This window comes from Streptomyces amritsarensis, assembly GCF_001953875.1.
Lineage (GTDB): Bacteria > Actinomycetota > Actinomycetes > Streptomycetales > Streptomycetaceae > Streptomyces > Streptomyces amritsarensis.
In genome coordinates this window covers 1-47,453 of record NZ_MQUR01000063.1, presented here as the reverse complement: position 1 = coordinate 47,453, position 47,453 = coordinate 1, and the positions used below count along the sequence as shown (strand labels likewise).

The window sequence follows — 47,453 nt, the reverse complement described above, 5'->3', positions numbered from 1 at the left end:
CGGTCGCCGTCAGCCTCCGCGGCGCCCGCCGCGAACTCGACGAGCGGACCGCGCCGCTCGCCGGCCTCGTCGCCGCCTTCATCTTCGCCGTGCAGATGCTGAACTTCCCCGTCGCCGCCGGCACCAGCGGCCACCTGCTCGGCGGCGCCCTCGCGGCGATACTCGTCGGCCCCTACACCGGCGTGCTGTGCGTGTCCGTCGTCCTGCTCATGCAGGGCATCCTCTTCGCCGACGGCGGCCTGACCGCCCTCGGCGTGAACATCACCGTCATGGGCGTCGTCACCGTCGTCACCGCGCACCTGCTCTTCCGCGGGCTGCTGCGCGTCCTGCCGACCACCCGCCGCTCCGTGACCGCGGCCGGCTTCGTGGCCGCCCTGCTCTCGGTGCCCGCCGCGGCCGCGGCCTTCACCGCCGTCTACGCGGTCGGCGGCACCACCGACGTGCCCCTGGGCAAGGTGCTGACCGCCATGGTCGGCGTGCACCTCCTCATCGGCATCGGCGAGGCCCTCATCACCGCCGCGACCGTCGGCGCCGTGATCGCCGTACGCCCCGACCTGGTGCACGGGGCCCGCGCACTGGCCACGCCGCTGAAGCTGCGCGTCGGCGGCGCGCTCGTCGACGCCCCCGCCCCCGCCCCCGCGCCCGCCGCCCCCGCAGCCGGCGGCCCGACGAAGAAGGTGTGGGTGACCGGCCTGGCCACCACCCTGGTCCTGGCCGGGTTCGTCTCCTTCTACGCCTCCGCCGACCCCGACGGCCTGGAGAAGGTCGCCGCCGACAAGGGCATCGACGCCAAGGTCGAGGAGCACGCCGCCGCCGGCTCGCCCCTCGCCGACTACGGCGTCGAGGACGTCGACGACCCCCGCCTGTCCGGCGGCCTCGCCGGGGTCATCGGCGTCGGCGTCACCGTCGTCGCCGGCACCGGCGTCTTCTGGGCCGTCCGCCGCCGCACGGCGGAGCAGCCGGCCGCCGCCACCTCCGCCCCGGCCGCCTGACATGGGTGCCGGCCACGCCCACAGGCTCTACCGCCCTGGCCGCTCGCCGGTCCACGCCCTGCCCCCGCACTGCAAGCTCGCCGCGACCTTCGGCTTCGTCCTGGTCGTCGTGTCCACCCCGCGGGAGGCGGTGTGGGCCTTCGGCCTGTACGCCCTGCTCCTCGCCGGGGTCGCGGCCGTGGCCCGGATCCCGGCCGGCTTCCTGCTGCGCAGGCTGCTGATCGAGATCCCCTTCGTCGCCTTCGCCGTGCTCATGCCGTTCGTGGCCGAGGGCGAGCGGGTCGAGGTCCTCGGCATGTCGCTCAGCGTCTCCGGCCTCTGGGGCGCCTGGAACGTCCTCGCCAAGGGCACCCTCGGCGTGGCCGCGTCCGTCCTGCTCGCCTCGACCACCGAGCTGCGGGCCCTGCTGCTGGGCCTCCAGCGGCTCAAGCTGCCGCCGCTGCTCGTGCAGATCGCCTCCTTCATGATCCGCTACGGCGACGTGATCGGCGACGAGCTGCGCCGGATGTCCATCGCCCGCCGCTCGCGAGGCTTCGAGGCGAGCGGAATCCGGCACTGGGGGGTCCTCGCCAAGACGGCCGGCGCGTTGTTCATCCGCTCCTACGAACGCGGCGAGCGGGTCTACCTGGCGATGGTCAGCCGCGGCTACGCCGGTTCCATGCCGGTCATCGACGAGGCCGTGGCCACGCGGGGCCAGTGGGCGTACGCGGCCGTGCTCCCGGTGACGGCCCTCGCCGTCTGTCTGATGGGATGGACCCTGTGACCAGTACCCCCTCGCCCGCCCCCACGCCTGCGGCCTCGCCCGCCCCGTCGCTCGAAGTCGCCGGGCTCGCGTACGCCTATCCGGACGGCCACCAGGCCCTCTACGGCGTCGACCTGACCGTCGGGCGCGGCGAGCGCGTCGCCCTGCTCGGCCCCAACGGCGCCGGCAAGACCACCCTCGTACTGCACCTCAACGGCATCCTCACCGGCGGCGTCGGCTCGGTGGCCGTGGCCGGGCTCCCGGTGGACAAGCGGAACCTGGCCGAGATCCGGCGCCGGGTGGGGATCGTCTTCCAGGACCCCGACGACCAGTTGTTCATGCCGACCGTGCGGGAGGACGTGGCCTTCGGGCCCGCGGCCGCCGGCATGCGGGGCGCGGAACTCCAGGAGCGCGTCGCAGCCGCTCTGGAGCAGGTCGGCATGGCCGACTTCGCCGACCGGCCGCCGCACCACCTCTCCTTCGGGCAGCGCCGGCGGGTCGCCGTGGCGACCGTACTGGCCATGCGGCCGGAGATCCTGGTCCTGGACGAGCCCTCCTCCAACCTGGACCCGGCCTCCCGCCGCGAACTCGCCGACATCCTGCGCTCCCTCGACGTGACCGTCCTGATGGTGACGCACGACCTGCCGTACGCACTGGAGCTGTGCCCTCGCTCGGTGGTCCTCAGCGAGGGGGTCATCGCGGCCGACGGCCGCACGCAGGACCTGCTGTGCGACGAGCAGCTGATGCGGGCCCACCGGCTGGAGCTCCCCTTCGGCTTCGACCCGCGTTCGGTATCGGTGGCATAAGCACCGGTCCGCGTTTGTTGCACCGCACGTGGACATCCAGGGTGTGGTGGCGGAGGGCTTCGAGCCCGTCCGGGACGCGTTCGTACGCAACTTCGACGTGCTCGGTGACCGGGGCGCGGCCGTCGCCGTCTACCGGGACGGCCGCAAGGTCGTCGACCTGTGGGGCGGCAGCAGGGACGCCGACGGCACCGAGCCGTGGACCGAGGACACCGCGCAGATCGTCCGCTCCGCCACCAAGGGCGTGGCCGCCGCCGTCCCGCTGCTGCTGCACCAGCGCGGGCTGCTCGACCTGGACGCGCCGGTCGGCGCGTACTGGCCGGAGTTCAAGGCCGGCGGCAAGGAGAAGGTCCTCGTACGGGACGTGCTCGCGCACCGTGCGGGCGTCCCGGCCCTGGACCGGGGACTGACGGCCGCCGAGGCCGCGGACGGGGTGTCCGGGCCGCGCGCGGTCGCAGCGCAGCACCCCTTCTGGGAGCCCGGCACCGGGCACGGCTACCACGCCCAGACCTACAGCTGGCTGCTGTCCGAGCTGGTCCTCCGGGTCACCGGACGCACGCTGGGCGCCGTCCTGGCCGAGGACATCGCCGAGCCGCTGGGCCTGGACTTCTGGATCGGCCTGCCCGACGCCGTAGCCGAGGCCGACCGGGTGGGCCGGGTGGCCCCCGTCGACCCGCCGGAGAGCGCCGGCATGCTGAGGACCCGCCCGCGCAGAAACGTTTCCGAGGCCTACGCCGACCCCGGCTCCCTCACCCGCCGCGCCTTCGCCGCCATCCACCCGCTGCCCGACGAGAACGCCCCCGCCTACCGGGCCGCCGAACTCCCCGCCTCCAACGGCATCGGCACGGCCCGCGCCCTCGCCCGCTTCTACGGGGCCACCATCGGCGTGGTCGAGGACGGCGCGCGGATCTTCACCCCCGCCACCACCCGGCTCGCCGCCCGCGAGCACTCCGCGGGCCCGGACCGGGTGCTCGTCGTCAACACCCGCTTCGGCGCCGGCTACATGCTGCACGGCCCGGCCTCGCCCCTGCTCTCGCCCGCCTCCTTCGGCCACCCCGGCCGCGGCGGCTCCCTGGCCTTCGCGGACCCGGACGCCGGCATCGGCTTCGGCTACGTCACCAACGCCCTGGCCAAGTCGGTCACCGCCGACCCCCGGGCCCAGGCCCTGGTGCGGGCCCTGAAGTCAGCGCTCTGACGGCTGCGGGGGCTGCGCCGGCCGTTCTCCTGCGTGCCCGCCTGCATGGTCGCCTGCGCCTGCGCCTGCGTGTTCGCGTACGTCGGCCACGGTGGCCCCGGCGTGCCGGACGAGTTCGCCGGGAGCCATCGGGAACACCGTGTGCGGGGTCCCCGCCGCCGCCCACACCGTGTCGTGGGCCAGCAGCGACCGGTCGGCCAGCACCCTGGTGCGCGTACGGTGCCCGAACGGCGGGACCCCGCCGATGGCGTAACCGGTGGTCTCCCGGACCACCGCCGCGTCGGCCCGCGTCACCCGCGCCGCGCCCAGCTCACGGCCGACCGCGGCGACGTCCACGCGGGAGGCCCCGTCCATGAGGACCAGGACGGGGACGCCGTCCGCCGCGAAGATCAGCGACTTGACGATCTGGCCGAGCTCGCAGCCGATCGCGGCGGCGGCCTCGGCGGCGGTCCGGGTGGCCTCCGGGAAGGCCCGTACCTCGGCGTCGATGCCGAGCGCGGTCAGGGCCTCGGCGAATCGGGGGTGTGCGGTGGTCGTCATGCGGGGACGCTAGCGCGGCGGGAGTGCGCCGCGCGACGAGAACGCGGCCCGCCGGGGTGCGTCACCCGGGCGGGGAGCCGCCGGGCGGGTCCCGGCGGCGTCGGCCCGGGTGTCAGCCCGCGTTCAGGACCTGGGCGACGATCGGGCCGGCGGCCTCGCCGCCGTGGCCGCCGCCCTCGACCATCGCCGCCGCGGCCACGTCGCCGCTGAAGCCGGCGAACCAGCTGTCCGGGCTGGCGTCGGCGCCGCCGACCTCCGCCGAGCCGGTCTTCGCGCCCTTGTCCGAGCCGCGGACCGGGGCCATGGCCTCGCGTGCGGTGCCGCTGGTCGCCGTCAGCTTCATCATGGAGACGAGCTGCTGCTGCACGGAGGGCTTCATCCGGCGCTGGGCCGTGGCGATCGTCCGGCCGTCCAGCTCCGGCGCGACGAGCAGCGGCTGGCGGAACACGCCGGTGCGGGCGGTCGCGGTGATGGAGGCGACGTTCAGCGGGTTCATGGTGATCCGGCCCTGACCGATGTACGCGGCGGCCGCCGAAGCGCCCGTCGCCGGCGGGACCTTGCCGTCGGTGGACCTGATGCCCGTCTTCCAGTCCAGGCCGATGCCGAAGACCTCCGTGGCCTCCTCGGGCAGCGCGGAGTCGTCGTCGACCGGCTTGATCTGCTTGATGAAGGCGGTGTTGCAGGAGCGGGCGAAGGACGTCGAGAAGTTCGTGCCGGCCGGCAGGTCGAAGTTCTTCAGGTTGTGGAAGGCGCGGCCGCCCCAGGACACCTCCTTGGGGCACTCCGCCGGCTTGTCGGCGGCGACCAGGCCGCGGTCCAGCAGCATCGCCCCCGTCACGATCTTCATCGTGGAGCCGGGTGCCCGGTTGCCCTGCATCGCCGCGTTGAAGCCGTCGCTGCGGTGGTTGGCGACGGCCAGGATGTGCCCGTTGCTCGGCCTGACCGCGACCACCGAGGCCTCCGGGAACCTGGCGACCGCCTGCTCGGCCGCCGCCTGCACCTTCGCGTCCAGGTAGGTCCTGAGGGTGCTCGGCTCGCCCTCGACGAGGGTCAGCAGGGTCCGCTTGGGCGCGTCCTGCACGGCCGGCTCGATCCACAGCTCGGCCCCGGCCCTGCCGCCCGCCTTGCTGCCGTAGTTCTGCCGCAGCTCGTCGAGGACCTGGCGCAGCGAGGGGAACTTCTCCGCCGTCAGCTCCTCGCCGTTGCGGTCCACGGCCTTGACGGGCGGGTTCGCGGGGGCGCCGGCGCGCAGCTTCTCGTCCTTGCGGAGCTGCGGGTGGATCACCGAGGGCTGCCAGTCGACCAGCGGCTTCCCGCTGGTCAGTCCGCGTACGACGGTCAGCTGGGAGTCGTAGGCCAGCGGCTTGGTGGTGCCCTCGTAGGTGATCTCCGCCTCGACCTTGAAGGGCACGGTGGCGCCGTTCGCCTCGCCGGGGGTGATCACGGCCTTGGAGACGTACGCCCTGGCCTTGAAATCCCCGACCGCGCTCTGTGCGGCGGCGGCGTTGTTGGTCAGGTCGGCCGCGCCGCGGTCGTCCCCCGACGCCCAGGCCGCCAGGAAGGCCTTGGCGGTCTCGGCCGCCTCCTTCTCGCCGACCGGTCCGCTGCCCTTGCCGGGCCGGACCGTGGTGTCCGAACCCGACTCTTCGCCGGCGTCCCCGACCAGCGCGTACACCCCGTAGCCGGCCCCGCCGACCATCGCCAGGAACACACCGCCGACGATGGCGCCCTTAGCTGCTCCGTTCACTTTTCGTCCTCCCCCGTGACCCCGGCTCCTGAACGCGTTCAAGAGCCCTTGGCTCCGACCTTACTCTGCGGAGTCGACCGGTGTGCAGTGGTTACCGGCCGAAAATCCGCAGGACCGCCTCCGGGCCCTGATGCTGCAACGGTGTTCGTCGTGACGGTCGGGCAGTTTCGGGTGGGATGCCCCGCACGACGGTCAGGCAGGCGTGTCCGCCATCCTCCGGGTCAGCGCAACGGCGGACGAGCTGTTCGGCCGGGGCGAACGCGACGGGTTCAGGGGTCCGGTCGCACGCGCGGTTGCTACGGGCAGGCCGGACATCGCCACCCATGTGAAGATCATATTGCGGTCGTCGTGTTGAGGGGCATCGCGGCCGGGGTGGGGTTCGGGGCGGCCACCTCGCTCATGAACGCACTTTCGTCGCCGTACGTGGCTCTCGGAGTCCCCCTCGTGGGCACCGTCTGGGTCGCACAGCGGATCCGGCTGTCGCGATCGCGACGCCGGACGGCGGCGGGCGACGCAGGACGACGGCGGGGGCCCCTCACGGTGGCCGCTGCCGCTGGTGCGGCGGCGCCTCCGCTCAGCCCTGCAGCTGCTCGGTCAGGCCCAGCTGGCTCATGATGGCGCCGGTGTCCATGTAGACGCGGCCTTCCTGGATCTTGCCGTCCTTGACCTCGTAAATGTCACACGCGTGGATCGTGACGCGACGCCCCGTGGCGGGCACGGTGCCCGCATGCAGGACCAGGTCCCCGGTCTGGGTCCCGCTGCCCGTGTACTCGACGACCACTCTGTCCCCCTGGGACGTGAGGTGGTCGAGGGTGAACGTGCCGTCGGGCATCGCCTCGAACATGGCCTTCGCGAGCTGGGCGAAGCCGTCCGGACCCTGCAGTTTCCTTCCGCTGCCCTCCTCGATGAGGGTGCAGTCCGGAGCGACGGATCCGGCGATGGAGTCGTAGTCACGGTCGTTCCATGCCTGGAAGAGATCGCGGACGAAAGTCTCGTTGTCAGCCATGGGAACCTCCGCTCGGGAGCGTGCCTTCCCTTCCATGCTGGCCCTCCGCCTTCGGCCGTGCGACCCCGAACTTCTGCGCGCCGGTGTCTGCGGCCGGGCGTCCCCCGGCGTCCCGGTGGTCCGGACGGCTTCTACGGTGTGGTCCGGGCCCGGCGCGGAATGATCAGGTAAGCCGCCCCGGCCAGGACGAGTGGCAGGAGGCTCACGATCAGCATGGTGAGCCTCAGGCCGTTGGTGAAGTCCAGGTCGAGGGCCAGTCCGGACTGCCTGAGCAGGTTGGGGTCGTAGCCGGCGGAGCCGGGACTGCGCGCCATCGCGCTTCGTGTCGCGTCCACGGCCTGCTCGGCCTCGGTCGCCGACAGCCCACGCTCGGCGGCATCGTTGAGCCACTGCTGCTGGAAGAAGAGGTTGAAAAGCAGGAGGAAGACGGCGGGGCCGAGCGCGTAGCCGCTCATTCCGAACGCCGGCTGGACGGAGGCCGTGGCGCCGGACCTACCGGGCGGGGCGTGGGAGAGGATGGTCTCGGCCACCGCGGCGGAAGTCACCAGCGATCCGAGGTTGGTGAGCCAGGTGGCCAGTACGAGGATCCACAGTGGCATCGTGGGCGCGGCCGTGGCCGCCAGCAGCAGCCCGCCCGCGACCAGCGCCAGCAGGCCGGTGATGAGGACGGGCTTGGGACTGTACTTCCCGATCAGGCGGCCGGCGAGGATGACGGCGCCCGCGATCGCCAGTGTGCCGGGCAGGTACAGCAGGCCGATCGTGCTCTGGGGCAGCGCCATGACCACACTGCCGAACTGCCCGAGGGCGAAACTGAACCCCGCGATGACGAAGTTCAGCGTCAGGCTGGCCAGCGCAGCCACCGTGAACGGGCCGCTGCGGAAGAGCGACAGTTCCAGGACCGGTTCCGGTGTCCGGCGCTCATGGAGCACGAACAGCACTCCGGCGACGGCACTGACCGCCAGCGGCAGCCATGCCTGGACCTGGGAGATCCCGTTCTGCGCCTCGGCGATGCCGTGCACGAGCATCAGCAGGGTGAGGCCCACCAGGCTGACGCCGATCTTGTCGACCCGGGAGCGCTCCTGGACGGGGGGCTCGGTGACGAACCGGGCGGTCAGCCCGAGCGCGATCAGCGAGAGCAGCGGAGCGAGCAGGAACAGCCACCGCCAGCCGATGGCGTCCACCACCCAGCCCCCGGCCGCGGGGGTCACCCCGCACAGCACCATCTCGATGGCCATGAAGATGCCGATGGCCGCCGGCCGCCTCTCCGCCGGTACCGACACCTTGAGCAGGGCCATCGACACACCCAGAACCGCGGCCAGCGCCAGGCCGTCCAGGAGGCGCATCACCAGCAGGAACACATAGCCGGGGGAGAGCGCTGACAGCAGATTGACGACGATGTCGCTGACCAGCCCGAGCATCAGCATCTTCCTGAGCCCGATGGCGTCCCCGAGACTGCCCACGGCGAGTACGGCGGCGGCCATGACCAGCGTGGCCGCGCCGCCCAGGAGTCCGACGACGTCGGGCGGCACCTGGAGCGCCCGGCTGATCTGCGGCATGTTCAGGCTGAGGACCAGCGGGTCTACGGCCGGGATCGTGAAGGCCAGGGCGAGTCCCGAGATGATCGGGAGCATCGCGATGGTGGAACGCGGGTTCGCAGTCGCCACAGCAATGCCTCCCGTATGCCGGCAAGTGCCGCCGCTCGATGGCCGACCGTAACCCGGCCATCGCTTCCGTCCCTCTGCCTCCCCCGCCGACGCACGCGGCTCGACACCTGTTCGGACCACTCGGATCCCCGGGACCGACCGGACCGGCGGCGCGCGGATGTCGAGCTCGGCTGACGCCGGCGGCGACGGGCTTCGCACGAGGGCCGACGCGGACGTCTCCTCCACCGCGCGGACGGGCCGGTCAGCCGGGGATGAGGGTCGTCACCAGGACGTCGCGGTGTGCCGGGTGCGCGGCATCGACCGGCCGGATGGGCGACACATCGTGCAGGGTGCCGCCGTCGTCGGAGACCAGCAGGCTCGCCGGTTCGTGCAGCGTGACCGACAGGATCTCGCCGCCCTCGGGCGTGTAGACGGTGCTTTCGCCCCCGGTGGCGTTGTCACGACCGATGAACAGCGAGGACACCAGGCTGACGCCGTCCCGGTGCCTGCCCTCCGGTGACGGCTCCCCTCCCCCCTCCGCCGTGGCGATCACCCGGAAGGGATGCACCTTGACGCTCCACCACTCGGCGACGTCCAGTACGCCCGCCACCCGGCCCAGCAGGCCGATGACCCGGCGCAGCACCGGATCGGCCACGAAGTCGTCGGTGAGTGGATCGAAATGGCGGTCCACCGACTCGTAGAGCGGATTGGTGTTGCCCGGCTGGACGAACTCGGTGTGGGGCAGCAGCCGCAGCTCCCCGGTCACGGGCGAGAGCGAGAAGTGCCCGTAGCGCCGGAGCCTGTGGGTGCCGCGCCGGGCCGCGTACGCGTCCACCGTCAGATCCTGCCAGTGGGCCGCGAAATGTGCCCAGGACGATGCGTCCGCACCCAGGCAGGCCAGCACGTCGGCCGGAGGCATGAGGTACGCACCGGTGCCGGTCAGTGCGGCGCGGGCCGCCTCCTCCGCAGCGACGGCCTTCTCGTCCGCCGGACGGAGGAATCCGGGGTCGGTGTTCACGGTCTGCCACCGCCCTTTCTCTGGTGAGGTGGGATGCGGGGTTCAGGACATCATCGGGCGGGCCCGCACCCCGCGCACCTCCGCACGGCAGGCGGTGCGGACGGCACGCTCGGAGGCGGGCCCGGGCTGGTGGCTGCGGGCGGGAGGACCTGCGGCGGTCGCCGACGGTTCGTACTCGCGACCGTCACGACCCAACACCGTTGCAGTACTAAGGTGCGCCCGTGGAGCTCACCTACCGGCGGTTCGACCCCTCGCAGGCCTCCGAGGCCGACGCCCTGGTCGCCTTCCTCACAGCGGACACCTGGCCGTTCCACGGCGCGGCCGTGGTCGACGCCGCACAGGCCCGGCGCTGGGTGGCGGAGGGCCGCTTCGACGGCGACGACACCAGGACGTTCTGGATCACCCACGGCGGCGACGCCCTCGGGCTCATCCGCCTCATGGACCTCGGCGACAGCACGCCCGTCTTCGACCTGCGCCTTCGCACCCGCTACCGGGGCCGGGGCGTCGGCGGCCACGCCCTGGCCTGGCTGACGGCGTACCTCTTCGCCGAGTTCCCGGAGGTCCGGCGGATCGAGGGCACCACACGCCAGGACAACGCGGCGATGCGCCGCACCTTCCGGCGGTGCGGCTACGTCAAGGAGGCCCACTACCGCGACGGATGGCCCGCCGCCGACGGCGGCGCCGTCCACGACGCCGTCGGCTACGCCATCCTGCGGCGGGACTGGCTCACCGGTACGACCACGCCCCCCGCCTGGGACGACGAGCCCTCCTGAGCCCCGCCGAGCGGCCGAAGTGCATGCGCCGGGGCGGTGTTCTAGCGTCGGAAGGGCGAGGGCGACCGATGCGTCGAGCCGGTCGCCCGCCCCGGAGACCCCGCTCCGCGCCGCCGCCCCCGCCCGTGGTCCGGCGCATCCGCGGATCGCGTGACCGACCGAGAGAGCAGGTGCATCCGCATGCGTCCGTCGGCTCGTATCCCCAGCATCCTCGCCGGCCTGGCCCTCGCCGCAGGCGGCGCCGTCGTGGCGGCCCCCTCCGCCCAGGCGGACGTGAAGGCCTGCGAGCAGTACGTCGCCCAGCACGCCCCGAAGGCCGTGGACGGCGCCGCGGAAGCCTGCTACGAGGGCCAGATCGGCAACCTGACGAGCTGCGTCTCCAGCCTCGTCGCGGTCGGCGCGAGCAAGGACGCGGCGAACTCGGCCTGCGAAGCCTCCCGCTGACCGCGGAGGGACCGCCGGCGGCGCCTGCTGCCGCGGCTCCTGCTTCGTGGCCGGCTCCATGGCCTCCACGAAGTGCCGCGGCCTTCACGGAAGTTGTTCCACACGCCGGGAGGGGCAGGCGGGCTCGCCGGCTCTCGGCGCGTGCCTGCGCGTCCAGCGGGCCGGCGACCAGGGCCCGCGACCACCGCCGACCACGACGACGGGCCCGGCACCATTCGGTGCCGGGCCCGTCGTTTGCGCTGCTAGACCCAGGTGTCCAGCCGCATGCGGCCGCGCCAGGAGTTCATGGGGAGGGTCTGGCCCGTGTAGATCGGCCAGAAGTAGATGAAGTCCCGACGGCCCTGCCCGGCAGGGCTCTGACCAGGCTGAACGCTGCTGGCTGGGGCCTTGAGGAGGTCACTGGGCTGTCTCTGGGCCGTGATCATGCTCCTGTGGGGCCCCGAACAGCCCGTCGATGGCCTTCCGTGCTCGGCCTCTGCTTCGCCCTGTCGCAGGCCGCATCCGTCGGCGATGCCTAGGACGGTACGCGGATGCCGGGGGCGAGCGGCCTGCAGCGCCAGGACCGGCCCGGTGGTCCACGGTGTGACGCGCGGCTTGTTGCCGGGGTCCTCCTGCGGCCCGCTTTTACTCGTTCGTAAGCCTGCGAGTGCCACCGTCCCGCCGTTGCGTGAGCATGGCTCTCATGGCCCTACCCCCAGGCGAGCAACCAACCGAGGAGCCTCCTCCTGCTCACTTCGACACGTAAGGGCCGACACGGTGAGACAGGCCATCCGGCGGACGAGGGTAGCACTGTATGTTACGTGTCCATGTCATGGTCCGTACGTTCGTGACCGCGGTGCCTGGCTGTTGTGCCGGCTCCTGCATCTGCCGGTGCTCCGCGCAGAAGCGACCCGTGCGCGATCATCATGAGCCCGGCGGTCGCGCCGCGCCTTCAGGGAGTATCCGTGCCGGTGTTGCTGCCTGTGGCGGTGGAGACGTAGCAGCCCTTGTGGTCTGGAGGGGTGCCGGGGTGGTCGTTCCTGTAGAGCTGGAAGCCGGACCTTCTCGGATCGTTCAAGTAGGCGGCATCAGCGGAGGACACATACACGCAGAAGCGGTACGTCTTGGGCGGCTCTCCCTCGGACCGGTGCACCAGCAGTGTGCCTTCGTACCGGCCGCTAGTGACGATCCAGTCCCGGGCGGAGAACAGCGCGACGGGCCGCTGCGGCTGGTTTCGACTGATCACCACGGGGGTGGGGTCGCCGATGACCACGTAGTCGAGGGCGTTGCTCTTCTCCCCGTACTCCCACTTGCCTAGCTCACGCCAGATGAAGTGTGGGTCCTTGACAGCTCGGTCCTCCTCAGCCGGCCGGAGTTCGAGGCCGAGAGTACGGACGACTTCCACCTCGTCGGTGTCCTGCGAGGTGGTCAGGGCGGGCTGGATGTAGACCAAGCCTGACCCGCTGTAGTTGTCCAGGCGGATCACCGCGGGCAGCGAGACGTCCAGGCGCGGGTCCTTCTGGAGAAGGATGAGGTTGATGATCGAGAGCGCCAACGCCACTACGCTGGTGACGGTGGCGCTCCACACATGCAAGCCCCCGAAGCGCCCGGCGCGCTCGGAGCGGGTCGCATCCACGTTTCCAGGATCTACCCATCCGGCTCCCTGCGCGCGTCAAGGGGGCTCCATCCGACACCAGCGGCTGCGTGTCGGGACCCGCACGTTGGGCTTCACGCCGGTGGGTTCGTGACCGCAACCCGTACCTTCCCCTCGCACCGTCCTTCGTGCGCGTCCCAGAATCGGCACAGCATCTCGACCAGGATGAGGGGCCCACTTTGCCCAGTTGGACCACGCCCCGGAAGTCCTCGCTTCGCATCGCGAGCTGGAAGCAGCTGTGCATATCGAGGATGAGGGTGTGGAGCAACTGCCGTACCCAGTAGTCGTTCATCGTGCACTTGCCGAACGGGCCGTGGACCCGTCCCGGCCAGGGCCCATCACCCGATCGTGGACAACTCGAAGAAGCTCACTGGGCGGTCTCGGGATTGTGACCATGAACCGGAGGCTCGGAAAACAGGCCGTCGACGGCGTTTCGGGTCCGGCCCTCGCTGCTGGGCACAGGTGTGTGTACGTCCGCAGGGTGAAGCCGGGATCGGCATGGCCGAGGTACTGACTCAGGGCTCGGATGTTCTCGCCGGCGTCCAGCAGGACTGACGCGTAGAAGTGCCGCAGGGCGTGCATGCCGTGCTGAGGCGCGGAGGCGTGCCGCTCGCCATCGTCGGCCGGCGGGATGATGCCCGCGACCGCGAGTGCGGGCTTCCACATGTGGTCGTTGAAATGGCTGACCCGGACGAAGCTTCCGCGCAGGCCGGGAAAGAGGAGCGGCTTCGTCACGGGCGGGCTGTCCGGCGTCCGCCAGGGCAGGGTGACCACCAAGGCGGGGTGGAGCTTGGAGTGCTGGCGCAACGGACCCGGGCAGCGGCACGGAGCGCGCCTTGGCGCCCTTCGGCGGGGCAAAGACGTACTTTCCCCGGATGTGCTTGAGCTGGTGCTCCACACGGAGCTATTCCCCCTCGTAGTCGATCTCGTCCTCGGACAGCCCGAACACCTCGCCCTGTCGCAGGCCACATCCGCTGGCGAAGTCGACCGTCGACCGTGGTCCCAGGTGCCGGGGCAGGGCGGCCCGCACCGCCAGCACCTGCGCGATGGTCCACGGGGTGACGCGAGGCGGGGCGGGCTTGGGTACGGGCACAGACCGGGCACGGCACGGATTCTTGGACAGGAGTCCGTCGTCCACGGCAGCGGCAAACGCGGCGCTGACCGTGCCGAAGATGATTCGGCGGTGTGAGGAGGCAGGGACGTTCTCTTCCAGCTCTCCCAGCCATGTCCGGATGTGACCCGGCTGGAACGACGGCATGGGACGGGTGCCGATGTACGGATAGGCGTGCAGCCTCAGCCGTCGTTCCGCAGCATCACGGCTGTTGATCTCCGTCGTGTGCTCGTCCTCGCCGACTCCCCGATTGTGTTGGAGAAAGCGGGTGAGTTTGTAGTGCTCACCGACCTCCACGTCGATGAAGTGTGCGCGGACCTTCGAGCGGAAACGGAGCAGTTCGAAACCGGCACGCCGGAGCACAGCGCGAGCGTGGCCCGGCTTGTGTCCGCGCAGCGCGCGATCCGGAATACGCCGGAGGGCTACTGGATCGCCGCGGCGGTCCGGAAGCTGCATCTCACGCTCTGACGGGGACCGTGGATGGGGATAAGGTCCGCTCGGCTGCGGTGCTCTCCGACGGCGCGTCGCGGCTCGTGACTGAATATCAAATGGCGACGTGGGAAGCCGTTTTCGAGCAGTTGCGCACTATGGGCCCCCGCTCTTTGATCAGTAGAGTCCGGAACGTAGAAGCGTCTGACCCTCACAGGCGGCGCTGGCCGCGATACAAGTCTGGTGACGATGCCGCTGTGACCTTCTGTCAACGTGACGATTCGGCGTCGCCCGTTTTGACTTCGTTGTCGTGCTCGGGGCAGACGGCGACGGAGTGTGCGACCAGCCCGGTAAGCGACTGCCTGAGGGGGCGAAGGCGACGGTTGGCCTCGGAGAGTCGTCCGACCTGGGCCGTCTGTGAGCCGTCGAGGAGCGGCCCAGGACGGTCGGCGACCACCGGCAACAACAACGACGACGGGCCCGGCACCATCCGGTGCCGGGCCCGTCGTTTCGCCTGCTAGACCCAGGTGTCCAGCCACATGCGGCCGCGCCAGGAGTCCATCGGGAGGGTCTGGCCCGTGTAGATGGGCCAGAAGTAGATGAAGTTCCACACGATCAGCAGGACCAGGACGCCCGCGCCGATCGCGCCCAGGGCCCTGCGGCGTTCCGAGGAGCCGGCCGGGCCCAGGAGGGCGCCGATCATCATCGCCACCGCCAGGCACAGGTACGGGACGAAGACCACCGCGTAGAAGTAGAAGATCGTCCGCTCCTGGTAGTTGAACCAGGGCAGCAGGCCCGCGCCCAGCGCGCACGCGATCGCGCCCGCCCGCCAGTCGCGGCGGAAGAACCACCGCCACAGCACGTACAGCAGCGCGAAGCAGCCCGCCCACCACAGCAGCGGCGTGCCCAGGGCCAGGACCTCGCGGGCGCACTTGCCGGCCGCCGTCGCCGGGCAGCCGTCGGTGCCGGGCTCGGGGGACTCGTAGAAGTACGAGACGGGCCGGCCCAGCACCAGCCAGCTCCACGGATTGGACTCGTAGGTGTGCCCCGAGGTCAGGCCGACGTGGAAGTTGTAGACCTCGGTCTCGTAGTGCCACAGGCTGCGCACCCATTCCGGCAGGAACGACAGCGAGCTGTTCTGGTCGTTCTTGGCCGCCCAGTCGCGCAGGTAGCCGCCCTTGCCGTTGTCGGGGCTGAAGATCCAGCCCGACCAGGAGGCCACGTACGTCACGATCGCCACCGGCACCGTCGAGACGAAGGCGGGCAGCGCGTCACGGCGCAGCATCGCCGCGTACGGGGCGCCCGCGCCCGCGGTGCGGCGGGCGGCCGCGTCCCACAGCACGGTGAGGATGCCGAAGAAGGCCAGCACGACGAAGCCGTTCCACTTCGTGCCGGCGGCGAGCCCCAGGCAGACCCCGGCCAGGATCCGGTACGGGCGCCGGCCCAGCCGCAGCGTCTCGGCGATCCTCGCGTCGGGCCGGGTGCGGCCCTCCTCGTCCACCGGTAGTGCGTCCGCGAGGCGGGCTCTGGCCCGGTCGCGGTCGATGAGCAGCGCCCCGAACGCGGCGAGCACGAAGAACATCAGCACCAGGTCGAGCAGCGCCGTGCGGCTCATCACCAGGTGCAGGCCGTCCACCGCCAGCAGCGCGCCCGCCAGGCAGCCGAGGAACGTCGAGCGGAAGAGGCGCCGCCCGATCCGGCACAGCATCAGCACCGACAGGGTGCCGAGCACGGCGGTCATGAACCGCCAGCCGAAGGGGGTGAGGCCGAACATCCACTCGCCGAGTCCGATCACCCACTTGCCGACGGGCGGGTGCACGACGTACCCCGGGTCCGCCGGCAGGGCGACCCCGTCCGGGTTGGCGAGGATCGACTTGTCGATGTCCTTGGGCCAGTTCGCCTCGTAGCCCTGCTTGATCGTGGCCCAGGCGTCCTTGGCGTAGTACGTCTCGTCGAATATCACCGCCTTCGGGCTGCCCAGGTGCACGAACCGCAGCACGCCCGCGACCAGCGCCACCAGCAGCGGTCCGGCCCACGCCATGACGCGCTGCCAGGTCCCCCACACCCCGGGTGGGAGCCCGAAGGTCATCCACAGCTGCCGGGACGGCTTCGTGTACGGGGGCACCAGGCGGGTGCGGACGTCCGCGCGCGGCGACGCGCCGGCTGCCGGCGCGTAGCCGAAGCCGCGCAGGCGGCGCAGCCAGGTGGGCGGCTCTTCTGCGCCGCCCGCCGTTGCCGGGGGCAGGGCCCCCGCGGGGCTGGGCGGCGGCGTCGCGGTACTGGTCACCGGCACATCGTAGGGAAGAGATCTGGGTGTGCCCCAGTGGCGTGGGTGACGAGCCGCGGGACTGAGAGGATGGGCGGGTGACAACTGACCAGCCCCGCGCGACCGAGCCCACCTCCACGGAGGGCGTCCTCGTCCTCGCCGGCACCCCCATCGGCGACCTCGCCGACGCCCCGCCGCGCCTGGCCGCGGAGCTGGAGCGGGCCGATGTCGTCGCCGCCGAGGACACCCGGCGGCTGCGCCGGCTGACCCAGGGGCTCGGCGTGCACACCACCGGGCGCGTCCTGTCGTACTTCGAGGGCAACGAGTCGGCCCGCACCCCGGAACTGGTCGAGGCCCTGGCCGGCGGGGCGCGCGTGCTGCTGGTGACCGACGCCGGCATGCCGTCCGTCTCCGACCCCGGCTACCGGCTGGTCGCGGCGGCCGTGGAGAAGGACATCAAGGTCACCGCGGTCCCCGGGCCGTCCGCCGTGCTCACCGCGCTCGCGCTGTCCGGACTGCCCGTGGACCGGTTCTGCTTCGAGGGCTTCCTGCCGCGCAAGGCGGGCGAGCGCCTGGGCCGGCTGCGCGAGGTCGAGGGCGAGCGGCGCACGCTCGTCTACTTCGAGGCCCCGCACCGGCTCGACGACACCCTGGCGGCGATGGCCGAGGTCTTCGGCGCCGAGCGGCGGGCCGCGGTCTGCCGCGAGCTCACGAAGACCTACGAGGAGGTCAAGCGCGGCGGCCTCGGCGAGCTCGCCGCCTGGGCCGCCGAAGGCGTGCGCGGGGAGATCACCGTCGTGGTGGAGGGCGCGCCCGCGGCCGGACCCGGCGACGTGGACGACAAGGAGCTCGTACGCCGCGTCCGGGTGCGCGAGGAGGCCGGGGAGCGCCGCAAGGAGGCCATCGCGGCCGTCGCCGCCGAGGCCGGCGTACCCAAGCGGGACGTCTTCGACGCGGTCGTGGCGGCAAAGAACGCGGCACAGAAGGCGCCATGAACCGGTAAAGAGCTAACCTGAAAGGCAAAGCTCAGACCGTGCGCCGGGCGCTTTGGGCATGAGTGGCCCAAAGGTCGTCCAACACTGGACAGGACCTGATGCGCTCCCGCCCGAAGAGGCGTCCACTGGCAGAGGCACCAGTGGAACAAGAGGAGCTGGCATGAGTGACATCGCAGACACCCCGGTACCGGTCCAGGCCTCGGCACCCGCACGTTTCTCCGGCGCCGACGTGCCGACCGTGCAGGAGGCGTACTCCTTCGCCTGCATGCGCTGCGGGTACGGCTGGGAGCAGGAGTACCGGATCGAGCACCACGTCGACGGCCGCGGCGAGCCGTTCATCATGTACACGGTCGACGGCGAACGGGTGCCCTCGCCGCTGTCCAACCCGACCTGCCTGAACTGCGGCGGGCACGTCGTGCGGATCATGCGGGCGGGACAGGTCTCCTCGGTGCTCGGGATGATCGACCACCTCTACCACCACCGCATCGCCCCCGGGATCGCCGGACCGGTGCCGGCGGGGGCGAACGTCGCGCGCACCCCGAAGCCCCGCAGGGCCGTCGAACGCCACGACGCCCCCGGCCCCGTCGCCATCAGCGAGGCCGAGAAGCGCGGGGGCCTGCTCTCCCGGCTGAAGGGGTTCCTGCGCCGGTCATAGGATCGGCCCATGAGCCCTTCCACCTCCAAGGACGCACCGCCGCCGCTGCCCGAACCCCTCCGGGTGGCGGTGGCGGACTCGCACACCCACCTGGACATGCAGTCGGGAACCGTCGAGGAGGGCCTCGCCAAGGCCGCCTCGGTCGGCGTGACCACCGTCGTCCAGGTCGGCTGCGACGTGAAGGGCTCCCGGTGGGCCGCCGAGACCGCGGCCCAGTACGACAACGTGCACGCCGCCGTCGCCCTGCACCCCAACGAGGCCCCGCGGATCGTCCTCGGTGACCCAGGGTTCACCTCCCAGCCCCCTGGGGCTGGGGGAGGAGGGGCCCGCCGGGGCGCCCGGCCCGGCGGCGGCGAGGCCGCCCTCGACGAGGCCCTCGCCGAGATCGAGGCGCTCGCCGCCCTCGGCCACGTCAAGGCGGTCGGCGAGACCGGGCTCGACCACTTCCGCACCGGCCCGGAGGGCATGGCCGCGCAGGAGCGTTCCTTCCGCGCCCACATCGAGATCGCCAAGCGGCAGGGCAAGGCCCTCGTCATCCACGACCGCGACGCCCACGCCGACGTGCTGCGCGTGCTGCGCGAGGAGGGCGCCCCCGAGCGGACCGTCTTCCACTGCTACTCCGGGGACGCCGACATGGCCCGCGAGTGCGCCGCCGCCGGCTACTACATGTCCTTCGCCGGAACGGTCACCTTCAAGAACGCCGCGCCGCTGCGCGAGGCGCTGGCCGTGGCCCCCCTGGAGCTGGTCCTCGTCGAGACGGACGCGCCCTACCTGACCCCCGCGCCGTACCGCGGCCGGCCCAACGCGCCGTACCTCATTCCGCTGACGGTGCGCGCCATGGCCGCGGTCCGCGGGATCGACGAGGACGCGATGGCCACAGCGCTGGCGGCCAACACCGCGCGGGCCTTCGACTACTGACCGGCTCCACCTGGTCGACACGTAGGGTAGTCGTACGACTTTGTTCCGTGACGACTCCTCCGCTAGGGTGCCGTGCCCCAACCAGCGGGTGCGGACCACCAGGGAGCGAGCGTCGTGACCGATACGCAGGGCAGCCACCGCCGAGGCGCTCCCGTCCCGGAGGCGTACGGGGGCGAAGCCCCCGCCTGGCCGACCTGGCACGCCTGGCCCGCCGACGACGGCCCGGCCGACGACGGGGCCGCCAGAACGGGCCTCCCCGGCCCGGGGTCCACCGACCCCGGCCCGCCGGATCTGGGCCGGTTCGACCCCGGCTCGCCGGACCCCGGCCGGTTCGACCCGGGCCCGTTCGACCCCGGTCGGTCCGACCCCGCCATGCTCGACCCCGCCATGCTCGACCCCGCCATGCTCGACCCCGCCTTGCTCGACCCCGGTCGGTTCGACGGCGACCCGTTCGGCCCCGGTCGGCTCGGTCTGGGCGCGGCCGATCCCGGTCTGCTCGACGTCGGCCCCGTCGATCCGGGGCTCCCGTCGGATCCGGGACTCTCGGCGTGGGACACCGAGCCCGCCGTCCCCCTCCCCGCCCCCCGCGCCGAGGACCGGCGGGCCGGACGCCGCCGGCGGACCGCGCACGCCACCGCCCGCCCCGATGCCGGGGACGCCGGGGGCGGCCGGCGGCTTGAGCCGGTCCCCGCCCCGGGGACGGGGCGCCGCCGCGCCCCCGCGCCCACCCCCACCGTCGTCGACGCCGGCGCGCTCGCCCCCGGCCGGCGGCCCCGCGGCCGTACCGCCGTCGAGGAGCCCCCTCCCGGCACCGGCCGGCGCCGCGGCCCCGCCGAACCGGCCCCCGCAGCCCCCGCCGCCCCCGCCGGGCCGGGGCACGGCCGCCGCCGCGCCGTGAACCCGGTGCTCCTCGCCCCCGCCGCCCCCGGCGGCAACTGGCGGCGGATCGTGCCGCAGGCCCTGGTCGTCGCCTTCCTCGCCGGCGGCACGACCGCGTTCGTCGCTGCCGACAAATCGGTACGCCTCACCGTGGACGGGGTTCCCCGGGAACTGCACACCTTCGCCGGCGACGTCGAGGATCTGCTCGCCGCCGAAGGACTCGACGTCGGCCCCCACGACCTCGTCGCCCCCGCCCCCGGCGAACCCCTCGACGACGGCGAGGAGATCGTCGTCCGCTACGGCCGCCCGCTGCGCCTGACCCTCGACGGACAGCAGCGGCAGGTGTGGACCACCGCCCGCACCGTCGACGGCGCCCTGCGCCAGTTCGGCATCCGGTCCGAGGGCGCCTACCTCTCCGCGCCGCGCACCGCGCCCGTACCGCGCGCCGGGCTGACCCTCAGCGTCCGCACCGAGCGCAGCGTCACCTTCATGGCCGACGGCCGCGAGCGCACCATCCGCACCAACGCCGCCACCGTCCAGGAGGCCCTCGCCCAGGCCGGCATCACCCTCCAGGGCCAGGACACCACCTCCGTGCCGCCCACCGCCTTCCCGCGCGACGGGCAGACCGTCACCGTGCTCCGCATCACCGGCAGCCGCGAGGTCCGCGAGGAGCGCATCCCCTTCGAGACCGAGACGGTCAAGGACGCCGACCTCTTCGCCGGAACCGAGGTCGTCGAACGCGCCGGCCGGCCCGGGGCGCGCAGGGTCACCTACAGCCTGCGCACCGTCAACGGGGTCCGGCAGAAGCCCCGCGCCATCGCCGACGAGGTCGTGCGCGAACCCGTCACCCAGCTCGTCCGGGTCGGCACCAGGCCCTTGCCGAGCTCCGTCTCCGGCGCGGACCACCTCAACTGGGCGGCCCTCGCCCAGTGCGAGTCCGGCGGCCGGCCCTCCGCCACCGACGCCTCGGGGACATACGGCGGCCTGTACCAGTTCGACGTCCGCACCTGGCAGGGCCTCGGCGGGAGCGGCCGCCCCCAGGACGCCCCGGCCGCGGAACAGACCTACCGGGCGAAGAAGCTCTACATCCAGCGGGGGGCGAGCCCGTGGCCCCACTGCGGCCGCAGGCTCACGTCGTAGCCCGCAGGCTCACGTCGTAGTCCGCGGGTCACGTCGTGGGCCGCGGGGCTCACGTCGCAGTCGGGACCACTCGGCCGATCTGAGACGCTTTACCGGTGAGCACCGCAGAGCAGCAGCCCGATAACCCCGCGCCCAGCACCCCCGACGCCCTCCTCGGCCCCGCCGACGTCAGGGAACTGGCCGCCGCCCTCGGCGTACGCCCGACGAAGCAGAAGGGGCAGAACTTCGTCATCGACGCCAACACGGTCCGCCGGATCGTGCGCACCGCCGAGGTCCGCCCCGACGACGTGGTCGTCGAGGTCGGCCCCGGTCTGGGCTCGCTGACGCTCGCGCTGCTGGAGGCCGCGGACCGGGTCGTCGCCGTCGAGATCGACGACATCCTGGCAGCCGCCCTGCCCGCCACCATCGAGGCCCGCATGCCCGCGAAGAAGGACCGCTTCGCGCTGGTCCACTCCGACGCCATGCTCGTCACCGAGCTGCCCGGCCCGGCGCCGACCGCGCTGGTCGCGAACCTCCCCTACAACGTGGCCGTGCCCGTCCTGCTGACCATGCTCGACCGCTTCCCGAGCATCGAGCGGACCCTCGTGATGGTCCAGGCCGAGGTCGCCGACCGGCTCGCCGCCGAGCCCGGCAACAAGGTCTACGGGGTGCCCTCCGTCAAGGCGAACTGGTACGCGCACGTCAAGCGCGCCGGAGCGATCGGCCGCAAGGTCTTCTGGCCCGCGCCGAACGTCGACTCCGGCCTGGTCTCCCTCGTGCGCCGCACCGAGCCGATCAGGACCAGTGCCACGAAGGAAGAGGTCTTCGCGGTCGTCGACGCGGCGTTCGCGCAGCGCCGCAAGACCCTGCGCGCCGCGCTGGCCGGCTGGGCCGGCTCGGCGGCCGGCGCCGAGGCCGCGCTGGTCGCCGCGGGCGTCTCCCCGCAGGCCCGCGGAGAGTCCCTGACGGTGGAGGAGTTCGCCGCGATCGCCGAGCACAAGCCCGCCCCGGAGAGGCCCGCACTGTGAGCACGCGCCCCGACAGCACCCGTCCCGAGAGTCCCGAGGGCACCCGTCCCGAGAGTCCCGAGGGCACCCGCACGACGCCCGTCACCGTACGGGTCCCCGCGAAGGTCAACGTCCAGCTGGCGGTGGGCGCGGCCCGTCCCGACGGCTTCCACGACCTGGCCAACGTCTTCCTCGCCGTCTCCCTCTTCGACGAGGTGACGGCGACCCCGGCCGACGCGCTCACGGTGACCTGCGAGGGCCCGGACGCCGACAAGGTCCCGCTGGACCGCACCAACCTCGCGGCGCGGGCCGCCGAGATCCTCGCCGCCCGGGCCGGCCTGGACCCCCTGGTCCACCTGCACATCGCCAAGCACATCCCGGTCGCGGGCGGCATGGCCGGAGGCAGCGCCGACGGCGCGGCGGCCCTGCTCGCCTGCGACACCCTGTGGGGCCTGAACACCCCGCGCGAGGAACTCCTCGACATCTGCGCGGAGCTCGGCAGCGACGTCCCCTTCAGCCTCGTCGGCGGCGCCGCGCTCGGCACCGGCCGTGGCGAGGTCCTCACCCCGGTGACCGCCGGCTCCTTCCACTGGGTGTTCGCGGTGGCCGACGGCGGCCTGTCCACCCCGGCCGTCTTCCGCGAGTTCGACCGCCTCACCGCCGACGCGGCGGTCCCGGAGCCGCAGGCGTCCCCGGCCCTCCTCGCCGCCCTCGCCTCCGGCGACCCGGAGGCGCTGGCCGCCACCCTGGCCAACGACCTCCAGCCGGCGGCCCTCTCGCTGCGGCCCTCGCTGCGGGCGACGCTCGACGCGGGCGCCGCCGCCGGCGCCCTGGCCGCCCTGGTCTCCGGCTCGGGCCCCACCACGGCCTTCCTCGTCGCGGACGAGGAAGCAGCCGCCAAGGTCGCCGCCGCCCTCGACGCCTCCGGCACCTGCCGCGCCACGCGCACGGCCTCCTCCCCCGCTCCGGGAGCCACGGTCCTGCCGTCCTGACCCGCTCCGCCCGGGGCGGATCCCCGGATACCCGATCCCGGCCTACTCAGGCCGGAACTGAGTATCCGCACCCTGTCCGCGGGAGCGCGGCGGCGGACATCGTGGGGCCATGACAGTCAGCGCACGCGCCATGGCCGCCGCCACCCCCGCCGGCCGCGACCGGTACGTCGACCTGCTGCGCGTCGCCTCGCTCGGCACCGTCATCGCCGGGCACTGGCTGATGGCCGCGGTCGGCAGCGACGGCATAGGGAACCTGCTCGCCCTCGTGCCCGCCCTCCAGGTGCTCACCTGGGGGCTGCAGATCATGCCCGTCTTCTTCTTCGTCGGCGGCTTCTCGCACGCCCTCTCCTACCGCTCCCTGGCCCGCCGCACCGAAGGCCCCGCCTACGCCGCCTTCCTGCGGGCCCGGCTGCGCCGGCTGCTGCGACCCACCCTCGTCTTCGTCCTGGTGTGGGCGGTCCTCGCACTCGCCGTGCAGCTCGCCGGCCGCGGTGGCGGGCCGCTGGCCGGCGCCGCCCTGCGGCTGGTCACCCAGCCGCTGTGGTTCATCGGCATCTACCTGGCCATGGTCGCCCTCACCCCGCCGCTGCTGAAGCTGCACGAACGCCACGGCTGGGCGGCCTTCGCCGCGCTCGCCGGCGCCGCCGCGCTGGTCGACGTCCTGCGCTTCGCGCTCGGCGTCCCCTACGTGGAGTTCCTGAACTTCGCCCTCGTCTGGCTCGCCGTCCACCAGCTCGGCTTCCTGCGCGCCGACGGGCGCATCCGCCGCCCCGCCGTCCTCGCCGCCGCCGGCCTGGCCGGGGCCGCCCTGCTGGTCGCCTGCGGCCCGTACCCGCTGTCCATGGTCGGGATGCCCGGCGAGAAGGTCTCCAACATGGCCCCGCCCACCCTGGCCCTGCTCTGCCACGGCCTGTGGCTCGTCGGCGCCGTGCAGCTCGCCGCCCGGCCCGTCGGCGCCTGGCTGGAACGCCCCCGCGTGTGGCGCACCGTCGTCGCCGCCAACGGCGTCGCCATGACCGCCTTCCTCTGGCACCTCACCGCGATGCTCGCCGTGTACGCCGCCCAGCTCGCCCTCGGCATGGACCTGCCCACGCCCGCCACCGCCGCCTGGTGGGCGCAGGTCCCCGTACGGATCCTGGCCGCGGCCGCGCTGACCGGCGTGTTCGTCGCCCTCCTGCGCCGCTTCGAGGCCCCCGCCCCGGCCCGTCCGGCCACCCCCGCGGGAGGTGCCGCCGGCCCCGTCGCCGCCCTCGGGACCACCCTGTGCCTCCTCGGCGTCCTGGGCCTGTCCATGACCGGGCTCGGCGGCCTCCTCGACGGCCACAGCGCCACCCTCATCGCCGTCCCCGTCACCGCACCGGCCGCGATCGCCATGGCACTGGGAGGCGCCTGGCTGGTGGAACGGTCCGCCCCGGCCCGGAGGGTTAGGCTGAGGGGCTGATCCACACCCTTTCCCTGGAGCGCGTCTGATGGCCGTCAATCTGGTCAATGTCGAGGCAGTCAGCAAGGTGTACGGCACACGTACCCTGCTGGACGGTATCTCCCTCGGCGTGTCCGAGGGGGACCGGATCGGCGTCGTCGGCCGCAACGGCGACGGCAAGACCACCCTCATCCGGATGCTCGCCAAGCTGGAGGAGCCCGACAGCGGCCGCGTCACCCAGTCCGGCGGCCTGCGCATGGGCGTCCTCACCCAGCACGACTCCCTCGACCCCGCGGCGACCGTCCGCCACGAGATCATCGGCGACATGGCCGACCACGAGTGGGCCGGCAACGCCAAGATCCGCGACGTCCTCACCGGGCTCTTCGGCGGCCTGGACCTGCCCGGCTTCAACCAGGGCCTCGACACCGTCATCGGCCCGCTCTCCGGCGGCGAGCGCCGCCGCATCGCGCTCGCCAAGCTCCTCATCGCCGACCAGGACCTGCTGATCCTCGACGAGCCCACCAACCACCTCGACGTCGAGGGCATCTCCTGGCTGGCCGGCCACCTCCAGACGCGCCGCTCCGCACTCGTCTGCGTCACCCACGACCGCTGGTTCCTCGACCAGGTCTGCACCCGCATGTGGGACGTCCAGCGCGGCGACGTCTTCGAGTACGAGGGCGGCTACAGCGACTACGTCTTCGCCCGCGCCGAACGCGAACGCATCGCCGCCACCGAGGAGACCAAGCGGCAGAACCTGATGCGCAAGGAGCTCGCCTGGCTGCGCCGCGGCGCCCCCGCCCGCACCTCCAAGCCGCGCTACCGCATCGAGGCCGCCAACGAGCTCATCGCCGACGTGCCGCCGCCGCGCGACAAGTCCGAGCTGATGCGCTTCGCCAACGCCCGCCTCGGCAAGACCGTCTTCGACCTCGAGGACGTCACCGTCCAGGCCGGCCCCAAGACCCTCCTCAAGCACCTCACCTGGCACCTGGGCCCCGGCGACCGCGTCGGCCTCGTCGGCGTCAACGGCGCCGGCAAGACCTCCCTGCTGCGCGCCCTCGCCGAAGCCGCCCGCAGCCAGGGCGAGGCCCAGCCCGCCGCGGGCAAGGTCATCGTCGGCAAGACCGTCAAGCTGGCCTACCTCTCCCAGGAGGTCGGCGAACTCGACCCGTCCCTGCGGGTCCTGGAGGCCGTCCAGCGCGTCCGCGACCGCGTCGACCTCGGCAAGGGCCGCGAGATGACGGCGGGCCAGCTGTGCGAGCAGTTCGGCTTCACCAAGGAGAAGCAGTGGACGCCCGTCGGCGACCTCTCCGGCGGAGAGCGCCGCCGACTGCAGATCCTGCGCCTGCTGATGGACGAGCCCAACGTCCTCTTCCTCGACGAGCCCACCAACGACCTCGACATCGAGACCCTGACCCAGCTGGAGGACCTCCTCGACGGCTGGCCCGGCTCGATGATCGTGATCTCCCACGACCGGTTCTTCATCGAGCGCACCACCGACACCGTGATGGCGCTGCTGGGCGACGCCAGCCTGCGCATGCTGCCGCGCGGCCTGGACGAGTACCTGGAGCGCCGCCAGAAGATGATCGAGGCGGCCGCCCCGGCGCCCGCGCCGGCCGCCGCCGCGGCCAAGTCCACCTCGTCGGGCGACTCCCGTGCCGCGAAGAAGGAGCTCCAGAAGATCGAGCGGCAGCTCAACAAGCTCGCCGACCGCGAGGGCAACCTGCACGCCCAGATCGCCGAGCACTCCACCGACTACGACAAGGTGGCCAAGCTCGACGCGGAGCTGCGCGAACTTCTCGCCGACCGCGACGAATTGGAGATGCGCTGGCTGGAGCTCGCCGAGGAGGCATAGATTCCGCCGGTCCTCGGGGCCAACTGACCTGATAACGGCGGCGTCACGGGCCGGTCCTCCCTTGGGAACAGGGGGCGGACCGGTCCGTTGTATGCGCGGCGTCAGTGATAGAAAGGTCATTCTCCCCGACCCCCCGAAGCCGAAAGTGCGCTGATGACCGAGCCGCCCCAGCCGCCGAACCAGCCGCCGACACCTTCCGGTTACGGACACCTCCCCGGCCCCCCGCAGCAGGCCTACGGGTATCCGCAGCAGGGCGAGAACCCGTACGCGGGCGCGCCCGCGCACCCCCTGCAGCCCGGCTACCCGCCGCAGCCGCCCACCGTGCCCGCGTACCCGGCCCCCGGCCTGCAGCCCCCCGCGCCCGGAACCCCCGGCATGCCGCCGAAGAAGAAGACGACCCTGCTCATCGCGGCCTGCGTCGTCTCCGCCCTCGTCCTCGGCGGCGCCGGCTACCTCGCCTTCGGCACCGGCGACCAGGACCCCAAGCAGCCCGTCGCCCAGGAGTCCGGCGACGCGAAGCCCTCCGGCTCCCCCTCGGTGGACGACGGCGACGGCAGCGGCCCCGGCGGCAACCAGCAGACCGACCTCAACGCCGGCCGCAAGCAGGGCGAGGACAAGGTCCTCTGGCTCAAGACCACCAAGATCGACGGCCCCGGCGCCGGTGTGGCCACCCAAGGCCAGTGGGTCGTGGGCGACACCGTGGCCAAGATCGTCGGCAAGACGATCAAGGGCTATGCGGTCGCCGACGGCAAAGAGAAGTGGACGATCACCTTCCCTGCCGATGTCTGCGGCACGACCAAGCGGACGACCGACGACGGCAAGACCGTCGTCCTGTACGAGGACGGCCCGTCGGAGACCGCCAACTGCAACCAGCTCCGCATGGTCGACCTCAAGACGGGCAAGGAGGGCTGGTCCAAGGAGGTGGCCAAGGAGAGCGCCTTCGACATGTTCATCGACCCCAGCCTGGCCATGACCGGGGACACCGTCACCGTCAACCGGCTCACCCGCGCCACCGCCTTCCGCATCAGCACCGGCGAGAAGCTCTTCGGCAGCCCCTCCGAGGGCTGCGTGCCCGGCGCCTACGCCGCCGGCAACGGCAAGCTGATCGGCGTCGCCACCTGCAACGACACCGACATGACCGTCGAGGTCCAGGACGCCGACCCGGTCACCGGCAAGAAGACGTGGACCTACCGGCTCCCCAAGGGCTGGAAGGTCGCCCGCGTCTACGGGCTCGACCCGATCGTCCTGCACCTCACGAACGCCGGCACCAAGGAGAACTCCATCGTGGTCCTCGGACCCGACGGCAAGCAGCGCACCACGCTCTCCGGCGAGGGCACGTTCTCCACCGAGTGCAGCGTCAGCCACGACGACTCCCTCCAGGGCTGCGCCACCGCGGTCGTCGACGCGGGCACCCTCTACCTCCCCACCAAGGCGGACCTCGGCAAGGCCAACGAGATCGTCGCCTTCGACCTGGCCACCGGCAAGGCCAAGTGGCGCGTGCCGGCGGGCGAGGGCCGCACCCTGGAGCCGCTCAAGGCCGCGAACGGGCAGCTGATCGCCTACCGCAAGGCCGAACCCGACCAGGGCGGCGAGGTCGTCTCGATCCCCGCCGGCGGCAGCACCCCCACCGCGCTCCTGCGCCACCCGTCGGGCCCCTCCGCACCGATCGAGAGCTCCTTCTACTCCCCGGACGTCGACTACTCCGACGGGCGCTTCTTCATCTCCACCACCCGCCTGCTCGCCCAGGACAAGGACGAGAAGCTCCTGATGGTCTTCGGCAAGTGACCACCCGCCCAACCACCCGCCCAACCACCCGCCCAAAGAGCCGCCCCACGAGCCGCCCCACGAGCCGCCCGACGCGCCGTCCGACGAGCAGTCCACCGAGAGGCAACAGCAACCGATGAGTACCCCGCCGCCCCCCAGCCAGCCGCCGTCCGGCGGCTTCGGAGCGCCGCAGGATCCCCCGCCGGGCGGGTTCGGAGCGCCCACGCCGCCCGCCGGACCGCCCGCCGGGCCGCCCGCCGCCGCCCCGCAGCCGCCGGCCGGGCAGCCCGCGTACGGCTACCCCCAGCCCGACCCCGGCTACGGCTACCCGCAGCCGCCCACCGTGCCCGCGCAGTACGGCGCCCCCCTGCCCTCCGCCCAGCCCCCGGCCGGCGGCGGTGGCGGCGGCGACAAGCGCACCCAGCTGACGATCGTCGGCGCGGCCCTCCTGGCCATCGTCCTCATCGTCGGCGGCGGCCTCTGGTACGCCTCCGGCGACGGCGACGGCGGGACCACCGCGCAGAGCGACCCCAGCGCCTCCCCGGGCGGCGACAAGAACCAGGCCTCCACGCCCGGCAGCGAGAAGGTGCCCGGCAACCCCAAGTCGAAGATCCTCTACAACCAGCCGCTTCCCACGGTCACCGACCTGGTGTCCGTCAACGGCTCCTGGCTGACCGACACCACCTACGTCAAGTCCGACGTGTCGAAGGTCGTCGGCTACAACCTCGTCGACGGCGGCAAGAAGTGGGAGGTGCCCCTCACCGGCGAGGTCTGCGGCGCCACGCACCACGTCAGCGAGAACAAGACCGCGATCCTCTTCCGGCCTGCCCAGCCCACGGTCGAGAACAAGTACCCGCCGTGCACCGAGGTCGGCGTCATCGACCTGGAGGCCGGCAAGCTCGCCTGGTCCGGGAACATCAAGAGCGCCAACGGCGGCGACAAGCCCGTCCAGTTCTCCGAGATCACCCTCAGCGGCAAGACCGTCGCCGCGGCCGGCGTCTCCAGCGGCGGCGCCGCCTGGAACCTCGCCGACGGCAAGAACCTGTGGCAGCCCAAGGTCGACGGCGAGAGCTGCCGCGACACCGGCTACGCCGGCGGCGAGGCCCTCGGCGTCATCCGCAAGTGCGGCCAGCACCCCAACTACACCCTGAACGCGCAGATCCTCGACCCCGCCACCGGCGCGCCCACCGCCTCCTACAAGCTCTCCCAGGGCATCGAGTACGCGCACATCGTCTCCACCAAGCCGTTCGTCGTGGCCGCCGACGTCGGCGACAACGCCAAGGGCGGCAAGGGAGTCAGCGACCTGTTCGTCGTCGACCCCAAGGGCGAGCTGAAGGCGCGCATCCCGCTCGCCGCCGGCACCTTCGCCGCCAAGTGCGGCTCCACCGACGTCGAGAAGTGCTCCAACATGGTCGTCGGCAACGGCAAGATCTACGTGCCCTCCGCCGAACACCAGGGCCAGTCGCCCACCGGCCGCACCAACGAGCTGCTCTCCTTCGACCTGGAGACCGGCAAGCAGACCACCGACCGCGCCGACGCGGGCGAGCGGTACACCATGTACCCGCTGCGCATGGACGGGTCCAACATCATCGCCTACAAGGTCCCCCCGTACGACAAGGGCGGCCAGATCGTCAGCATCGACGGCAGGACGATGAAGGAGACCCTCCTCATGGAGAACCCGGCCGACAAGGACATCCGGCGCGCCGAGACCTCCTTCTCGCCCGAGTTCTCCTCCGAGCTGCGCTACCGGGGCGGAAAGCTCTTCATGTCCAAGCAGAACGTCAGCAAGCCGTACTCCACCGACCCGGAATACCTGTTCGTCTCCTTCACCGCGAGCTGACCCGCACAGCACCGCCCGAAGCCCCCGAACGGTCCGCACCGATCGGGGGCTTCTGCGCGGTATCCCCCTCGCGCCGTCGAACAAGCGTGTAGCTTGCCGGGGCAGAAGGGTGGGGGGTGGGTTCCTCAATGGGCGTACGCGTCGTGGTGGTCGACGACCACCGGCTGCTGGCCGAGGCACTGGCCTCTGCCCTGAAACTGCGCGGCCACCGGGTACTGGCGGCCGCCGCCCCGGCGGCCGGCGCCGCCGAACTCGTCATCAGCCGCGCCCCGGAGGTCTGCCTCCTCGGCACCGCCACCCCCGCCGAGCCCGGGGCCTTCGAGCCCGTCGCCCGCATCAGGCGGGAGCGCCCGCAGATCGCCGTGGTCGTCCTCGGCCCGGTACCCAGCCCGCGCGGCATCGCCGCCGCCTTCGCCGCCGGCGCCTGCGGGTACGTACGCCAGGACGAGCGCATCGAGGGCGTGGAGCGGGCACTGGCCAAGGCGAGGGCGGGAGAGGCGGCGATCGCACCGCAACTGCTCCAGGGGGCCTTCGCGGAGCTCCTGAACCCCGCCGTCCAGCCCGACGACGAAGCCGGCCGGCTGCTGCGGCTCCTGACCCCCCGCGAGGTGGAGGTGCTGGTGCGGGTCGCCGAGGGCGAGGACACCCGGCTGATCGCCGCCGGCATGGCCATCGCGCCGAGCACCGCCCGTACGCACGTGCAGCGGGTCCTGATGAAGCTCGGCGTCGGATCCCGGCTGGAGGCGGCCGCGCTCGCCGCCCGTACCGGCCTGCTCGACCGGGCCCTGCCCGGGCAGTCGTCCGCGGCCGCACAGGGCTGACCGGGCGGCGGCCCGAGCCGCCGATTTCCCCCGCGGGCGCCGCATCGGGTAAGCCAGTGCCCAAGCACGCGCACACCCACACGCGCGTGGTCCCCCGCGAGAGGCAGTGGTCGAGTGAGCAAGTACCTGGTAACCGGTGGCGCCGGATACGTCGGCAGCGTGGTGGCGGCCCACCTCCTGGAGGCCGGCCACGAGGTCACCGTCCTCGACGACCTCAGCACCGGCTTCCGCGTCGGCGTCCCCGCGGGCGCCACGTTCGTCGAGGGCCGCATCCAGGACGCCGCCCGCCACATCGACTCCTCCTACGACGCGGTGCTGCACTTCGCGGCCTCCTCGCAGGTCGGCGAATCCGTCGTGAACCCGGGCAAGTACTGGGAGAACAACGTCGGCGGAACCCTCGCCCTGCTGGCCGCGATGCGCGAGGCCGGCGTGCGCAGGCTGGTCTTCTCCTCCACCGCCGCCACCTACGGCGAGCCCACCGAAGGCCTGCTCACCGAGGCCTCGGTGACCGCGCCGACCAACCCGTACGGCGCCTCCAAGCTCGCCGTCGACCACATGATCGCGGGCGAGTGCGTGGCACACGGCCTGGCGGCGGTCTCCCTGCGCTACTTCAACGTGGCGGGCGCCTACGGCGAGTTCGGCGAACGGCACAGCCCCGAGACGCACCTGATCCCGCTGGTCCTCCAGGTCGCGCTCGGCGAACGCGAGTCGATCTCGGTGTTCGGCGAGGACTACCCCACCCCCGACGGCACCTGCGTACGCGACTACATCCACGTCGCCGACCTCGCGGAGGCCCACCTGGCCGCCCTGCGCTCCGCCACCCCCGGCGAGCACCTGATCTGCAACCTGGGCAACGGCAACGGGTTCTCGGTCCGCGAGGTCATCGAGACGGTCCGCAAGGTCACCGGCCGCGAGATCCCCCAGGTCGTCGCCCCGCGCCGGGCAGGCGACCCGGCCATGCTCGTCGCCTCCGCCCGCACGGCCCACGAGCGCCTCGGCTGGACCCCGAACCGCTCGGACCTGACCGGCATCATCCAGGACGCCTGGGACTTCGCCCGCACCCACGCCTCCTGACTCCCCCGGCTCGGCTCGACTCCCGGGCGCCCGTGGCCGGCTCGTGGGGCGCCCCTTCGGCTCACTCGCCCGTGCGGCGGTGCCCTCGGGCGTCGGGCCGGCCGGCGCCCGGTGGGGGTGTGCGCCCGGTGGGGGCGTGTGGCTTCGGGCCGTGCGCTGCGGCTGGGCGCCGCGCGCGGGCGCCCGGCGTGCACACGCCGGGTGAAATGCCCCCCGTGCAACTGCCGATGGCACGCGCCCGCGCGTAAGACGTCCCACAGCCCCCCGATTGAGGTGATTTCAAGCCACGGCTGAGGCCCTTCGGAACGCAGACTCCTGAAATCCGCGGGGAAAACTTCTGCTATTCGGCCAACCGCGAGCCGCCCCCGGCCCTACGCTGATGCGTGACACCGGTGGGGGCCGGTGTTGATTCAGGGGTCGAGACAAGTCGGGTACGGCGTCCGGTCCGGGGTAGTGCAGATATGTCTCGGCGGCGGCCGGGGGGCTGCGGATCACCCGGTCCTGGCGCCGTACCCGCCGTCGTCCGTTCCCCTACCCTTGGGGGTTTTGTGGTTCGTATCCGGGTTCTCGTCGTCGACGATCACCGCATCTTCGCCGAATCGCTCGCAGCCGCGCTCGCGGCCGAGCCGGACGTGGACGTGTCCGCGGCCGGCAGCGGCCCCGCCGCGCTGCGCTGCCTCGAACGCGCGGTGGCCGAGGGCCGCCGCTTCGACGTCCTGCTGGTCGACGCCGACCTCGGCACGGTCGCCGGGGCCGTGCCCGCCCAGCGGGAGCCGGGAGCCGGGCCGCCGCAGCCCGGCCCGGACGGGATCGCGCTCGTGGCCGGGGTGCGGGCCGCGCACCCCGGGGTCCGCACCGTCGTCCTCGCCGAGCGCGACGACCCGCGCCGGGCCGCTCTCGCCCTGCAGGCGGGAGCCTCGGGCTGGGTGGCCAAGGACTGCTCGCTCTCGCGGCTGCTGGCCGTCGTCCGCGGGGTCCTGCGGGAGGAGACCCACCTCCCGCCCGCCCTGCTCACCGGGGTGCTCCGGGAGCTGACCGCGGCGCGCAAGCACCGCACCGACAGCGAACGGCTCGTGGAGTCCCTCACCCCGCGCGAACACGAGGTGCTGCGCTGCATGGTGGCGGGGCTGGGCCGCAAGGACGTGGCGGCCCGGCTGTTCCTGTCCCCGCACACGGTCCGCACCCACATGCAGAACGTGCTGGGCAAGCTCGGCGTGCACTCCACGCTGGCGGCGGTCGCGCTGGCCCGACGGGCCGGCGTACGCCCCGCCGACCTAGCCGGGGATGTTGTCGAACGGAGCGGTCAACTGGCGTAGCAGCCCGGCGAGATCACCGCGCTGACTCTGCGAGAGCTGGGCCAGGATCGCCCGTTCCTGGGCCAGCAGCCCGGCAAGGGCCTCGTCGGCGCGGTCCCGGCCCTCGGGGGTGAGCCGCACCAGGACGCCCCGGCGGTCGCTGGGGTCGGGGAGCCGCTCGACGAGGCCCTTCTTGGCGAGCCGGTCGATGCGGTTGGTCATGGTGCCGGAGGTGACCAGGGTCTGGGTCAACAGCTGGCCGGGGGAGAGCTGGTAGGGGGCGCCGGCGCGGCGCAGCGACGTCAGGACGTCGAACTCCCAGGGCTCCAGGCCGTGCTCGGAGAAGGCCAGCCTGCGGGCGCGGTCGAGATGGCGCGCGAGCCTGCTGACGCGGCTCAGCACCTCGAGCGGTTCCACGTCGAGGTCAGGGCGCTCCCGCCGCCATGCCGCCACCAGTCGGTCGACCTCGTCCTCCATGCCGATCAGTGTAAGGGGTCTGTCGATGTGAAGTCTCTTCATCCCGAGTATCTTGACCACAAGTATCTTGACGTCGAGATATAATTGAAGCGAGCATGGGGCATGGAGGGGGCCGGAACAGCTTCCGCTTCCGACCGCCCCGCCAGCAGGGAGGCTCGAACATGTATTCCGATACCGCGCGCGCAGGGACCCCCACGTCCACCGCGCCCTCCGCTCCCACCTGGGACCCCCAGCAGTACCTCCGGCACGCGGGCCACCGCACACGGCCCTTCCTCGACCTGCTCACCCGCATACCCGAACTTCCCACCAGCCCCGCCCGCATCGCCGACCTCGGCTGCGGCCCCGGAAACGTCACCGCACTCCTCGCCACCCGCTGGACCGGCGCCGCCATCACCGGCTTCGACCTCTCGCCGGAGATGCTCCAGCGCGCCACCGAGCAGTACGCCGGCCCCACCGCCGGCGGCGGCAGCCTCGACTTCCGCCACGGCGACATCGCCGGCTGGCTGCCCGAGGAGCCCTACGACCTGATCGTCTCCAACGCCGCCCTGCAGTGGGTCCCCGGCCACCCCGGCTCCTTCGGCGCCTGGATCAACGGCCTGCGCCCCGGCGGCACCTTCGCCTTCCAGATCCCCGGCAACTTCACCGCCCCCAGCCACGCCCTGCTCGCGGAACTCTGCGACACCCCGCGCTGGCGCTCCCGGCTCGCCGGCCACGGCGCCCGCTACACCCACCTTCTCGAACCCGCCGAATACCTCGCCCGGTTCACCGCGCTCGGCTGCACCGCAGACGTCTGGGAGACCACCTACCACCAGCTCCTGCAAGGCTCCGACCCCGTACTCGAGTGGGTCAAGGGCACCGCCCTGCGGCCCGTCCTCACCGCCCTCGGCGAGGACCGCGAAGCCGCCGACGCCTTCCTCGCCGAATACCGCGACCGGCTGCGCGCGGCCTACCCGAGCGGGCCGCGCGGAACCGTCTTCCCGTTCCGAAGGATCTTCGCCGTCGCCCGCAAGGAGGCCTGACCGTGCTCACCGCAGTCGACCACGTCCAACTCGCCGCGCCGCCGGACTCCGAAGACCGGCTCCGCGCCTACTACGCCGGCGTCCTGGGCATGACCGAGATCCCCAAACCGCCCGTCCTCGCCGCCCGCGGAGGCTGCTGGTTCGCCGCCGGCCCCGTACAACTGCACCTCGGCGTCGAGGACGACTTCCGCCCCGCCCGCAAGGCGCACCCCGGACTACGGGTCACCGGCATCGCGGCGTACGCGCAGAGACTGCAGGAGCGGGGGGCCGAGGTCGTCTGGGACGAGAACCTCCCCGGCCACCACCGCTTCTACTCCGAGGACCCCGTGGGCAACCGGCTGGAATTCCTGGAACCCCACGACACGGACTCGGACGCCGCAGCCGCACCCGGCCACTAGCCCCCCGCACGACACGACGGCGCCCCGCCACCGGACCACCGGTGACGGGGCGCCGTCGTACCGCCCGCGAACGGGCCCTAGCTCTTGCGGCGGCCCACCAGCTGCGGCTTCGACTCCAGGCCGTCCAGCCCGTGCCACGCCAGGTTCACCAGGTGCGCCGCCACCTCGGCCTTCTTGGGCTTGCGCACGTCCAGCCACCACTGCCCCGTCAGCGCCACCATCCCGACCAGCGCCTGCGCGTACAGCGGAGCCAGCTTCGGATCAAAACCCCGCGCCTTGAACTCCAGACCCAGGATGTCCTCCACCTGCGTGGCGATGTCACTGATCAGCGACGCGAACGTACCCGTCGACTGCGCCACCGGGGAATCCCGCACCAGGATCCGGAAACCGTCCGTGTACGACTCGATGTAGTCCAGCAGGGCGAACGCGGCCTGCTCCAGCAGCTCCCGGGGGTGCCCGGCCGTCAGCGCACCCGTCACCCCGTCCAGCAACTGGCGCATCTCCCGGTCCACCACGACCGCGTACAGCCCCTCCTTGCCGCCGAAGTGCTCGTACACCACCGGCTTGGACACCCCGGCCTTCGCCGCGATCTCCTCCACCGACGTGCCCTCGAAGCCCTTCTCCGCGAACAGGGTGCGGCCGATGTCCAGCAACTGCTGGCGCCGCTCCGCGCCCGTCATCCGGACCCGGCGGCCACGCCTGGGCTTGTCGCTGCTGGAACCACCGTCGATCGCCACGCCCCCCATCATGCCGCGTTCGGCCCGTTTTCCCTGCGCCGGGCCTCGATCCGGGACGCGGACGGCCACCGCACGTCCGTGGCCCACCCCAGCTGCTCGAACCAGCGGATCAGCCGCGCACTCGAATCCACCTGCCCCCGCAGCACCCCGTGCCGCGCCGACGTCGGATCCGCATGGTGCAGGTTGTGCCACGACTCACCGCACGACAGCACCGCCAGCCACCACACGTTGCCCGACCGGTCCCGGGACTTGAACGGCCGCTTGCCCACCGCGTGACAGATCGAATTGATCGACCACGTCACATGGTGCAGCAGCGCCACCCGCACCAGAGAACCCCAGAAGAACGCCGTGAACGCACCCCACCACGACATCGTCACCAGACCGCCCACCAGCGGCGGAACCGCCAGCGAGAAGATCGTCCACCAGATGAAGTCCCGCGAGACGCGCCGGATCGCCGGATCCTTGATCAGATCCGGGGCGTACTTCTGCTGATCGGTCTGCTCCTCGTCGAACAGCCAGCCGATGTGAGCCCACCACAGGCCCTTCATCAGCGCCGGCACCGTCTCGCCGAACCGCCACGGCGAATGCGGGTCACCCTCGTGGTCGGAGAACTTGTGGTGCTTGCGGTGGTCCGCCACCCACCGCACCAGCGGACCCTCCACCGCCATCGAACCCATCACGGCGAGCACGATCCGCAGCGGCCGCTTCGCCTTGAAGGAACCGTGCGTGAAGTAGCGGTGGAAACCGATGGTGATCCCGTGGCAGGCCAGGAAGTACATGAACACCATCAGGCCCAGGTCCAGCCAGCTCACCCCCCAGCCCCAGGCCAGCGGCACCGCCGCCAGCAGCGCCACGAAGGGAACGGTGATGAACAGCAGCAGGGCGACCTGCTCGATCGAGCGCTTGTTCTCGCCGCCCCGCGTCGCGGACGGCACAGGAGTCTCGGAGGGCGCCGAGGCACCCTCGATCAGATCCGGACTGGTGGTCATGGGTGTCCCCTGGGGGGTGAGGGAAGTCGGAGGGCGCCGGTCACCAGACCCTACGGGTCCGTAACCTACGGCATCGTAAGTATGGCAAAGCCCGGGCCCGGGACAAGAGGAGCACGACCACGACAACCAGCAGCCCGCCCGCCCACCACCCGCCGCAGGACCCCCGACGACTCGGCCTGTGAGACGTTTGCCCAGGCACGGGCCTCGGACACCTATCCTGTTCCCCGTCGGACAGCGCGGTCCGCACGGGCAGCCCGAGCCACACCTCAGGCGCGGCGATCCCCCGGACGGAGTCCGACGGGTCCACGCCGCGCACGGCCGGGAGCCCACCGCCCAGTAGCGCTCGAACACTGCAAGGAGCCGCACCTGTGAGCAGTGCTGACAAGGCCCCCCTGGCCCCCCAGCAGGCCCCCGTCACCCCGGCCGCCACCGCCAACGCGGAACTGCGCGCGGACATCCGCCGCCTCGGCGACCTCCTCGGGGAGACCCTCGTACGCCAGGAAGGCCAGGACCTGCTCGACCTCGTCGAACGCGTCCGCGCCCTCACCCGTACCGACGGCGAAGCCGCCGCCGCCCTCCTCGGCGACACCGACCTGGAGACCGCCGCCAAGCTCGTGCGGGCCTTCTCCACCTACTTCCACCTCGCCAACATCACCGAGCAGGTCCACCGCGGCAAGGAACTGCGCGCCCACCGCGCCAGCGAGGGCGGGCTCCTCGCCCGCACCGCCGACATGCTCAAGGACGCCGACCCCGAGCACCTGCGCGAGACGGTCAAGAACCTCAACGTCCGCCCCGTCTTCACCGCACACCCCACCGAGGCGGCCCGCCGCAGCGTCCTCAACAAGCTGCGCCGCATCGCGGCCCTCCTCGAAGAGCCCGTCACCGGCGCCGGCGACCGCCGCCGCCACGACCTCCGCCTCGCCGAGAACATCGACCTCGTCTGGCAGACCGACGAACTGCGCGTCGTACGCCCCGAACCCGCCGACGAGGCCCGCAACGCCATCTACTACCTCGACGAACTCCACGCCGGCGCCGTCGGCGACGTCCTGGAGGACCTCGCCGCCGAACTGCGCCGCGTCGGCATCGAACTGCCCGCCGGCACCCGCCCCCTCACCTTCGGCACCTGGATCGGCGGCGACCGCGACGGCAACCCCAACGTCACCCCCGACGTCACCCGCGACGTGCTGATCCTCCAGCACGAACACGGCATCACCGACGCCCTCGAACTCGTCGACTTCCTGCGCAGCCTCCTGTCCAACTCCATCCGCTACACCGGAGCCACCGAGGAACTCCTCGCCTCCCTCCAGGCAGACCTCGAACGCCTCCCCGAGATCAGCCCCCGCTACAAGCGGCTCAACGCCGAAGAGCCCTACCGGCTCAAGGCCACCTGCATCCGCCAGAAGCTCCTCAACACCCGCGAGCGCCTCGCCAAGGGCATCCCCCACGAGGAAGGCCGCGACTACCTCGGCACCGCCGAGCTCCTCACCGACCTCACCCTCATCCAGACCTCCCTGCGCGAGCACCGCGGCGGCCTCTTCGCAGAAGGCCACATGGACCGCACCATCCGCACCCTCGCCGCCTTCGGCCTCCAGCTCGCCACCATGGACGTACGCGAACACGCCGACGCCCACCACCACGCGCTCGGCCAGCTCTTCGACCGCCTCGGCGAGGAATCCTGGCGCTACGCCGACATGCCCCGCGACTACCGGCAGAAGCTCCTCGCGAAGGAACTCCGCTCCCGCCGCCCGCTGGCCCCCACCCCGGCCCCCCTCGACGCCGCCGGCGCCAAGACCCTCGGCGTCTTCGCCGCCGTCAAGGACGCCTTCGAGAAGTTCGGCCCCGAAGTCATCGAGTCCTACATCATCTCGATGTGCCAGGGCGCCGACGACGTCTTCGCCGCCGCCGTCCTCGCCCGCGAAGCCGGCCTCATCGACCTCCACGCCGGCTGGGCCAAGATCGGCATCGTCCCGCTCCTGGAGACCACCGACGAGCTCCGCGCCGCCGACGTCATCCTCGACGACATGCTCGCCGACCCCTCCTACCGGCGCCTGGTCTCCCTCCGCGGCGACGTCCAGGAGGTCATGCTCGGATACTCCGACTCCTCCAAGTTCGGCGGCATCACCACCAGCCAGTGGGAGATCCACCGCGCCCAGCGCCGCCTGCGCGACGTCGCCCACCGCTACGGCGTCCGCCTGCGCCTCTTCCACGGCCGCGGCGGCACCGTCGGCCGCGGCGGCGGCCCCTCCCACGACGCGATCCTCGCCCAGCCCTGGGGCACCCTCGAAGGCGAGATCAAGGTCACCGAACAGGGCGAGGTCATCTCCGACAAGTACCTCGTGCCCGCCCTCGCCCGCGAGAACCTCGAACTGACCGTCGCCGCCACCTTGCAGGCATCCGCCCTGCACACCGCGCCCCGCCAGTCCGACGAAGCCCTCGCCCGCTGGGACGCGGCCATGGACACCGTCTCCGACGCCGCCCACGCCGCCTACCGCGAACTCGTCGAAGACCCCGACCTGCCCGCCTACTTCTTCGCCGCCACCCCCGTCGACCAGCTCGCCGACCTCCACCTCGGCTCCCGGCCCTCCCGCCGCCCCGACTCCGGAGCCGGCCTCGACGGCCTGCGCGCCATCCCCTGGGTCTTCGGCTGGACCCAGTCCCGCCAGATCGTCCCCGGCTGGTACGGCGTCGGCTCCGGCCTCAAGGCCCTGCGCGAAGCAGGCCACGAGGACGCCCTCACCGAGATGGGCGAGCGCTGGCACTTCTTCCGCAACTTCCTGTCCAACGTCGAGATGACCCTGGCCAAGACCGACCTGCGGATCGCCCGCCACTACGTCGACACCCTCGTGCCCGACCACCTCAAGCACGTCTTCACCCGCATCGAGGCCGAGCACGAACTCACCGTCCGCGAGGTCCTGCGCATCACCGGAGGCGAGAAGCTCCTCGACTCCCACCCCGTGCTCCAGCAGACCTTCGCCGTACGCGACGCCTACCTCGACCCCATCTCCTACCTCCAGGTCTCCCTCCTGGCCCGCCAGCGCGCCGCCGCCGCCCGCGGTGAAGAAGCCGACCCGCTCCTCTCCCGGGCCCTGCTCCTCACCGTCAACGGCGTCGCCGCAGGCCTGCGCAACACCGGCTGACCCGGCCGCCGTACACAGAAAAGGGGGTCCCCCGCGCCGACCGGCGCGGGGGACCCCCGTCTTTCTGGCTCCGCCACAGGGCTCAGCCCTGGGCGCCGGACCGGCGACGGCGGACCAGCAGGAACGCACCGGCCGCGATCAACGCCGCTGCCATCGCGGCGAGCAGCCCGACCGGAGCGTCCGAACCGGTCTTCGCCAGGTCACCACCGGTCGTACCGCCGGAGGCCGAGGCCGACACGGACGGAGCGGGGGAGGACACCGACGAGGACGGCGACGTGCTCGTCGAAGACGACGGGCCCGTGCTCGTGCTCGCCGACGCCGACGGCGAGGACGACGTGCTGGAACTCGGCGACGTCGAGGCCGAGGTCGAGGTCGACGGCGCCGGCGTGGTCGAGGACTGCGAAGGCGTCGGCTCGGTCGTCGCCGTCGACGGGCAGGTGTGCGAGAGGTTGAACCACTCCAGCTTCTTGCCGCCGCCCGTGGTGCCCTCGACCAGGGCGACCGCCGAGACCAGCTTCGCACCGGGCTCCGAAGCCGCGTACGCGTGGTTCTCGTTCGGCGGACCGAAGACGGTGATCACCTGCTCGCCGCCCGGCTCGAACTTCACCGTCAGCTTCACGAAGGAGACCTCGTTCGGGCTGCCCGGCGCGATGAAGTGCCAGCCGTCCTTCGTGGCGGGTATGGACGCGCACGTCTCACCGGGCTTGCCCTTGTACTGCGCCGCGTAGATCGGCAGTTCCTTCGCCTGGTGCAGCGGCACCTCGTAGGATTCGGTGGCGAACGCCGGGCCGGCGGACGCGGAGAGGAGCAGCGCAGTGGCAACAGCCGCCCAGCGCTTACGGGAACGGAGCATTGAGGCACCTCTGGGGAGAGCGGGAAACACGGGGCCTTGGGGGGCGGCGGCGCCAGCATGCTGACGCAACACCGCTCCGGTCAAGGGCCAGACGTCCATATTTGCCGCGAAATGACCCGCTCCGGGCTGCTTGTCCCTGGTGAAGATGCCGCAACACTACCCGTTGTACGCCGACCGGGCCCGCTCCAGACCCTCCGCGACCAGGCACTCCACCGCATCCGCCGCCCGGTCCACGAACCACTCCAGCTCCTTGCGCTCCGTGGAGGAGAAGTCCTTCAGCACGAAGTCCGCAACCTGCATCCGGCCCGGAGGCCGCCCGATGCCGCACCGCACCCGGTGGTAGTCCGCACCCATCGACTTCGTCATCGACTTCAGGCCGTTGTGCCCGTTGTCCCCGCCGCCCAGCTTCAGACGCAGCGTCGGATAGTCGATGTCCAACTCGTCGTGCACCGCCACGACCCGCTCCAACGGCACCTTGTAGAAGTCCCGCAGAGCCGTCACCGGCCCACCCGACAGATTCATGAACGACATCGGCTTGGCCAGCACCACCCGGCGGTTCGCCGGCCCCGGCGGACCCATCCGGCCCTCGACGACCTGAGCCCGCGCCTTGTGCGCCTTGAACCTCCCGCCGATCCGCTCCGCCAGCAGATCGACCACCATGAACCCGATGTTGTGGCGGTTCCCGGCGTACTCCGCACCTGGATTGCCCAGGCCCACGATCAGCCAGGGTGCCGCATCGTCCGACATCAAAAGCTCCTTACCGCCTAGAACGAAGACGACCGCCGTCCCGCTCCAGTGGAGCCGGACGGCGGTCGGTCAGCAACTGCTGAGAGGAAGGGGCGAGGCTCAGGCCTCGGTGCCCTCGGCCTCGGCGGCCGGCTCCTCGGCCTGCGGGGCGACGACCTGCAGGACGGCGGTCTCACCGTCGACGGCCAGGGCGGTGCCCGCCGGCAGCTTCAGGTCGGAGGCGTGCACGGTCGCACCGGCCTCCAGGCCCTCGATCGAGACGGTGATCTCGGTCGGGATGTGGGTGGCCTCGGTCTCGACGGAAATGCTCGTCAGGAGGGTCTCCAGCAGGTTGCCACCGGCGGCCAGGTCGCCCTCGGTCACGACCGGAACCTCGACGACGACCTTCTCGCCCTTCTGGACGATCAGGAAGTCGACGTGCGAGATGGTGCGCTTCAGCGGGTGGCGCTGCACGGCCTTCGGGATGACCAGCTCGGTGCCGCCGCCCGCGATGTCCAGGGAGAGCAGGACGTTCGGGGTCTTCAGCGCCATCATCAGGCCGTGGGCCTCGACGTTGACGTGCTTCGGGGCGGTGCCGTGGCCGTAGATGACACCGGGGGTCAGGGCGTCACGACGGGCCTGGCGGGCAGAGCCCTTGCCGAAGGTGTCGCGCAGGGTGGCGGAAAGCTTGACCTCGGACATGCTCACTCCTCGTGGGGTGATGGAAAAGGACACAGTCACCCGGCCTGAACGGCCTGCTACGAAGAGCGCGTCGATAACGGAGCATCCGCACACACAAGTGCGGCCTCCCTCGCCGAGCAACTTGATGAGTCTACCCGGCGGGAAGGCCGCACTTCAAAAGGATCTACGCAGCGACTACTGCTGCTCCTCGAACAGGCTCGTGACCGAACCGTCCTCGAACACCTCGCGCACCGCACGCGCGATCATCGGCGCGATCGACAGCACCGTGATCTTGTCCAGCTCCAGGTCCGACGGGTCCGGCAGCGTGTTCGTGAACACGAACTCGCTCACCTTCGAGTTCTTCAGGCGGTCGGCCGCAGGACCCGACAGGATGCCGTGCGTCGCCGTCACGATCACGTCCTCCGCACCGTGCGCGAAGAGCGCCTCGGCCGCGGCGCAGATCGTGCCACCCGTGTCGATCATGTCGTCGACCAGGACGCAGACGCGGCCCTTGACCTCACCCACGACCTCGTGGACCGTCACCTGGTTGGCGACGTCCTTGTCACGGCGCTTGTGCACGATCGCCAGCGGCGCGTCCAGCCGGTCGCACCAGCGGTCCGCCACCCGCACGCGGCCGGCGTCCGGGGAGACGATCGTCAGCTTCGTGCGGTCCACCTTCGCGCCCACATAGTCCGCGAGGACGTTCAGCGCCGAAAGGTGGTCCACCGGACCGTCGAAGAAGCCCTGGATCTGGTCCGTGTGCAGGTCGACCGTCAGGATGCGGTCGGCACCCGAGGTCTTCAGCAGGTCCGCCACCAGGCGCGCCGAGATCGGCTCGCGGCCCTTGTGCTTCTTGTCCTGGCGGGCGTACCCGTAGGACGGGATGATCACGGTGATGGAACGTGCCGACGCGCGCTTCAGCGCGTCGATCATGATCAGCTGCTCCATGATCCACTTGTTGATCGGAGCCGTGTGGCTCTGGATCAGGAAGCAGTCCGCGCCACGCGCCGACTCCTGGAAGCGGACGTAGATCTCACCGTTCGCGAAGTCGAAAGCCTTGGTCGGCACGAGGCCGACTCCCAGCTGGTGCGCGACCTCCTCGGCCAGCTCGGGGTGGGCGCGGCCGGAGAAGAGCATCAGCTTCTTCTCGCCGGTCGTCTTGATCCCGGTCACAGCACTGTCTCCTCAGACGTGTTGAAGCTGCTCGCCCCCATGTGCGTCCGTCCCGCACACGGTGAGCCAGCCGAATTGCGTGCACCTATCACGGTACGCCGTTCGAGACGTACCTGTTTCCGGTCAGTTCACCTCAAGGGCGCTCGGAGTCCTCCGAGGCCGCCGACTGCGCAGCCGTGGCGGCGGCACTTCCCGGACGCTTGCGAGCCACCCAGCCCTCGATATTCCGCTGCTGGCCACGGGCCACGGCCAGCGCACCGGGCGGTACGTCCTTCGTGATCACGGACCCGGCGGCCGTGTAGGCCCCGTCCCCGATCGTGACGGGTGCCACAAACATGTTGTCCGACCCCGTCTTGCAATGCGAGCCGACGGTCGTGTGGTGCTTGTGCTCACCGTCGTAGTTCACGAAGACGCTCGCCGCGCCGATGTTCGTGTACTCGCCGATCGTCGCGTCGCCGACGTACGACAGGTGCGGCACCTTGGTGCCCTCGCCGATCGTCGCGTTCTTCATCTCGACGTACGTGCCGGCCTTGGCCTTCGCCCCGAGCGTCGTGCCCGGACGCAGGTACGCGAACGGGCCCACGCTCGCCTGCGGGCCCACGACCGCGCTCTCGGCCACCGTGTTGTCCACACGCGCGCCCGCACCCACCCGGGTGTCCCGCAGCCGGGTGTTGGGGCCCACCTCGGCGCCCTCGCCGATGTGCGTCGCGCCCAGGAGCTGGGTGCCGGGGTGCACGATCGCGTCCTGGCCGAACGTCACGGTCACGTCCACGAAGGTGCCGGCCGGGTCGACGACCGTGACGCCCGCGAGCATGGCCTGCTCCAGCAGGCGCGCGTTCAGCAGGGCGCGGGCCTCGGCGAGCTGCACGCGGTTGTTGATCCCGAGGATCTGGCGGTGGTCGCTGCCGACGGCCGCGCCGACCCGGTGGCCGGCCTCGCGCAGGATGCCGAGGACGTCGGTGAGGTACTCCTCGCCCTGGCTGTTGTCGGTGCGGACCTTGCCGAGGGCGTCGGCGAGCAGGGCGCCGTCGAAGGCGAAGACGCCCGAGTTGATCTCGCGGATGGCGCGCTGGGAGTCGGTGGCGTCCTTGTGCTCGACGATCGCGGTCACGGCCCCGCCGGCGTCGCGCACGATACGGCCGTAGCCGGTGGAGTCGGGCACCTCGGCGGTGAGCACGGTGACGGCGTTGCCGTCGGCGGCGTGCGTCTGCGCGAGCCGGCCCAGGGTCTCCCCGGTCAGCAGCGGGGTGTCGCCGCAGACGACGATCACGGTCCCGTCGACGGGCCCGCCGAGCTCTTCGAGGGCCATGCGGACGGCGTGGCCGGTGCCGTTCTGCTCGTACTGGATCGCGGTGCGGACGTCGGCGTCGATGCCGGCCAGGTGCGCGGTGACCTGCTCCCGGGCGTGCCCGACCACCACGACGAGGTGTTCGGGGTCCAGCTCGCGGGAGGCGGCGACGACGTGACCGACGAGCGAGCGCCCGCAGATCTCGTGCAGAACCTTGGGTGTGGCCGACTTCATGCGGGTGCCTTCACCCGCTGCGAGTACGACGACGGCTGCCGGGCGGTTGGCGCTCACGGGTGTGCCCTTCGGCTTCGGGGGTGGACCCGTGAAGGATACCGGGGCGTTAAAGCCGTGAAACGAGGCCGGGTCCCGACCTCTGCGGTCAGGACCCGAGCGGCCAGAAGCTCCCGGGGGAGGACTCGAACCCCCATGATCAGAACCAAAATCTGACGTATTGCCCTTATACGACCCGGGATCGCGCACTATGTCCGATTTCTCGGAGTGATGTGCGGCGCAGCCCCTACTATGCCGCACCACCAGCCCTCGATGCGACGATAGAGATCGGCTCCTTGGAGTACGCGTACGGCCAGGCAACCGTGGTACCCCTCACCGGTGTTCCTCCGGGTGGTCGTCGGGTTGTGCTTCTTGAGCACCGTTTTCTGGAAGCGGCTTCGATCGACGCCGACGAGGTCCGCCCAGAACCGCTCCGCGGCCGGGACGTCGGCGCTCTCGTGGATCGCCACGCTGTAGCGGATCCGCTCGGGCTCGGTCCCGAGGAGCTTCAGCCAGGCCAGGAACGTGGTGATCATGCCGGGGTCGCTGTTGGTGAACTGGATCTTCTCGCGGCGGGCGTAGGGCTTGTCCTTGCCGCCTTCCGCCCAGTAGAGGCCGACCCCGACCAGGAAGAGCTCCCGTTCCGTCATCTCTCCGATGGCGGCCCGCGCCGCCTGCTTGGTCTCCTGGCGGGCCGCGTCCCGGACGGTCAGCTCGTGTGCCCACCGGGCACGGCCGGCGATCTTCGCCTGGTCGGACGGGGTGCGGCGGTCCGGCTTGGGGAGGTCGCGGACCCACAGGGAGATCGAGCTCTTCGAGCAGCCGAGCTCCAGCTGGATCCGGTCGTAGGTGAGGCCTTGGAGGCGGAGCTCGCGGGCGCGGTCGCGGAGGGCGTCCTTGGCGTTGGGGCGCTTCGTCCATTCGGGTGGCGGCTCGCCCTCCAGCAGCCGGTTCAGGATGTCGTTGTTGTGGACGGCCAGGCGGTCGCGGATCTGGCGGCGGCTGAGGCCCTCCCTGCGGAGGGCGACCGCTTGCTCGCGCAGGGATTCGAAGGTCGCGGCGCCCGTGCGGAGGCCGCCCGTGCCGTCGCCGGGACGGCGTGGGATCTCGGTCATGCTGCCAATGTCGTCCGGAATGCGGGATTCAGGTCTCATGATGCGGGTGATTCACTCGTATGTGCGAGCGCTGTCGGACCCCGGGAATTTCTGTCGGTGGTCTGTAGGGGCGCCTGCGTACGCTGGACGGCATGACCGGTACGGGGGAAGTGGAAGGCCGCGCGGGGCCGCCTTTGTGGTGGGCGCGGCGGCGGGATGCCGTGGTGGACCTGGCGCTGGCCGCGGTGTCCGCGGCGGAGTGCGCGTGGGAGGGGATCCGCTTCGCGCACGAGGCGGGGATCCCCGTGACCGCCGGGGTGCTGTTCGGGGCCGTGGTGGGGGCCACGCTCGTGCTGCGGCGGCGCTGGCCGATCGCCGTCGTGCTGGTGGGGATCGCCGTGGCGCCGGCCGAGATGGGGTTCCTGCTGTCGGTGGCGGGCATGTACTCGCTCGCCTCGTCCGAGGTGCCCCGGCGGATCATCGCCGCGCTCGCCTCGATGTCGCTGGTCGCGACGTTCGTCGTGATGTACCTGAAGACCCGCGGGGACGTGGAGGCCGATCCGGCGCTCGTGGTCGCGCTCTCCGGGTTCGTCGCGGTGGCGCTGACCGTGCCGCCCATGCTGCTCGGGCTCTACATCGGCGCCCGCCGCCGGTTGATGGAGAGCCTGCAGGAACGGGCCGACTCCCTGGAGCGGGAGCTGTCGCTGCTGGCCGACCGGGCGGAGGAGCGGGCCGAGTGGGCCCGCACCGAGGAGCGGACCCGGATCGCGCGTGAGATGCACGACGTGGTCGCGCACCGGGTGTCGCTGATGGTCGTGCATGCGGCGGCGCTGGAGGCGGTGGTCACCAAGGACCCGGCGCGGGCGGCGAAGAACGCCGCGCTGGTGGGGGACATGGGGCGGCAGGCCCTGACGGAGTTGCGGGAGATGCTCGGCGTGCTGCGGGCGGCGCCGCCGAAGCCGGCCGCGGCGGCGGCCGCGGTTGCGGCGGTGGTGCCCGTGGGGCCGGTCGCGCTCGTGGGCGGCGCGGACGAGGGCCCGTCGCTGGAGGAGCTGGAGGCGCTGGTCGGCCAGTCCCGGGCGGCCGGGATGGCCGTCGAGATGGTCGTGCAGGGCGAGGGGGCGGCCTACGCGGCGGAGGTGGAGCAGACGGCGTACCGCGTGGTGCAGGAAGCGCTCACCAACTGCCACAAGCACGCCCCGGGGGCGCGGGTCGTCGTCCGGCTGGCGCACCGGGAGGGTGAGGTGGCCATGCAGGTGGAGAACGGGCCGTGCGAGGGGCAGGCCGACGGGGTCGGACTGCCGAGCGGCGGGAACGGGCTGGTGGGCATGCGGGAGCGGGTGCTCGGGCTGGGCGGGGTCTTCGTGTCCGGTCCGACGGACGCGGGCGGCTTCAGGGTCTCGGCGGTGCTGCCGGTCACGTAGCCGCGTGGCTCCCGCCGGGGTGGCCGGTTGCCGGTGGCTTCGCCGGGGCGGGGTTCTTGGCGCGGGGCGGTGTTCGGGGCGGTGTTTCGGCGGGGCCGGGGTTGGAAGGTGTGGTGCGGTGCCCCGCCGGAGTGTCTCCTCGGCTCGGCGCGTGCGGCCTTGTCGCGGCGAGGCGGCCTGGGTTGCGCGCTCGTCCTGCGGGGACACTCCGCCG

At 72.1% G+C, this 47,453-nt stretch carries 42 protein-coding genes, 1 tRNA gene and 1 pseudogene; 24 read left to right on the top strand and 20 right to left on the bottom strand.

Going from position 1 to position 47,453, the window contains the following annotated elements:
- The 4 genes from AVW11_RS24130 to AVW11_RS24115 form a co-directional block, all read left to right on the top strand.
- Positions 1 to 992: energy-coupling factor ABC transporter permease (locus AVW11_RS24130; protein ID WP_076045860.1), on the top strand; the 992-nt coding region annotated here is incomplete at its 5' end.
- 1 nt (position 993) lies between these two features.
- Positions 994 to 1,755 carry a cobalt ECF transporter T component CbiQ gene (gene cbiQ, locus AVW11_RS24125; protein WP_030855598.1) on the top strand — a complete coding sequence of 254 codons (762 nt, stop codon included), beginning with the start codon at positions 994 to 996 and terminating at the stop codon, positions 1,753 to 1,755.
- Entirely contained in the window at positions 1,743 to 2,540 is a 798-nt protein-coding gene (locus AVW11_RS24120; RefSeq protein ID WP_030855597.1) for an energy-coupling factor ABC transporter ATP-binding protein, read from the top strand. The genes cbiQ and AVW11_RS24120 overlap by 13 nt, the downstream gene beginning before the upstream one ends.
- Positions 2,541 to 2,568: 28 nt before the next feature.
- A complete protein-coding gene (locus tag AVW11_RS24115) occupies positions 2,569 to 3,732 on the top strand; it encodes a serine hydrolase domain-containing protein (RefSeq protein WP_060179926.1) in 1,164 nt (387 codons plus the stop codon).
- Here AVW11_RS24115 and AVW11_RS24110 read toward each other — a convergent pair.
- From AVW11_RS24110 to AVW11_RS24090, 5 genes are all read right to left on the bottom strand, one after another.
- A complete protein-coding gene (locus AVW11_RS24110) occupies positions 3,721 to 4,272 on the bottom strand; it encodes a YbaK/EbsC family protein (protein ID WP_079250756.1) in 552 nt (183 codons plus the stop codon). The two genes, AVW11_RS24115 and AVW11_RS24110, sit on opposite strands and share 12 nt — an antisense overlap.
- Before the next feature lie 112 nt (positions 4,273 to 4,384).
- Positions 4,385 to 6,019: a penicillin-binding transpeptidase domain-containing protein gene (locus tag AVW11_RS24105; RefSeq protein WP_107423326.1), complete on the bottom strand. Its 1,635-nt coding sequence runs from the start codon at positions 6,017 to 6,019 to the stop codon at positions 4,385 to 4,387.
- 574 nt (positions 6,020 to 6,593) lie between these two features.
- Positions 6,594 to 7,025 carry an ester cyclase gene (locus AVW11_RS24100; RefSeq protein ID WP_076045858.1) on the bottom strand — a complete coding sequence of 144 codons (432 nt, stop codon included), beginning with the start codon at positions 7,023 to 7,025 and terminating at the stop codon, positions 6,594 to 6,596.
- A gap of 131 nt (positions 7,026 to 7,156) precedes the next feature.
- Entirely contained in the window at positions 7,157 to 8,689 is a 1,533-nt protein-coding gene (locus AVW11_RS24095) for an MFS transporter (protein ID WP_199838236.1), read from the bottom strand.
- Positions 8,690 to 8,930: 241 nt separating this feature from the next.
- Complete coding sequence (locus AVW11_RS24090; protein ID WP_060179924.1) at positions 8,931 to 9,686, bottom strand: 2OG-Fe dioxygenase family protein; 756 nt, start codon at positions 9,684 to 9,686, stop codon at positions 8,931 to 8,933.
- Between the two features lie 221 nt (positions 9,687 to 9,907).
- On the opposite strand from AVW11_RS24090, the gene AVW11_RS24085 reads away from it, so the two are divergent.
- Positions 9,908 to 10,459: a GNAT family N-acetyltransferase gene (locus tag AVW11_RS24085; RefSeq protein WP_076045856.1), complete on the top strand. Its 552-nt coding sequence runs from the start codon at positions 9,908 to 9,910 to the stop codon at positions 10,457 to 10,459.
- Between the two features lie 180 nt (positions 10,460 to 10,639).
- Positions 10,640 to 10,903, top strand: coding sequence for a hypothetical protein (locus tag AVW11_RS24080; protein ID WP_030855587.1), 264 nt, complete (start codon positions 10,640 to 10,642; stop codon positions 10,901 to 10,903).
- Positions 10,904 to 11,145: 242 nt separating this feature from the next.
- On the opposite strand, the gene AVW11_RS24075 is transcribed toward AVW11_RS24080, so the two are convergent.
- From AVW11_RS24075 to AVW11_RS38575, 4 genes are all read right to left on the bottom strand, one after another.
- A complete protein-coding gene (locus AVW11_RS24075) occupies positions 11,146 to 11,328 on the bottom strand; it encodes a hypothetical protein (RefSeq protein ID WP_076045854.1) in 183 nt (60 codons plus the stop codon).
- A gap of 506 nt (positions 11,329 to 11,834) precedes the next feature.
- On the bottom strand, positions 11,835 to 12,518 hold the full coding sequence (locus tag AVW11_RS24070) for a hypothetical protein (RefSeq protein WP_076045852.1): 684 nt from the start codon (positions 12,516 to 12,518) through the stop codon (positions 11,835 to 11,837).
- Between the two features lie 306 nt (positions 12,519 to 12,824).
- Complete coding sequence (locus AVW11_RS38580; protein WP_240528249.1) at positions 12,825 to 13,271, bottom strand: tyrosine-type recombinase/integrase; 447 nt, start codon at positions 13,269 to 13,271, stop codon at positions 12,825 to 12,827.
- Between the two features lie 169 nt (positions 13,272 to 13,440).
- Positions 13,441 to 13,944, bottom strand: coding sequence for a hypothetical protein (locus AVW11_RS38575; protein WP_240528248.1), 504 nt, complete (start codon positions 13,942 to 13,944; stop codon positions 13,441 to 13,443).
- On the opposite strand from AVW11_RS38575, the gene AVW11_RS38570 reads away from it, so the two are divergent.
- Positions 13,927 to 14,115, top strand: a complete 189-nt coding sequence (locus tag AVW11_RS38570) for a hypothetical protein (protein ID WP_240528247.1) — start codon at positions 13,927 to 13,929, stop codon at positions 14,113 to 14,115. The two genes, AVW11_RS38575 and AVW11_RS38570, sit on opposite strands and share 18 nt — an antisense overlap.
- A gap of 478 nt (positions 14,116 to 14,593) precedes the next feature.
- Here the strand turns inward: AVW11_RS38570 and AVW11_RS24060 are convergent, their stop codons facing one another.
- Positions 14,594 to 16,363 (bottom strand): dolichyl-phosphate-mannose--protein mannosyltransferase, encoded by a 1,770-nt coding sequence (locus tag AVW11_RS24060; RefSeq protein WP_030855583.1) that lies wholly within the window; start codon positions 16,361 to 16,363, stop codon positions 14,594 to 14,596.
- Positions 16,364 to 16,440: 77 nt separating this feature from the next.
- On the opposite strand from AVW11_RS24060, the gene rsmI reads away from it, so the two are divergent.
- From rsmI to AVW11_RS23995, 13 genes and pseudogenes are all read left to right on the top strand, one after another.
- Positions 16,441 to 17,337, top strand: a complete 897-nt coding sequence (gene rsmI / locus AVW11_RS24055) for a 16S rRNA (cytidine(1402)-2'-O)-methyltransferase (protein ID WP_060179922.1) — start codon at positions 16,441 to 16,443, stop codon at positions 17,335 to 17,337.
- Positions 17,338 to 17,497: 160 nt separating this feature from the next.
- Entirely contained in the window at positions 17,498 to 17,992 is a 495-nt protein-coding gene (locus AVW11_RS24050; RefSeq protein ID WP_060179921.1) for a hypothetical protein, read from the top strand.
- A gap of 9 nt (positions 17,993 to 18,001) precedes the next feature.
- Positions 18,002 to 18,910: a TatD family hydrolase gene (locus AVW11_RS24045; RefSeq protein ID WP_060179920.1), complete on the top strand. Its 909-nt coding sequence runs from the start codon at positions 18,002 to 18,004 to the stop codon at positions 18,908 to 18,910.
- 939 nt (positions 18,911 to 19,849) lie between these two features.
- Positions 19,850 to 20,929 (top strand): annotated as a pseudogene (locus tag AVW11_RS39335) (ubiquitin-like domain-containing protein); the annotation flags it as partial.
- Between the two features lie 95 nt (positions 20,930 to 21,024).
- Entirely contained in the window at positions 21,025 to 21,936 is a 912-nt protein-coding gene (gene rsmA / locus AVW11_RS24035) for a 16S rRNA (adenine(1518)-N(6)/adenine(1519)-N(6))-dimethyltransferase RsmA (RefSeq protein WP_030855825.1), read from the top strand.
- On the top strand, positions 21,933 to 22,907 hold the full coding sequence (locus AVW11_RS24030; protein WP_076045850.1) for a 4-(cytidine 5'-diphospho)-2-C-methyl-D-erythritol kinase: 975 nt from the start codon (positions 21,933 to 21,935) through the stop codon (positions 22,905 to 22,907). Before rsmA ends, AVW11_RS24030 begins: the two co-directional genes overlap by 4 nt.
- Before the next feature lie 109 nt (positions 22,908 to 23,016).
- Positions 23,017 to 24,348, top strand: a complete 1,332-nt coding sequence (locus tag AVW11_RS24025; RefSeq protein WP_076045848.1) for an acyltransferase family protein — start codon at positions 23,017 to 23,019, stop codon at positions 24,346 to 24,348.
- 28 nt (positions 24,349 to 24,376) lie between these two features.
- Entirely contained in the window at positions 24,377 to 26,179 is a 1,803-nt protein-coding gene (locus tag AVW11_RS24020; RefSeq protein WP_030855835.1) for an ABC-F family ATP-binding cassette domain-containing protein, read from the top strand.
- A gap of 153 nt (positions 26,180 to 26,332) precedes the next feature.
- Positions 26,333 to 27,964, top strand: coding sequence for an outer membrane protein assembly factor BamB family protein (locus tag AVW11_RS24015; protein WP_060179918.1), 1,632 nt, complete (start codon positions 26,333 to 26,335; stop codon positions 27,962 to 27,964).
- A gap of 115 nt (positions 27,965 to 28,079) precedes the next feature.
- Positions 28,080 to 29,783 carry an outer membrane protein assembly factor BamB family protein gene (locus AVW11_RS24010; protein WP_076045846.1) on the top strand — a complete coding sequence of 568 codons (1,704 nt, stop codon included), beginning with the start codon at positions 28,080 to 28,082 and terminating at the stop codon, positions 29,781 to 29,783.
- A 128-nt stretch (positions 29,784 to 29,911) separates the two neighbouring features.
- On the top strand, positions 29,912 to 30,604 hold the full coding sequence (locus AVW11_RS24005; RefSeq protein ID WP_076045844.1) for a response regulator transcription factor: 693 nt from the start codon (positions 29,912 to 29,914) through the stop codon (positions 30,602 to 30,604).
- A gap of 114 nt (positions 30,605 to 30,718) precedes the next feature.
- Positions 30,719 to 31,678: a UDP-glucose 4-epimerase GalE gene (gene galE / locus AVW11_RS24000; protein WP_030855847.1), complete on the top strand. Its 960-nt coding sequence runs from the start codon at positions 30,719 to 30,721 to the stop codon at positions 31,676 to 31,678.
- Between the two features lie 548 nt (positions 31,679 to 32,226).
- Positions 32,227 to 32,994 (top strand): LuxR C-terminal-related transcriptional regulator, encoded by a 768-nt coding sequence (locus AVW11_RS23995; protein WP_030855849.1) that lies wholly within the window; start codon positions 32,227 to 32,229, stop codon positions 32,992 to 32,994.
- Here the strand turns inward: AVW11_RS23995 and AVW11_RS23990 are convergent.
- Positions 32,953 to 33,450 (bottom strand): MarR family winged helix-turn-helix transcriptional regulator, encoded by a 498-nt coding sequence (locus AVW11_RS23990; protein ID WP_030855851.1) that lies wholly within the window; start codon positions 33,448 to 33,450, stop codon positions 32,953 to 32,955. The genes AVW11_RS23995 and AVW11_RS23990 overlap by 42 nt on opposite strands.
- A 161-nt stretch (positions 33,451 to 33,611) precedes the next feature.
- On the opposite strand from AVW11_RS23990, the gene AVW11_RS23985 reads away from it, so the two are divergent.
- Together AVW11_RS23985 and AVW11_RS23980 are read left to right on the top strand one after the other, a co-directional pair.
- Entirely contained in the window at positions 33,612 to 34,469 is an 858-nt protein-coding gene (locus AVW11_RS23985) for a trans-aconitate 2-methyltransferase (protein ID WP_076045842.1), read from the top strand.
- 2 nt (positions 34,470 to 34,471) lie between these two features.
- The gene (locus tag AVW11_RS23980) at positions 34,472 to 34,867 is read left to right on the top strand and encodes a VOC family protein (protein WP_076045840.1); all 396 of its coding nucleotides are present in this window, start codon (positions 34,472 to 34,474) and stop codon (positions 34,865 to 34,867) included.
- Positions 34,868 to 34,944: 77 nt separating this feature from the next.
- Here AVW11_RS23980 and AVW11_RS23975 read toward each other — a convergent pair whose 3' ends face one another.
- Positions 34,945 to 35,613, bottom strand: a complete 669-nt coding sequence (locus tag AVW11_RS23975) for a TetR/AcrR family transcriptional regulator (protein WP_063898577.1) — start codon at positions 35,611 to 35,613, stop codon at positions 34,945 to 34,947.
- Positions 35,613 to 36,593 (bottom strand): acyl-CoA desaturase, encoded by a 981-nt coding sequence (locus AVW11_RS23970; protein ID WP_030855860.1) that lies wholly within the window; start codon positions 36,591 to 36,593, stop codon positions 35,613 to 35,615. The genes AVW11_RS23975 and AVW11_RS23970 overlap by 1 nt, the downstream gene beginning before the upstream one ends.
- 368 nt (positions 36,594 to 36,961) lie before the next feature.
- On the opposite strand from AVW11_RS23970, the gene ppc reads away from it, so the two are divergent.
- Positions 36,962 to 39,730 (top strand): phosphoenolpyruvate carboxylase, encoded by a 2,769-nt coding sequence (gene ppc, locus AVW11_RS23965; RefSeq protein ID WP_051700838.1) that lies wholly within the window; start codon positions 36,962 to 36,964, stop codon positions 39,728 to 39,730.
- An 82-nt stretch (positions 39,731 to 39,812) separates the two neighbouring features.
- On the opposite strand, the gene AVW11_RS38055 is transcribed toward ppc, so the two are convergent.
- From AVW11_RS38055 to AVW11_RS23930, 7 genes are all read right to left on the bottom strand, one after another.
- Positions 39,813 to 40,583, bottom strand: a complete 771-nt coding sequence (locus AVW11_RS38055) for an LPXTG cell wall anchor domain-containing protein (protein ID WP_076045838.1) — start codon at positions 40,581 to 40,583, stop codon at positions 39,813 to 39,815.
- Between the two features lie 156 nt (positions 40,584 to 40,739).
- Positions 40,740 to 41,330 (bottom strand): aminoacyl-tRNA hydrolase, encoded by a 591-nt coding sequence (gene pth / locus AVW11_RS23955; RefSeq protein ID WP_030855867.1) that lies wholly within the window; start codon positions 41,328 to 41,330, stop codon positions 40,740 to 40,742.
- Between the two features lie 99 nt (positions 41,331 to 41,429).
- On the bottom strand, positions 41,430 to 42,011 hold the full coding sequence (locus AVW11_RS23950) for a 50S ribosomal protein L25/general stress protein Ctc (RefSeq protein WP_030855869.1): 582 nt from the start codon (positions 42,009 to 42,011) through the stop codon (positions 41,430 to 41,432).
- A gap of 174 nt (positions 42,012 to 42,185) precedes the next feature.
- Complete coding sequence (locus AVW11_RS23945; protein WP_030027111.1) at positions 42,186 to 43,163, bottom strand: ribose-phosphate diphosphokinase; 978 nt, start codon at positions 43,161 to 43,163, stop codon at positions 42,186 to 42,188.
- Between the two features lie 133 nt (positions 43,164 to 43,296).
- Entirely contained in the window at positions 43,297 to 44,742 is a 1,446-nt protein-coding gene (gene glmU / locus AVW11_RS23940; protein ID WP_030855871.1) for a bifunctional UDP-N-acetylglucosamine diphosphorylase/glucosamine-1-phosphate N-acetyltransferase GlmU, read from the bottom strand.
- Between the two features lie 110 nt (positions 44,743 to 44,852).
- Positions 44,853 to 44,923: transfer RNA gene (locus tag AVW11_RS23935), tRNA-Gln, on the bottom strand.
- A gap of 7 nt (positions 44,924 to 44,930) precedes the next feature.
- Complete coding sequence (locus AVW11_RS23930) at positions 44,931 to 45,836, bottom strand: hypothetical protein (RefSeq protein ID WP_076045836.1); 906 nt, start codon at positions 45,834 to 45,836, stop codon at positions 44,931 to 44,933.
- 131 nt (positions 45,837 to 45,967) lie between these two features.
- Here AVW11_RS23930 and AVW11_RS23925 point away from each other — a divergent pair, with 131 nt between their 5' ends.
- On the top strand, positions 45,968 to 47,239 hold the full coding sequence (locus tag AVW11_RS23925) for a sensor histidine kinase (protein ID WP_076045834.1): 1,272 nt from the start codon (positions 45,968 to 45,970) through the stop codon (positions 47,237 to 47,239).
- The last annotated feature ends 214 nt before the right edge of the window (positions 47,240 to 47,453 follow it).

Excerpts from the sequence above, each read along its gene's own strand:
- AVW11_RS24110 (WP_079250756.1), bottom strand. The coding sequence starts at position 4,272 with ATGACGACCACCGCACACCCCCGATTCGCCGAGGCCCTGACCGCGCTC.
- AVW11_RS23975 (WP_063898577.1), bottom strand. The coding sequence starts at position 35,613 with ATGGGGGGCGTGGCGATCGACGGTGGTTCCAGCAGCGACAAGCCCAGG.
- cbiQ (WP_030855598.1), top strand. The coding sequence starts at position 994 with ATGGGTGCCGGCCACGCCCACAGGCTCTACCGCCCTGGCCGCTCGCCG.
- AVW11_RS24015 (WP_060179918.1), top strand. The coding sequence starts at position 26,333 with ATGACCGAGCCGCCCCAGCCGCCGAACCAGCCGCCGACACCTTCCGGT.
- AVW11_RS24050 (WP_060179921.1), top strand. The coding sequence starts at position 17,498 with ATGAGTGACATCGCAGACACCCCGGTACCGGTCCAGGCCTCGGCACCC.
- AVW11_RS24020 (WP_030855835.1), top strand. The coding sequence starts at position 24,377 with ATGGCCGTCAATCTGGTCAATGTCGAGGCAGTCAGCAAGGTGTACGGC.
- AVW11_RS24005 (WP_076045844.1), top strand. The coding sequence starts at position 29,912 with ATGGGCGTACGCGTCGTGGTGGTCGACGACCACCGGCTGCTGGCCGAG.
- AVW11_RS23985 (WP_076045842.1), top strand. The coding sequence starts at position 33,612 with ATGTATTCCGATACCGCGCGCGCAGGGACCCCCACGTCCACCGCGCCC.
- AVW11_RS24120 (WP_030855597.1), top strand. The coding sequence starts at position 1,743 with ATGGACCCTGTGACCAGTACCCCCTCGCCCGCCCCCACGCCTGCGGCC.
- AVW11_RS23970 (WP_030855860.1), bottom strand. The coding sequence starts at position 36,593 with ATGACCACCAGTCCGGATCTGATCGAGGGTGCCTCGGCGCCCTCCGAG.
- AVW11_RS23925 (WP_076045834.1), top strand. The coding sequence starts at position 45,968 with ATGACCGGTACGGGGGAAGTGGAAGGCCGCGCGGGGCCGCCTTTGTGG.
- AVW11_RS23990 (WP_030855851.1), bottom strand. The coding sequence starts at position 33,450 with ATGGAGGACGAGGTCGACCGACTGGTGGCGGCATGGCGGCGGGAGCGC.
- AVW11_RS24075 (WP_076045854.1), bottom strand. The coding sequence starts at position 11,328 with ATGATCACGGCCCAGAGACAGCCCAGTGACCTCCTCAAGGCCCCAGCC.
- AVW11_RS23950 (WP_030855869.1), bottom strand. The coding sequence starts at position 42,011 with ATGTCCGAGGTCAAGCTTTCCGCCACCCTGCGCGACACCTTCGGCAAG.
- AVW11_RS23930 (WP_076045836.1), bottom strand. The coding sequence starts at position 45,836 with ATGACCGAGATCCCACGCCGTCCCGGCGACGGCACGGGCGGCCTCCGC.
- AVW11_RS24080 (WP_030855587.1), top strand. The coding sequence starts at position 10,640 with ATGCGTCCGTCGGCTCGTATCCCCAGCATCCTCGCCGGCCTGGCCCTC.
- AVW11_RS24100 (WP_076045858.1), bottom strand. The coding sequence starts at position 7,025 with ATGGCTGACAACGAGACTTTCGTCCGCGATCTCTTCCAGGCATGGAAC.
- AVW11_RS24010 (WP_076045846.1), top strand. The coding sequence starts at position 28,080 with ATGAGTACCCCGCCGCCCCCCAGCCAGCCGCCGTCCGGCGGCTTCGGA.
- pth (WP_030855867.1), bottom strand. The coding sequence starts at position 41,330 with ATGTCGGACGATGCGGCACCCTGGCTGATCGTGGGCCTGGGCAATCCA.
- AVW11_RS38055 (WP_076045838.1), bottom strand. The coding sequence starts at position 40,583 with ATGCTCCGTTCCCGTAAGCGCTGGGCGGCTGTTGCCACTGCGCTGCTC.
- AVW11_RS24045 (WP_060179920.1), top strand. The coding sequence starts at position 18,002 with ATGAGCCCTTCCACCTCCAAGGACGCACCGCCGCCGCTGCCCGAACCC.
- AVW11_RS24025 (WP_076045848.1), top strand. The coding sequence starts at position 23,017 with ATGACAGTCAGCGCACGCGCCATGGCCGCCGCCACCCCCGCCGGCCGC.